The following is a 44731-nucleotide window of genomic DNA, read 5'->3' as shown; positions in this document are numbered from 1 at the left end:
TTCTTGCTCATTCAGGGCCTCCAATTCAGGAAATTGGTGATCAGCGCCAAGCCGAGCGCCTGGCTTTTCTCGGGATGGAACTGCGTGCCGGCAAAGTTGTCGCGGGCAACGGCCGCCGTCACCGGCCCGCCATAGTCGGCCGTCGCCAGCACCTCGGCCGGGTTCCTCGCCTCCAGGTGGTAGGAATGGACGAAATAGGCGTGCAGCCCTTTCGGACCGGTCTCGATGCCCGAAAACAGCGGATGCTTGCGCGCGAGCTCGATCGTGTTCCAGCCGATCTGCGGGATCTTCAGTGCCAGATCCTTCGGCGTGATTTCCTTGACGTCGCCGGCAATCCAGCCAAAACCCTCGGTGACGGTCTTTTCCAGCCCGCGTTCCGACATCAATTGCATGCCGACGCAGATGCCGAGGAACGGCCGCCCTTTGCGAAGCGCCGCCTCTTCCACCGCTTCCCACATGCCGGTGACGGCATGCAGGCCGGCCGCGCAGTCGGCATAGGCGCCGACGCCCGGCAGGACGACGCGGTCGGCGCTGCGCACCCGCTCGGCGTCGGCGGTGAGATCGATGGTCGCGGCGATGCCCGCCTCATGCGCGGCGCGCTCGAAGGCCTTGGTGGCCGAGCGCAGATTGCCCGACCCATAGTCGATGATCGCTACCCGCATGTCAGGGCCTTCCCGGCGTATGGGTCAGCCCCAGCGCCATGCCCGTCTGCGCCGGCCGCGCCAGGTTGGTGTCGGGCACGATGTGCGGCATCGGCGCCTGTTCCTGCGTGCGCTCGCTGGCTTCGAGCGCGTGACGGACCTCGGCATCGCCGAGCCTGCCGGCCTCGACGACGCCCCATTCCCGCCAGCCGCGGCGGCGGAGCGCCGCGATCCGCAGGGCCTGGCCTTCGAAGCCGATATAGAGCGACACCAGCAGCGAGAGCGCCGATCCAGCCCATTCAAGCCTTAGTTTCTCGCCGAGCATGGACAACGCCGCCATGGCCGCGAAGGTGAGCAGGGCCTCGATCCAGAGGCGGTGCCAGGCGAGCCAGATCGGCGAGAACAGGAAGCCGAGCCAGGTGAAGCTGTCGCGCACCAGGGCGGCGTCCTTCTCGTTGCCCCCTGCAGGCGGCTCCATCACGACATAGATGGCCATAGGGTTATCCTTTCAGGGATCCCTTGGTGGACGGCACCGCATCGGGCTGGCGCGGGTCAGGCTCCAGCGCCACGCGCAGCGCCCTGGCCACGGCCTTGAAGCAGGTTTCCGCAATATGATGGTTATTGGCGCCGTAGTGGTTGGTCACATGCAGCGTTATGCCCGCGTTCTGCGCCAGCGCCTGGAAGAATTCGCGCACCAGCTCGGTGTCGAATGTGCCGATCTTCGGCGACGAGAAGGAAACGTTCCAGACCAGGAACGGCCTGCCGGAAACGTCGATCGCCGCCCGGGTCAGCGTCTCGTCCATAGCCAGCTCGATCGAGGCATAGCGCATGATGCCGCGCCGCTCCCCCAAAGCCTTGCTCAGCGCCTGGCCGATGGCAATGCCGGTATCCTCGACCGTGTGATGGTCGTCGATGTGAAGATCGCCTTTGGCCTCGATCGTCATGTCGATCAGCGAATGGCGCGACAGCTGATCGAGCATGTGGTCGAAGAAGCCGACACCCGTCGAAATGTCGGATTTACCCGTGCCGTCGACATGGACCGATACGGAAATCTCGGTTTCCTTGGTCTTGCGGCTGATTTCTGCGGAACGGGGCGGCATCAGTCTGTCCTGTTCAGAGGCGCGGGCTTGAAAACGAGAGCCTTCTATCAGCATGATCCGGCGATTGCCAGTTGCCATTCCGGACTGTATCGGCCTTGCCGCGGATGGTTTGCAATCACTCGCCCTATGCATACATATGGCCGATCAAAGTCACTCGTACCGCGCCAATCGCCTTTGAGGGATAGCGCGACTCGGAGCAGGAAATGTCGAATGAACTGACCATGCACGCCACGACCATCGTCACCGTGCGCAAGGGCAGCAAGGTTGTCATCGCCGGCGACGGCCAGGTCAGTCTTGGCCAGACCATCATGAAGGGCAACGCCCGCAAGGTGCGCCGCATCGGCAAGGGCGGCAGTGTCATTGCCGGTTTTGCCGGCGCCACCGCCGACGCCTTCACCCTCCTCGAACGCCTCGAAGCCAAGCTCGAACAATATCCTGACCAACTGACCCGCGCCTGCGTCGAGCTCGCCAAGGACTGGCGCACCGACCGCTATCTGCGCCGCCTGGAAGCGATGATGCTGGTCGCCGACAAGTCGGTCTCGCTGGCGCTGACCGGCACCGGTGACGTGCTCGAGCCAGAACATGGCGTCATGGCCATCGGCTCCGGCGGCAACTACGCGCTCGCCGCCGCCCGCGCGCTGATGGACACCGACAAGGACGCCGAGGAGATCGCCCGCAGGGCGATGCAGATCGCCGCCGATATCTGCGTCTACACCAACAGCAGCTTCGTCGTCGAAACGCTCGATGCCGCCTAGGCGGCCGGCCATGATCCCGAAAAATGGGAATCGGCTTCTGGAAAAGATCATGGTCGAACAGGAAGACAGCTACGATTATCGGCCGGTCACCCAAAAGGATCTGCCGATGATCGCCCGCTGGCTTGCCGAGCCGCATATCGCCGAATGGTGGGGCGATCCGGAAAAGGAGATCGCCGAGATACGCGAGCATATCGGGTCGGTTTCGGTGGAGCCGCTGATCGTCGAATTGGGCGGCAAGCCGATCGCCTATCTGCAGAGCTACGATCCGCATCTCGAGGACAACCATCCTTACGCCGACCAGCCATTCGGCACGCTGGGTATCGATCTGTCGATCGGGCCGCCGGACCTGGTCGGCATCGGCCACGGCTCGGCCATCGTCCGCCAGTTCGTCGCGGAACTGTTCGAGGAAGGCGCGCCGCGCGTCGTCATCGATCCGCATCCCGGCAATGGCCGCGCCATCCGCGCCTATGAAAAGGCCGGCTTCAGGCCGATCGGCCGCAGGCATTCGGAATATGGGGACGTCGTGCTGATGGCCGTCGATGCGGCCGAAATCGACCAACAAGAGGGGGACTGATCACAATGACCGCATCCGGGGGAGACAAGACGCTGTCGGCCTATGAAGACAGCTGGCGCATGGGGCTGCTGCTGGTGCTGGCTCTCGTCGTTTTCCAGGCCGGCATTCTCTACGGCATGGGCCATCCGCCGATCTGCACCTGCGGCTACGTCAAGCTCTGGCACGGTGTGGTGAACAGCTCGGAGAATTCCCAGCACATCGCCGACTGGTACACCTTCTCGCACATCATCCACGGCTTCCTGTTCTATGCGCTGGCCTGGGCTCTGTTCCCGCGCTCGCCCGTCGGGCTGAGGCTGGCTTTCGCCGTCCTCATCGAGGGCGGCTGGGAACTCCTGGAGAACAGCCCCTTCATCATCGACCGCTACCGCGCCGGCACTATCTCCCTCAACTATTACGGCGACAGCATCATCAATTCGGTGTCCGACACGCTGTTCATGGCGCTCGGATTTGTGATGGCGCGAAAGCTCCCTATATGGGTGATCGTGGCCCTGGCGCTCATTTTCGAATTCGGCACGGGCTACATCATCCGGGACAATCTGACGCTCAACGTGATCATGCTGCTGCATCCGTTCGAGTCCATCAGGCAGTGGCAAAGTGGAATTTGAGTAATATGAGCACCTTTTCTCCCCGCGAAATCGTTTCGGAACTCGACCGCTTCATCATCGGCCAGAAAGACGCCAAGCGCGCCGTGGCGATCGCCTTGCGCAACCGCTGGCGCCGCCAGCAGCTGGAGGGCCAGATGCGCGAAGAGGTGATGCCCAAGAACATCCTGATGATCGGCCCGACCGGCGTCGGCAAGACCGAGATCTCGCGCCGGCTGGCGCGGCTGGCCGGCGCGCCTTTCGTCAAGGTCGAGGCCACCAAGTTCACCGAGGTCGGCTATGTCGGCCGCGACGTCGAGCAGATCGTGCGCGATCTCGTCGAGGTCGCCATCGGGCTGACGCGCGAGAAGATGCGTGAGGACGTCAAGGCGCGCGCTCACATCAATGCCGAAGAGCGCGTGCTCGAAGCTTTGGTCGGCAAGACCGCGAGCCCGGCCACGCGCGACAGCTTCCGCAAGCGGCTGCGCGACGGTGAGCTCGACGACAAGGAGATCGAGATCGAGGTGGCGGACACCGGCACCGGCGGTATGCCGGGCTTCGAGATCCCCGGCATGCCGGGCGCCAATATCGGCGTGCTCAACATCAACGACATGCTGTCGAAGGCGATGGGCGGCAGGAAGACCAAGACCCGCAAGACGACGGTGAAGGAATCCTACGCGCTACTGATCAATGACGAGTCCGACAAGCTGCTCGACCAGGACGAGGTGGTTCGCCAGGCGCTGGAATCGACGGAGAATGACGGCATCGTGTTCCTCGACGAGATCGACAAGATCGCGGCCAGGAGCGACATTTCGGGCGGTCCCTCACGTGAAGGGGTTCAGCGCGATCTGCTGCCGCTGGTTGAAGGCACCACCGTTGCGACGAAATACGGGCCGATCAAGACGGACCATATTCTTTTCATCGCCTCGGGCGCGTTCCACGTCTCCAAGCCTTCGGACCTGCTTCCGGAGCTGCAGGGCCGCTTGCCGATCCGGGTCGAATTGCGTGCCCTGGAGAAGCAGGATTTCGTCCGCATCCTCACCGAAACAGAGGCCAGCCTCATCAAGCAGTATATTGCGCTGATGAAGACCGAAGGCGTCGAGTTGGCCTTCACCGACGACGCCATCGATTCGCTCGCCGGCATTGCCGTCGACCTCAACGCCAATGTCGAGAACATCGGCGCCAGACGCCTGCAGACGGTGATAGAACGGGTGCTGGACGAGATTTCCTACGACGCGCCGGACCGCCACGGCACGGCGGTCACCATCGATGCCGACTACGTGCAGAAGCATGTCGGCGATCTCTCGCGCAACACCGACCTGTCACGGTTCATCCTCTAACGGGCGAAGCCCGGCGATGTGTGGCCAGATGGTACCATCTGGCCACCTTTCGTCCCGTCGGAAGCTTGCCTCGTCTCGACTCTCCCACGCGCTTTACCTAGTTTGCCGCCGACTTGAAGGCGGCGGTGGATGAAGAAACGCATACTTCTTTTTGTTGGGCTGGCATTGGCCGCGGCGATAGCAACGGCGAACGCGGCGACCATGGTGCCGCCGGGCAATCGCAACAGCGTGCAGCCGGATATTCCGGGCGCTTCCAGCCGGCGCACTCAGGCCACCAACACCAGCTTCCAGGCCAAGTATCGCAAGGTCTACGCGCTCTTGCAGAACGATGCCGAGCTGCGCGCCAAGATCAGGAAAGTGGCGGCCGCCTACGACATCGATCCGATGCACATCGTCGGCGCCATCGTCGGCGAGCACACCTACAATGTCGACGCCTATGATCGGCTGCAGACCTATTACGTCAAGGCAATGTCCTACCTGTCGAGCAAGCTCACCTTTGCTTATGAAGGGGAGGACGTCAGCGATTTCGTTGAGCGGCCGCAATTCCAGAAATGCGCCGGCATAACCGACAGCTACGATCTCTGGGAATGCCGCGAGCAGGTGTGGAACCATTCCTTCCGCGGCAAGACCGTCGGCGGGACCAGCTTCCCCAACGACCGCTTCGGAGCCACTTTCTTCCAACCCTACTATGCCGGCCAGACTTTCGGACTCGGCCAGCTCAACCCGCTGACGGCGCTGCAGATGAGCGATCTCGTGCACAAGGTCTCCGGCCTGCCCGAGCTCGATGTCAATGATCCGAACACGGTCTACAAGACCATCATTGATCCCGACCTCACGCTGCCTTACGTCGCTGCGACCATCAGGAAGTCGATCGACGCCTACAACAGCATCGCCGGCTTCGACATCTCGCACAATCCGGGCCTGACCGCCACGCTCTACAATGTCGGCAACCCCGAGCAGCGCGCCTATGCGTTGGAGGAGGAGAACGAGAAGCGTCGCGCCGCCGGGGAACCGGAAAAGCTGCCCGAGGAGAATTATTACGGCTGGCTGGTCAACGACAAGCTGGACGAGCTGAAGACGCTGTTCTAGCCGGCTGAGCCGGGTGGTTCAGTAGCCTTCCGAGGCGAGAAACGCCTCGAACTTGCGCATTTCGTCGGCATCCGCCTCGACCATGTGCCGCGGCTCTGGATAGGCGCCCGCCTGGATATCGTCTGCATATTCGCGGAAGGCCGCGAGGCGCTCGCTCTGCAGGCGGTCGAACTCCGCCGCGAAGTCGCGGTAGCGCTTGGCATGGCGCGGATAATGGCCGCGATTGCTGCCGAGCACGTCTTCGGAGAACAGATATTGCGCATCGCAGCCGGCGCCGGCGCCCATCGAGATCATGATCAGCGATGTACGCCGCGAGATCGCGCTTGCAACCGGGGCCGGCACAACTTCGATCTCGGCGGCGAAGGCGCCGGCGGCTTCAAGGTCCTTGACCTGCTTCCAGACGAAGGCAGCACTTTCGGCCGTCTTGCCGACCGCCTTGAAGCCGCCCGTCCAGGTCGCATGCGCCGGGATCAGCCCGACGTGACCGCAGACCGGAATATGCTCGTCGCGCAGCCGGCGGATGGTCTGCAGGCTGGCCGCGCAATACATGGCGTCGGCGCTGGCCGCGCGCAGCTTCACCGCCATGCGCAGGATCTCGTCGGTGGTTGCGCCCAGCTTGATGCGTTCGTCGCCGGGAATGGCAAAGCAAGTGGGTGCGGCGTCGCGAAAACGCGGATCGAAGATAAGATCATAGGGGACCGAGATGATGTCGATGCCGGCACGCTCGGCGGCCTCGGCCTCCTCCAGCGAGAAAACGCGCAGCTTCGAAAGCTGGCGCTTGCCCTTCAGCAATTGCAAATCGGCGACGGTCGGTCTGTTGCGTGCCATGTCCGTGGATCCCCTCGTTTCCAGCGATTACTCGGGCCTATGCCGCCAGCAGCGACTTCAGCTTGACCGATTGCGAGCCGAGCGCCTCAGGCGCGGGCGTCGCCCGCTTCGCGATCAGCATCTCGGCCAACCGTATGTCGCGCGCCACCGCATTGCCGGGCCCGATGCCGCTGGCGGCGACCAGCCTGCCGTCCTCGGCCAGGTGGAACAGAATGAAGGCGCCGTCGTAGAGGTCGCGCCGTACGGTCGAGCGGCCTTCGTCCGAAAGCCCGGCGATCTGCAGCGTGAGCCCATATTGATCCGACCAGAACCACGGCACCGCGGCATGCGCCTCGTTGGCGCCCAGCATGTTCTTCGCGGCGAGCGCGCCCTGCTCCTGCGCGTTGCGCCAGGCTTCCAGCCGCACGCGCCGTCCGCCATAGACGGCGAGCGGGAACGAGCAGCAGTCGCCGGCGGCAAAAACATCCGGATCCGCGGTGCAAAGGTTCTCATCGACGGCGATACCATTGTCGATCGCAAGTCCTGCTTCGGCAGCGAGCGCCGTCACCGGCACCGCGCCGATGCCGATCACGGCAAGATCGGCGACGATGTCCTGCCTGTCGGCAAGCGTGATGCGAACTTGCGTGCCGTCATCGGCAATCGCCGTGATGCCTTGGCCGGTAAGCACCTTCACGCCTTCGGCCTGATGCGCCTTATGAATGATTTCCGCGATCTCGGCCGGCACGCCGCGCATCAGGATGCGCGGCTGCGCCTCGAGCACTGTGACCGTTGCGCCTAGCTTGCGCGCCGAAGCGGCAAGCTCGAGGCCGATGAAACCGCCGCCGATGATGGCGACGCGGTTCTCCGGCTTGAGATGGGCGCGGATCGCGAGCGCGTCGTTGAAGGTCCTGAGATAAACGCAGCGGCCGCCCAGACCAGGCATCGGCAGCTTGCGCGGCACGGACCCGGTCGCGAGCAGCAGCTTGCCATAGCCAAGCGAAGAGCCGTCGGAGAGGCGCACGAGATGCGCGGCGCGGTCGATAGCGACGGCCCGAACGGAATGGATGTGGCGGATCGAGTGTTCGGCCAAAAGCTCGTCGCTGGCGATCGCCTTGATGAGGGGCGCCTCGCTGGTCATCGCCTCCTTCGACAGCGGCGGCCGTTCATAGGGCAGATGCGGCTCGTCGCCGACCAGCGTCACCGGCCCTTCATGACCAAGGTCGCGCAGGGTAAGCGCGGCACGACCGCCGCACTCGCCGGCGCCGATGATGACCATTCCTCCCGCCATGCCGTCACCCAAGCTGAATGAGGACTTTGCCGGCGTCGACCTTGACCGGATAGGTCTTGAGATTGACGCAGACCGGCGCCCCGCGCGCGTCGCCGGTCTTGTAGTTGAAGCGGCCATTGTGTTTTGGACACTCGATGATGTCGTCCATCACCAGCCCATCGGCCAGATGCACTTTCTCATGCGAGCACAGGCCGTCGGTCGCGTAATACTCGTCCTCCGGGCTGCGATAGATGGCGTAGGTGCGGCCGGCATGATCGAACCGCATTACGTCCTCCTCGTCGATGTCTCCGGCCGCGCAGGCCTCGACCCAGTCGCTCATGTCGTCCTCCGGCGAAATTCTTCGTTGTCGGTTGTGTCGGATCCGGTCACTCGGCCGCGGCCGCTACCGGATTGTCGTTGTGCAGCTCTTCCCGGTAGGGCTTTGCCGTCGGCGGCAGCTCGCGCTTGAGGAAGTAGTCCTCGTTGCGCAGCTGGCGCAGGAAGGCCGGGATCATCTCGCGGTAGCCGGCCAGGATCGACGGCGTCGGCGCCGGCAAATCGTGCTTGATCAGCTCATGCAGCTTGGGCAGCGCGTGGTAGGGCACCATCGGGAACATGTGGTGCTCCACATGGTAGTTCATGTTCCAGTAGATGAACCGGCTGATCGGGTTCATGTAGACGGTGCGGCTGTTCAGCCGATGGTCGATGACATTGTCGGCCAGCCCGCCATGCTGCAGCAGCCCGGTCATGACGTGATGCCAGGCGCCGTAGAGGCGGGGCAGGCCGACGAGCATCAGCGGCAGCCATGAATGCAGATAGAGCGCCAGCGCGATGGTCGCGACATAGATGGCGAGCCAAATACGGGCGATGCGGATGGCCTTGGGCTGCTCCTGTTCCGGGATGAAGGTCTGTTCTGCGGCGCTGATGACGCCGGCGGCATTGCGCACCATGTCGGTCATCGCATGCCAAGCATCGAGCACGCCGAAAAAATTCAGCACAACGCGCAAAAGGTCCGGCGGTCGCATGACGGCGATCTCCGGGTCGCGGCCGACGATGATGGTATCGGTGTGGTGGCGTGTATGGCTCCAGCGCCAGGTCACCGGATTGCGCATGATCATGAAGCAGGCGAGCTGGTAGACCGCATCGTTCATCCATTGGGTGCGGAAGGCGGTGCCGTGACCGCATTCGTGCCAGCGGGAGTCGGTCGAGGAACCGTAGAGCGTGCCATAGACAAAGAAGAACGGCACGCACCACCAGCTGCCCCAGAACCAAGCGCCGCCCGCGCCACTGAGGAACAGCGCACCGAGCCAGACGATGGTGTCTCGGATAGCGGGCTGGTCGGAGCGCTGCATCAGCTCCTTCATCTGCTTGCGCGGGATCTCGGTGTGGTACCACTGGGCCGCCGAAAGACCGTTCTCGACCGCGCGCTTGGCGTCGCGGCCGGTCAGGCTGTAGTCGCGTCCGGACGGCGCCGGAGACGTGATTGCCGTCATTGCGGGGTCCTCCATCAGCACCTGGCGAATGGCCCTCGGCAATGCCGCGCGTCGCCCATGGCTGGCTTCGACTTCACAATAGCGCCAAGTCATGATAGCCTCAATGTCACAAAGATAGATTCTATCATTTTCTATCAGATTGGGCTAGTCTGAGTCGGGCAAGCGATGGAGCACTCATGGCAAAGCGGCCGACAATCACCGATCTCGCGCGCGTTTCAGGCTTCAGCGTCGCCACGGTCGACCGGGTGTTGAACAATCGCCTGCCGGTGCGCGAGGAGACGGCGCGTCGCGTCTACGAGGCGGCGACCGACATCGGCTATCACGCCGCTGGCCTGATCAGGCAGCGCATGCGCCAGGAGTTGCCCGAATACCGTCTCGGCTTCCTACTGCTACGCGGCAATGACGTTTTCTATGGCGATTTCGCGCGCGAGCTGGAGCTTGCGGTCTCGCAATCGCAACGTTTCCGGGGCACTGCGACGATCGACTTCGCCGCTTCGCTGGCGCCCGATGAGATCGCCGCCCAGATGCGCAAGCTGGCGGCGAAATCCAGGGCCATCGCCGTGGTCGGTCCGGATCATCCGACGCTGACGGCGGCGGTGGAGGCGCTGAAGGCGCGAGGGCAGCCGGTCTTTTCGCTCCTGTCCGACTTCGCCGCCGGCATCCGTGAAGGCTATGTCGGGCTCGACAACCGCAAGGTCGGACGCACCGCGGCCTGGATGATCGCCAAGGCCGCCAGCAAGCCAGGCAAGGTCGCCCTTTTCGTCGGCAGCCACCGTTTTCATGGTCACGAGCTGCGCGAGATCGGCTTCCGCTCCTATTTTCGCGAGCATGCGCCGGATTTCACGGTGATGGAGACGCTGGTCAACCTGGAGGCCAACCAGGTGACGCATGATGCGATGCTCGAGCTTCTGGCTCGGCATCCCGACCTTGCCGGCTGCTACGTCGCCGGCGGCGGCATGGAGGGCGCGGTCGCGGCGCTGAGGGCGGCGAGACCGGTGCATATGCCGGTGGTCGTCTGCAACGAGATCAATGCGGAGTCGCGCGCGGCACTTGCCGACAACATCCTGACCATGGTGATCTCGACCCCGCTGGCGGCGCTCTGCCGCGAGCTTGTCGGGCTGATGGCGCATGCTATCGAGACCGGCGCCGCCAATGCGCCCGGCCAGACTTTTCTCCCCTTCGACATCTATCTGCCGGAAAACATCTAAGCCGCCTCCCGTCCGAATGATGTGATCCATCAGGCTGATGGAATTCTTTCGCGCCGTGAAATCGCCCGGAAGTCCGCCGCAGAACGTTTGCGTGCCCGGCCGCGAGGGCGCTGCACGCTTGCCTCCATCGAAAAACCGGCACGTCCATTTCGAATCTCCCTTGACGGCTGCAAGCGAAATGGAATAAATATTTCACCAACTGGGTATTTTGGTTCTTTCGTTCCGGAACATCTGTTTCAAACAGAGGACCAGGCGTTCCATTATGCGAGGAAAACGCCGCCGGAAGGGCCATGGGAGAGATTCCCCGGTAACATCGGGGATTCCGGTTCAATCGGTGCAGCCGGACACCAAGTGGAGGAGAAACTAAAATGAAGAAACTGCTTTTGGGCGTCGCGCTTTCGGCGCTGATGTGTTCGTCCGCCTTCGCCGCCAAGATCGGCGTCTCGATGGCTCTTTTCGACGACAATTTCCTGACCGTGCTGCGCAACGGCATGATCGCACAGGCCAAGGGCATGGACGGCGTCGAACTGCAGGTCGAGGACGCGCAGAACGACGTGGCCAAGCAGCTCGACCAGATCAAGAACTTCGCCGCTTCGGGCGTCGACGCGATCATCGTCAACCCGGTCGACACTTCGGCCACCCAGGCGATGTCGGATGCGGCGGCCGCGGCCAAGATCCCGCTGGTCTATGTCAACCGCGAGCCGGTCAATGTCGACAAGCTGCCCGACAACCAGGCTTTCGTCGCGTCCAATGAGGCCGAGTCCGGCACGCTCGAGACCAAGGAAATCTGCCGGCTGTTCAAGGAAGCCGGCAAGAAGGAAGCCAATGTCTATGTGATCATGGGCGAGCTATCCAATCAGGCGGCGGTGCAGCGCACTAAGGATATCGATGAAGTGATTGCCACGCCGGACTGCAACTTCATCAAGATCATCGACAAGCAGACCTCGAACTGGAAGCGTGACGAAGCGCAGAACCTGATGACCAACTGGCTGTCGTCCGGCAAGCCGTTCGACGGCGTCATCGCCAACAATGACGAAAGCGCCATCGGCGCCATCCAGGCGATGAAGGCCGCCAATGTCGACATGAAGTCGGTCGTGGTCGGCGGCGTCGACGCAACCCAGGACGCGCTGGCCGCGATGCAGGCGGGCGATCTCGACGTCACGGTCTTCCAGGACGCGGCGGGCCAGGGCGCGGGCGCGCTCGATGCGGCGCTGAAGCTCGCCAAGGGCGAGAAGGTGGAGCGCAAGGTCTACATCCCCTTCCAGCTCGTCACGCCGGCGAACATCGACAAGTTCCTGAAGAAGAACTGAGGTCGCGCCAACGCAATTCCAGGAAGTTTTCCGTATGGACTTGCGTGAGGACAAACCCTGGAGCGGCGCTCCGACGCATCGAGTTGGCTGGATCGGCTGCAGACAGAGCAGCGTCGCTCCCTTCCTTCTCCCGCCCGACCGGGCGGGAGAGCGGGCGCGGTCATTCGGAGGAAGAAGACGTGTCACAGACATCGCATGGCATTGGCGGGCTGAGCTATGACGCCAAGAAGCGCCCCTGGCCTGCCGAGTTCAACGTGTTTCTGGCGCTGGTCATCCTGGTCGGCGCATTCGAGCTGATCGGCCGCGTCTTCCTCGGCGACAGCTTCCTCTTCAACACCCGCGATAACGTCGATGCTATTTTCAACGAGCAGCGGCTGCAGATCATCATCCTGCAGGTGTCGATCGTCGGCATCATCGCCATCGGCGTCACGCAGGTGATCATCTGCGGCGGCATCGACCTGTCCTCGGGCTCGATCGTCGGCGCCACCGCCATGATCGCCATGAGTTTCGCGCAGGTTGCGACCGTCAACGGCAATCCCAACCCGAAGGCGATGTTCATTGACTACGGATGGACCGACCTGCCGGTCATCGTGCCGCTGCTGGTCGCGATCGGCTGCGGGCTGATTGCCGGCCTGATCAACGGCGCCCTGATCGCCTACACCCGCATTCCGCCGTTCATCGCCACGCTCGGCATGATGGTCACGGCGCGCGGCATCGCCAAATGGTGGTCGAAGGGCCAACCGATCTCGTTCCCGACCGACAGCTTCGCGGCCATCGGCAAGGGGCTGATGCCGGTCATCATCTTCATTTCACTGGCGATCCTGTTCCAGCTCATCCTGAGCTACACCCGATACGGCAAGCATTGTTACGCCATTGGCTCCAACGAGGACGCCGCGCGCATGTCCGGCATCAAGATCGCCAACCACAAGGTGCTGGTCTATGTGATTGCCGGCATCCTCGCCTCGATCGCCGCGGTGGTGCTCTCCTCCAAGAACCTCACTGCCCAGGCCGGCATGGGCGTGATGTACGAGCTCGACGCCATCGCCATGGCGGTCATCGGCGGCGTCTCGCTCTCGGGCGGCCGCGGGTCTATCATAGGCACGGTGATCGGCTCGCTGATCTTCGGCGTCATCATCTCCGGCTTCACCTTCCTGCGCCTCGACGCCTACTACCAGGAGATGGTCAAGGGCGTGATCATTGTCGGCGCAGTCGTTCTTGATCAATGGCGCCAGCGCCGCCGGGCGATAGGAGCTTGACCATGTCCGATATCGTTCTGAAGACCGAAAACCTCACCAAGCATTATGGCGGCGTTCACGCGCTGCAGGAGGCGAATTTCGAGCTGCGCAAGGGCGAGCATGTCGCCATCATGGGCGACAACGGCGCCGGCAAGTCGACCTTCGTGCGCCAGATCACCGGCGTCGAGCAGCGCACCGACGGCAAGATCTGGTTCGACGGCAAGGAAGTGAACTTCGCCGGCCCGATCGAGGCGCGCGAGGCCGGCATCGAGACCGTGTTCCAGAACCTGGCTCTGGCCGACGACCTCGACGTGCCGTCGAACCTCTTCCTCGGCCGGGAGAAGGTGCTTTTCAACCTCGGCCCCTTCTCGATTCTCGACCGCAAGGCGATGCGCAGGGCGACGGAGGCGGCGCTGATCCGCACCGCGGTGAAGATCCCGAACCTTTCCAGCACCATCCGCCACATGTCGGGCGGCCAGCGCCAATGCGTGGCGATCGCCAGGACCGCAACCTTCGCCTCCAAGCTGATCATCATGGACGAGCCGACCGCAGCGCTTGGCGTGCAGGAAACGGCGCAGGTCGAAAACATCATCCGCACGCTGAAGGAGAACGGCGAGCCGCTGATCCTGATCAGCCACAACATGCGCCAGGTCTTCGACCTGGTCGACCGCATCGTCGTCTTCCGGCGCGGCCGCATCGTCGCCAATTTGCGCAAGCAGGACACCGACGGCAACGACATCGTCGCTTACATCACCGGCGCCAAGACCGAGCAGGCGGAGCTTCAGGCCGCCTGACCAGGCGCCACGACGGGACCAGACCAAATCGTCCGCGCCGGCCGGCGCGGACACGTTTTAGAGCCACCCTCAAAGGACATTCCATGACTCTCCGCTTCGCTCTTCTCGGCGCCGGCCGTATCGGCAAGGTGCATGCCCGCGCCGTAGCCTCAAACCCGCAGGCCAAGCTGGTGGCCGTGGCGGACGCCTTCGAGAAAGCGGCGACGGAGCTTGCCTCCGCCTATGGGGCCGAGGTGCGCAGCATCGACGCCATCGAGCAGGCCAAGGACATCGACGCCGTCATCATCTGCACGCCGACCGACACTCACGCCGACCTCATCGAGCGCTTCGCCAGGGCCGGCAAGGCGATCTTCTGCGAGAAGCCGATCGACCTCGACGTCAAGCGCGTCGAGCAGTGCCTGGCCGTGGTCGACAAGGCCGGCGCTACGCTGATGGTCGGCTTCAACCGCCGCTTCGACCCGCATTTCGCCGCCGTCCGCAAGGCGATCGACGACGGCGCCATCGGCGATGTCGAGATGGTCACCATCACCTCGCGTGATCCGGGCGCGCCGCCGCTCGACTACATCGCGCGATCCGGCGGCATTTTTCGCGACATGACCATCCATGATTTCGACATGGCGCGCTTCCTGCTCGGCGAAGAGCCGGTTGCCGTCAGCGCGCACGCCTCGGTGCTGGTCGACAAGAAGATCGGCGAAGCGGGCGATTTCGACTCCGTCAGCGTCATTCTGGAAACCGCGTCCGGCAAGCAGGCCGTCATCTCCAACTCGCGCCGCGCCACCTATGGCTACGACCAGCGCATCGAGGCGCACGGCTCGAAGGGCATGGTTGCGGCCGAGAATCAGCGGCCGGTGTCGATCGAACTCGCCAACGACAAGGGCTACACGCGCCCGCCGCTGCACGATTTCTTCATGACCCGCTACATCGACGCCTACGCCAACGAGATCGCTTCCTTCATCGCCGCCGCGACTGCCGGCAAGAAGGCGGCGCCGAGCGGCAAGGACGGGCTGGTCGCCTTGAAGCTGGCTGATGCCGCCTTGGAGTCTGCCAAGACAGGCAAGACCGTCCGCGTCGCCTGAAGGTTTGAACTCGATTACAGGAGCCAGAGCGATGAACGGTCTAGCCGGTCGCAATTCAGAAACGCGCGCCATCGTCACCGGCGGCGCGCAGGGCATCGGCTTCGCCGTCGCGGAAGCCTTGGCCGACGAGGGTTGCCGCGCGCTGGCGCTGGTCGGCCGCTCGCAGGACAAAGGTGACAAGGCGGTCGCAGCGCTCAAGAAGAACGGTGTCGATGCCATCTTCATCAGCGCCGATGTCGCCAAGGTCGCCGACTGCAAGCGCGCCGTCGCAACGGCGCTCGCGCATTTCGGCACTTTGAACGCGCTGGTCAACGCCGCCGCCACTTCGGCCCGCGGCTCGTTGGTCGAGACATCGGAAGAGCTTTTCGACCAGATCTTCGACACCAATGTGCGCGGCCCCTTTTTCCTGATGCAAGGCCTCGTCGCGCATCTCCTGGAGCGCAGGGCGCCGGGCTCGATCGTCAACGTGCTGTCGATGTCGGCGCATGCCGGCCAGTCCTTCCTGACGCCCTATTCGACCAGCAAGGGCGCGCTGATGACGCTGACCAAGAATGTCGCCAGCTCCTACCGGAAAAACCGCATCCGCTGCAACGCGGTGCTGCCCGGCTGGATGGATACCGAGGGCGAGGCGATCGTGCAGAAGAAGTGGCACGATGCGCCGGACGACTGGCTGGAAAAGGCCGAGGCCGCGCAGCCGATGGGCCAGTTGGTCAAGCCGGCGCAGCTTGCCCGGCTGATCACCTATATGCTCAGCCCGCAGGCCGGCGTCATGACCGGCTCGCTGGTCGATTATGATCAAAACATAGCTGGCGTGATCGGGGAGTAGTGACACGAGTAGCCTTACGCCAGAAGCCGGCCAGCTATGGGTGGCGATGTGATCAGCCTCGTGCGCCCAAAGGTACGCGGCCCCTGAGAGCCCCTGTTGCCGCAGCATCGCTATTCCGGTATAGTCAAGATGGTCAGAGTAGTCATGAGATTGAGATGCTGCCCGGACCGAAAGGAGATACGAGCTGGACGGTCGCTGGGGCAAAGGCCCGGCTCTCGGAGGTAATAGATCGGGCGCAATCTTCGCCTCAGACGATCACCCGTAACGGCAAACCAAGCGTTGTCGTCGTGTCCGCAGAGGAATGGCGGCGGAAGACCGCCCGCAAAGGAACGCTTGCGGAGTTCCTCCTGGAGTCGCCGCTGCGCGGCGCCGATCTCGACCTTGAGCGTCAACCCGACGAACCGCGTGATCAGCCGCTTTGAGGCTTCTGCTCGATACCAATGTCCTGTCAGAGGTCACGAGGCCGGCGCCGGATGTAGGCGTTCTAAAGTGGCTGGACGGGCTTGATGAGGATCGATCATTCATCAGCGTCGTGTCGATCGCCGAGATCCGGCGCGGCGTTTCCCTCATGGATGAGGGCCGCAAACGAGAGGCTCTGGCCGAATGGCTCGCTCGAGATTTGCCGCAGCGCTTCGAGCAAAGGGTTTTGCCGGTGGACGAAGCCGTTGCCTTGGCCTGGGGCGACCTGATGGGCCTTGCCAAGCGCCGCGGTCGCGGTCTGTCGTCGATGGACGGTCTGATCGCCGCCACCGCGATTGCGAAGCAGCTCACCTTGGCAACGCGTAATTCGAAGGATTTCGAAGGCTTTGCAATCGAACTTTTCGATCCATGGTCTGCATGAACCGTGAACCGCTGCATGATGCTCTATTTTTCCCGAGGCCACGGAGCACGGCGCAAACCAAGCAAATGCTTAGCTTCATGAGGACGTGACAAGCGCCTCGGCATCGACTATATGAGCCGCATGATCCACCTGACCGCCTCGTTTTGGTACTTTAGCTACGGTAGCTCGCTGGCGGCGGGAGGATTGCGCTCGATCTGAAGATTGCAGCATCTAATCCGAAAAGCCGCCAGACCTGGCGGCTTTTTCGTTTCAGCCGGCAGGTCTCCTAACCAGGAGCAGAAAGCCGTGTTGACCACCACAGACGACCTACGGGTCAAGGAACTCAAAGTCCTGAGCACGCCGGACGACGTGATGCGCGAGATACCGCGCTCGCTCACGGCGACGCGCACCGTTGCTGCGTCACGCAACGCCATCCATTCCATCCTGACCGGGGCCGACGATCGACTGGTCGTCATCGTCGGCCCTTGTTCCATCCACGATCCGGTCGCCGCCGTGGACTACGCCAGCCGTCTGGCGGCGCTGCGCGAGGCCCTGGCCGACCGGCTCGAGATCGTCATGCGCGTCTATTTCGAGAAGCCGCGCACCACGGTTGGCTGGAAGGGCCTGATCAACGATCCCGACCTCGACGGCAGCTTCAACATCGACAAAGGCTTGCGGATGGCGCGCAACGTGCTTTCCGCCGTCAACAATCTCGGCCTGCCGGCGGCGACCGAATTCCTCGACATGACGACGCCGCAATACATCGCCGACCTCGTCGCCTGGGGCGCCATCGGCGCGCGCACGACCGAAAGCCAGATCCACCGCGAGCTGGCGTCGGGCCTCTCTTGCCCGGTCGGCTTCAAGAACGGCACCGACGGCAATCTGCGAATCGCCGGCGAGGCGGTGAAGTCCGCTGCGCAGCCGCATCATTTCATGGCGGTGACCAAGGGCGGCCGCAGCGCGATCGCGGCGACGACCGGCAACGAAGACTGCCATGTCATTCTGCGTGGCGGCGTAGCGCCGAACTACGACGCGGCAAGCGTCGACGCGGCCGCCGCGGAGCTCGGCCGCATCGGCATCGCGCCGCGCCTGATGATCGATGTCAGCCACGCCAACAGCGGCAAGAAGCCGGAGAACCAGCCGAAAGTCGCGCACGACGTGGCGGGCCAGGTCGCAGCGGGCGACGAGCGCATCATCGGAGTCATGATCGAGAGCAATCTCGTCGCCGGCCGTCAGGACGTCGTGCCCAGCAAGCAGCTCACCTACGGCCAGAGCATCACCGACGGCTGCATCGATTGGGCGACCACCGAAACGGTGCTGCACGGACTTGCCGGCGCCGTCGAGTGGCGCCGGTCGGTGAAGCGCGAACTGCTCGCCACCCGTCAGGGCGCCGCCTGACAACCCTGGCGAGGGCGGCGTTCACGCGGCCCTCAGCCCTTCCCATGCGGTGAATACCGAGACCGCGAATAGAAGCAGCCCGGCCGCACGGCCGGCAATGACCGTTGCCCGCGGATTGCCGACCAGAAGCGCCCGGCTGCGCCCGGCGGTGATGGCGAGGCCGCCGTAGATTCCTGCTTGTGTGACGACAGTCAGCAGTCCCATGATGGTCGCCTGCATCCAGATCGGACCGTAAACCGGCTTCAGGAACTGCGGATAGACGGCAAGGATAAACAGATAGGCCTTGGGGTTGATCAGGCAGGTGACCAATCCCTGGCGAAAGGCTTTCCAGGCGGAGCGGCTGCCGGCGGGCCCGTCATCGCTGACGGTGATCGAGCTGCGCATCAGCGAAATTCCGATATAGGCCATGTAAGCGGCGCCGGCGATCAGCAGCGGTTTGAACAGGACCGGCACGAAATGAATCAGCAGCCCGACGCCGATCGCCCCGTTCAACGTATGCACTACGCCGCCGAGCATAATGCCGCCGGTCGCCGCCAGCCCCCTGTCGCGCCCCCCGGTCAGCGCATTGGCCAGCACGAACAGCATGTCCATGCCCGGCACGGCGATGATGCCGAACAGCAGGATGAAGAACAGCCAGAGATTTTCCGTGTAACTCATGTCAGTTGCCTGTCGCGGCCCGCCAAGGACGCTGAGGAATCTGTTGATTTTCAAACTGATGCGCGGCCCTATAGGTCATCCCAACTGACGGGGGTGTGTCAGTTGCGTTTCGATCGAGTGGAAAAATGCGCAAGGCCTCGCGCCTGTTCGAAATCATCCAGATCCTGCGGCTGGCCAAGAAGCCGGTGACCGCGGCGACGATCGCCGAGCAACTGGAAGTGACGGTGCGCTCGGTCTATCGCGATATCGCAGCGCTGCAGGCGATGCGGGTGCCGATCGAGGGCGGGCGCGGCATAGGCTATATCCTGCGCCCCGGCTTCGACCTGCCGCCGCTGATGTTTTCGATCGAGGAGATGGAGGCGATCGTGCTGTCGCTGGCGCTGCTGGAACGCACCGGCGATGACGAGCTCAAGCAGGCGGCAAAGCGCGTTGGCGCCAAGATCGCCGGCGCCGTGCCACCGCCCTTGCGCCAGACGCTCGACGCCAACGCTCTTCATGCTTGGGGTTTTTCGCCTGCGGCCGCGGCGGTCGATCTGGCGCTGGTGCGCCGCGCCATCCGCGACGAGGAGAAGCTCGACCTCGCCTACCGCGACGAAGCCGGCCGCGACACACAGCGTATCGTCCGCCCGATCGCGCTGATCTACTACGCCGAGACCGCCAACATCGTCGCTTGGTGCGAGCTGCGCCAGGCCATCCGCAATTTCCGCAGCGACCGCATCGAGGATTGCCAGCCGACCGGCCTGTGGTTCAAAGGCGAAGGCGATCAACTGCGGCAGGTTTGGGTGGACGGCTGGGAGATCAATGCGGCAGCAGCCGCCGGCACCTGAAGGCGAGCCGGCTCACCTCACATCCACCCAGCGCTGTTCCTGGAACGATCGCGCCATCGCATGCACGGTGCGCTCGATCTCCAGCCCCTCGTCGAAGTCGATGGTCCGCGCCGGCTTGCCGGCGATCCGCATCAAAAGCTCGCGGCATTCGATGATCTTAAGGTCGTTGAAGCCGAGGCCGTGGCCGGGCGCCGGCACGAAGGAATCGTAGGGCTTGTGGTGCGGCGCCAGCAGGATCGTGCGGTAGCCCTGCTCGGTCGGCCGGTCGGCGGTCAGATAAAGTTGGAACTCGTTCATTCGCTCCTGGTCGTAGAGGATCGAGCCTTTCGAGCCGAAGATCTGGAGGGCGATACGGCCCTTGCGGCCCCAGGCCGAGCGGTTGACCAGCAGCGTACCGGCGACACCGTTCTCCAGATGCATCAGAACACTGGCGATATCGTAGGTCTCGACCGCACGGCGGCCGCCGGAGGCGACGCGCCGGTCGGCATAGGGTTTCGCCATGTCGCACATGACGCGAGCGACGCGGCCGAACAGCACTTTGATCAGCGACAGCGGATGCACCGCGAAATCGTCGAGCGCGCCATAACCGGAAGCCGCCTCATGCTTCCAGAAGAACAGCGCCTCGGGATCGGCCATGAAATCCTCGTCCATCTCGATGCGAACGAGATTGACGTCGCCGATGATCTTTTCCTCGAGCAACGCGCCGATATGGCGGATGGCCGGGTTCTGAATGTAGTTGTAGCCGAGCACGGCAGCCTTGCCGGATTTGGTCGCTGCCTTTGCCATCGCCTCGGCCTCGGCAAAACTCGGTGCCATCGGCTTCTCGCACCACAGGTGCTTGCCGGCGTCGAGGATGGCGATCGCCATTTCCGGATGGAACTGGTTGGGCGTGGTCAGCGACACGACATCGACCTCCGGATCGTTGACGACGGCACGCCAGTCGCCCGAGCCTCGAGTGAAGCCGAACTCGGCCGCTTTGCGCTTTGCAAGCTCGTCATTGACCTCACCCAGATGCACCAGCCTCGCCTTCTCGACATCGGGAAAGACGGTGCCGACCGCGTTCCAGGCAATGGCGTGGCACTTGCCCATGAAGCCCGTGCCGATGAGGCCCACTCCGACCATGTCGATTGTCTCCGCTGAAGGGGAAGAATTCGCATGGATGAATTAATCCATTTCAGCCGAGAATGGAACGTCCAAATCATTTCTTATGGTGTTCTTGCGCGAAACCGCTATGATGAGGCAGGAGAGGGAACACCAGCATGGCCGTGGGCGGAGCGACGATGGACGGACGGGTGCCTCGCGATTTCGAGACCTTGCGCACGACGATCCTGGAGCGGCGCACCAGTCTGCCCAAGCGCATCGCGCAGATCGCCGCCTATGCGCTGGACAATCCCGACGACATCGCCTTCGGCACGGCGGCGAGTATCGCGGCTTCCGCCGGCGTCCAGCCCTCGACGCTGATCCGCTTCGCCCAGCAGCTCGGCTTCGACGGTTTCACCAGCCTGCAGCAGGTGTTTCGCGAGCGGCTGCGCGAACGCAATTCGTCTTATGACGAGCGGCTGGCGGCGCTGCGCGCCAAGGCCGAGGAAGGCGCCGGACACCGGGCGATCTTCGACGGCTTCGTCGCTGCCGCCAGCACCTCGCTCAGCGACATTTCGCGCGCGCTGAACGATGCGCATTTCGAACAGGCGATCACGCTGCTGGCAAAGGCCGAGACGATCTATGTGCTGGCCAAGCGCCGTTCCTATCCGGTCGCTTCCTACATCGCTTACGCGCTTGGCAAGCTTAAGATCCGCAACCAACTGATCGAGTCGGCCGCGGGCTTGAACGCCGAGATGATTGGCTTCGCTACGCCGCGCGACGCCGTCATCGCCATCAGCTTCTCGCCTTACGCGCCCGCGACCATCGAGGAGACGCGCTCGATCGCCGAGCAGGGCGTGCCCATCGTCGCCATCACCGACAGCTCGTTCTCGCCGCTCGCCCAATTCGCCAAGGTCTGGTTCGAGGTGGCCGAATCCGATTTCGGCGGCTTCCGCTCTTTGTCGGCAACGATGGCGCTTGCCATGGCGCTGACCGTTGCCGTCGGCGAAAAGCGGCGCGACGCCGGCCGCAAGCGCAAGGCCTGAGCGGCCCCGAACGGGCGTTTTTCCATCAGGGAACACTCATTCCATATTGACTATGGATTGGAATTATTATTTCATATTGACGGTGTCACGCCGCCGTTCGCGCGTGCTGCCCAAAACGACGCTGCTCTGCACAACAAAGCCGATGGGAGGTTCGAATGGGCGAAGCCGTGGAAGCGAAATATCCGCCGCTCGACGTCATCACGATCGGCCGCGCCTCTGTCGATCTCTACGGCCAGCAGATCGGCTCGCGTCTGGAGGACATAACCTCCTTCGCCAAGTCGGTCGGCGGCTGCCCGGCCAATATCTCCGTCGGCACGGCAAGGCTCGGCCTGCGCTCGGCGCTGCTCACTCGCGTCGGCGACGAGCAGATGGGCCGTTTCATCCGCGAGCAGCTCAGGCGTGAGGGCGTCTCGGTCGAAGCCCTGAAGACCGACAAGGAACGGCTGACGGCGCTGGTGCTGCTTTCCGTCGAGGACGAAGGCGTCTCGCCGATGATTTTTTATCGTTCGGATTGCGCCGATATGGCGCTCGCCGAAGAGGACATCGACGAGGCTTTCATCGCCTCGGCGCGCGCCGTGGTCGTCACCGGCACCCATTTCTCGCGTCCCAACTCGGATGCCGCACAGCGCAAGGCGATCCGTTTGATGAAGGCCAAGGGCGGCAAGGTCGTGTTCGACATCGACTACCGCCCGAACCTCTGGGGGCTCGCCGGCCATGCAGAGGGCTTCGAGCGCTACGTCAAGTCGGACCGGGTCTCGGCGCAGCTGAAGACGGTGCTGCCCGATTGCGACCTCATCGTCGGCACCGAGGAGGAAATCATGATCGCCTCCGGCGCCGACGATTGTTTGAGCGCGCTTAAGACGATCCGCACGCTGTCGGCCGCTACCATCGTGCTCAAGCGCGGTGCCAAAGGCTGCATCGTCTATGACGGGCCGATCAGCGACGACCTCGAGGACGGCGTCGTCGGCGAGGGCTTCCCGATCGAGATCTACAACGTGCTCGGCGCCGGCGACGCCTTCATGTCGGGCTTCCTGCGCGGCTGGCTCGGCGGCGAAAGCTTTGCCACGGCGGCGACCTGGGCCAATGCCTGCGGCGCCTTCGCCGTGTCGCGCCTGCTGTGCGCGCCGGAATATCCCACCTTCGAAGAGCTGCAGTTCTTTCTGAAGCACGGCAGCAAGCATCTGGCGCTGCGCAAGGACGAGGCGATCAACCACATCCACTGGGCGACGACGCGCCGGCGCGACATCCCTTCGCTGATGGCGCTCGCTTGCGACCACCGCGTCCAGCTGGAAGATGTCGCCGCCAGGGTCGGTGCAGATGTCTCGCGCATCCCCGACTTCAAGGTGCTCACCGTCAAGGCGGCGGCCAAGGTCGCCGCCGGCCGCGACGGCTACGGCATGCTGATCGATGAGAAATACGGCCGCGACGCCATGTTCGAATTCGCCCGCCATCCCTTTGCCTGGCTCGGTCGGCCGGTCGAATTGCCCGGATCGCGGCCGCTGCGGTTCGAATTCTCGCAGGACGTCGGCTCGCAGCTCACCGAATGGCCGGTCGACCATTGCATCAAGTGCCTCTGCTTCTATCATCCGGATGATCCGGAAGCGCTGAAGACAGAGCAGCAGCAAAAACTGCGGACCCTGTTCGAGGCGGCGCGGAAAGTCGGCAGGGAACTGCTCGTCGAGATCATCGCCGGCAAGCACGGCACGCTCGACGACACCACCATTCCGCGCGCCCTTGAAGAACTCTATGCGCTGGGCATCAAGCCCGACTGGTGGAAGCTCGAGCCGCAGGCCTCGGTAGGCGCCTGGGCCAGGATAGAGCAGGTGATCGTCAAGAATGATCCGTGGTGCCGCGGCGTCGTGCTGCTCGGTCTGGAGGCGCCGCAGGACGAGCTGGTCGCCGCCTTTGCCGCCACCGCCAATGCGCCCATCGTCAAGGGATTTGCGGTCGGTCGCACCATCTTTGTCAATGCCGCCGAACAATGGCTGGCCGGCAAGATCTCGGATGACGAGGCTGTCGCCGACATGGCCTCGCGCTTCGAGCAATTGACCGAGGCATGGCTTGCAGCGCGCGGCCGCAAAGCAGCATAAGAAGAACGGGCAGCATATTAGGCGGCACAGGGAAAGCCGGAGGAAACGACAATGACCAAGACCGTTCGCCTGACGATGGCGCAGGCGCTGACCCGCTTTCTCAGCCGCCAGATGACCGAGATCGACGGCAAGAAGGCGCCGATCTTCGGCGGCGTCTGGGCGATCTTCGGCCACGGCAATGTCGCCGGCATCGGCGAGGCGCTCTACCAGGTCCGCGACGAGCTGCCGACCTTCCGCGCCCATAACGAGCAGGCGATGGCGCATGCGGCGATTGCTTACGGCAAGGCGAATTTCCGCCGCCGCTTCATGGCCGCGACCACCTCGATCGGCCCCGGCGCGCTCAACATGGTGACGGCTGCGGCGGTCGCTCACGTCAATCGGCTGCCGGTGCTGCTGCTTCCCGGCGATGTCTTCGCCAACCGCTTGCCCGACCCGGTGCTGCAGCAGGCCGAAGATTTCTCCGACGGCACGGCGAGCGTCAACGACTGCTTCCGCCCCGTCTCGCGCTATTTCGACCGCATCACGCGGCCGGAGCAGATCATCCCGGCGCTGAACCGCGCCATGCAGGTGCTGACCGATCCGGCCGAATGCGGCCCGGTCACGCTTTCGCTCTGCCAGGACGTGCAGGCGGAGGCCTATGATTATCCGGAAAGCCTGTTTGCCGAGCGCGTCTGGACGCCGCGCCGGCTGCGCCCGGATCTCAACGAACTGGCCGTCGCCGTGGCGGCCCTGAAGAACGCCAAGAAGCCGCTGGTGATCGCCGGCGGCGGCGTCCTCTATTCGCAGGCTTCCGGAGAGCTGGCCAAGCTGGTGCAGGGCGCCGGCATTCCGGTTTGCGAGACCCAAGGCGGCAAATCCTCGCTGCCCGACGATCATCCGCTCAACATGGCGGCCGTCGGCGTCACCGGCACATCAGCGGCCAACCGGCTGGCGGAAGAGGCCGATGTGGTTCTTGCCGTCGGCACCAGGCTGCAGGACTTCACCACCGGCTCCTGGGCGCTGTTCAAGAATGCCGGCCGCACCATCATCGGGCTCAATACCCAGGTCTTCGATGCCGGCAAGCACTGGGCGCTGCCGCTGGTTGCCGACGCCACCGAAGGGCTCGCCGAGCTTTCCGCCGCGCTGAAGGGCTGGAAGGCGCCGACCGCCTGGACCGACAGTGCGCTGAAGGGCAAGACGGAATGGCAGGCTGCCGCCGCCAAGGTGACGGCCTCGACCAACGCCGCCTATCCCTCCGACGCGCAGGTGATCGGCGCCGTGCAGCGCGCGATGGGCTCGGGCGTCACGCTTTTGCATGCCGCCGGCGGGCTGCCCGGCGAATTGCACAAGCTCTGGCAAGCGGGCGCGCCCGGTTCCTATCACGCCGAATACGGCTTCTCGACCATGGGCTACGAGATCGCCGGCGGGCTCGGCGTCAAGATGGCGAAACCCGACCAGGAAGTCGTCGTCATGGTCGGCGACGGCTCCTATCTGATGCTCAATTCCGAGATCGCGACGTCGGTGATGCTCGGCCTGAAACTCACCATCGTGTTGCTCGACAATCGCGGCTATGGCTGCATCAACCGGCTGCAGATGGCGACCGGCGGCGCCAACTTCAACAATCTCCTGAAGGACGCTCGCCACGAGGTGATGCCCGACGTCGACTTCGCCGCCCATGCGGCCAGCCTCGGCGCCGTCGCCGAGAAGGTGGCCTCGATTGCTGAACTCGAGACGGCGCTCGCCAAGGCGAAGGGCAACGACAAGACCACCGTGCTGGTCATCGACACCGATCCGCTGGTGTCGACCGAGGCCGGCGGCCACTGGTGGGATGTTGCCGTGCCGGAAGTCTCGTCGCGGCCGCAGGTGAACGCCGCGCGCAAGGCGTATGACGAGAAAAAGCTCATGCAGAGCTTAGGTGATTGAAGCTGGCACTGCCCCTCACCCTTGCCCTGCTCCCCGTGAAGAACGGGGAGCAGGGGGCCGCCACCGCTGAAGCCTGCCCCTTCTCCCCGTCATTTCCAGGGAGAAGGTGCCGGCAGGCGGATGAGGGCGGCGCCGACGAGCGAAAGTTGAACGATCCGAACCTGGAGTGACGACTTGAAAGCCAAACTGGGCATGTCTCCCATCGCGTGGTGGAACGACGATCTCGTGGAATTGAGCGATGATGTGTCGCTGGAGGAGTGTTTGCGCCAGTCGCGCTCGGCCGGCTTCACCGGCATGGAGATGGGCCGCCGCTTCCCCAACGACCCGAAGGTGATGCTGCCGATCCTGAAAGAGGTCGACGTCACGCTCTGCGGCGGCTGGTTCTCCGGCACGCTGGTCGATGAGGACCTGGCAAGCAACAAGAATCGCATCCAGCCGATGATCGACCTGTTCAAGGCGGTCAACGCGCCCTGCATAGTCTATGGCGAGGTCGGCCGCTCCATCCAGGGTGACCGCTCCAAGCCTCTTGCCACCAAGCCACGGCTTTCCGGCGACGAGATGAAGGCCTATGGCCGCCGCGTCACCGAATTCGGCGAATGGTGCGCCGACCAGGGTATGCCGCTTTCCTACCATCATCACATGGCGGCCGTGGTCGAGACCGAGCCGGAACTCGATTCCTTCATGCATCATTCCGGCGAGGGCATCCCGCTGCTGCTCGATGCCGGCCACCTCGCCTTCGCCGGCGGCGATGTGTTGCGCGCCATCGACAACCACCACAAGCGCATCAACCACGTCCATGTGAAGGACGTGCGCATGAACGTGATCGACGGGCTCGACCGCACGAAACAGTCCTTCCTCGATGCCGTCGCGCTCGGCGCCTTCACCGTGCCCGGCGACGGCTCGCTCGATTTCGGCGCGATCGTCCAGCGCTTCGCCGACTACGGCTATGAAGGCTGGTTCGTGGTCGAGGCCGAGCAGGATCCGAAAAAGAACCCGCCGCTGAGGATGGCTGAGGTCGGCCATAAGGAGCTGATGCGGGTGATGACGGCCGCCGGCTATACGGTCGAGACGCAGGGCTTCCCGGCGTAAACGAGTGGATTCGTCCGGCCGCTCGGTCTATCTGATGCGTTTGGACAAGTCCCGGATTGGCGCGATGAAAGACTATGAGCACCCCTTCTTCCGACCGCTGTGGCGGCGCATTGCCGTCGTCGCCGGCTGCCTAATCTGGTCGGTGATCGAATTCGCCTCCGGCACGCCGTTCTGGGGGGTAATCGCGCTCGGCTTCGCCGGTTACGCGGTGTGGCAGTTCTTCTACCTCTACAAGCCGGCCGAGGAGCCCAAGCCTCCGGCCGAGCCGAAGGAATGACCCAGGAGACAAAAATGTCGAAACTGCTCGTCAAGGCCGACAAGGGCCACGGCCACGTCGCCCACGTCACCCCGCAAAGCGCGGGCTGGACTTACGTGGGTTTTGATCTCCACCGCTTGCGGCCGGGCGAGACGGCCGCCGGCAAGACGGGCGAGCGCGAGGTCTGCCTGGTGTTCGTCACCGGCAAGGGCAAGGCTGCGGCCGGCGGCAAGGATCTCGGCCTGCTCGGCGAGCGCATGTCGCCCTTCGAAGGCAAGCCCTGGTCGGTCTATGTGCCGCAAGGCTCCGACTGGGCAGTGACCGCCGACACCGAGCTGGAGCTTGCCGTCTGCTCGGCGCCCGGTCTTGGCGGCAGCCTGCCCGCCCGCGTCATTGCGCCCGACGATCTCGGTCAGGAAGTGCGCGGCAAGGGCACCAACACCCGCTACGTCACCAACATCCTGCCCGAGGGCAAGCCGGCCGACTCGCTGCTGGTGGTCGAGGTCATCACGCCCGGCGGCCATACCTCCAGCTATCCGCCGCACAAACACGACCAGGACAATCTGCCGGCCGAGTCCTATCTCGAGGAGACCTATTATCACCGCCTCAACCCGCCGCAGGGTTTCGCCTTCCAGCGCGTCTACACCGACGCCGACAGAAATGGCGTGCGCGATCTGGACGAGGCGATGGCGATCGAGGACGGCGATGTCGTGCTGGTGCCGAAGGGCTACCACCCGTGTGCGGCCTGCCACGGCTATGATCTCTACTATCTCAATGTCATGGCCGGCCCGAAGCGGACATGGAAATTCCACAACGCCGCCGAGCATGAGTGGCTGATGAAGGCGTGAGATTTTTCATAGCCCTCAACCTGTTGGTCCAGTTCGGGAAAATCGTCGGCTAAGGACCGCCGGAGCCTGGGTTGCCTTCGAAAACCCATGAAAGCTTCGTCAATCCGTCATGGAAATCACCTATGGCAGCGGTCTGACGAGGATTTTCGATGCGCTATGCCATTTACTTTACCCCGCGGCAGGATGAGCCGTTGGCGCGGATCGCCGCCAACTGGCTGGGGCGCGACCCGTTCGGCGCGCCGACGCGGCCGGTCGAGGGTGTGGGTGCCCTGTCGGCGGCGGAAGTTGCCTTCCACACCGCCTCGGCTCGGCGCTACGGCTTCCACGCGACGCTGAAGGCGCCGTTCCGGCTGGCGCCCAGCGAATCGGAAGCCTCGCTGCGGGCGGCGCTCGACGATTTCGCCGAGGTCACGCCGCCAGTCGTCATCCCGCGTTTGGTCGTCGGCCAGATCGACGGCTTTTTCGCGCTGGTGCCGGAAAGTCCTTTCGAGCCGCTCAACAGTTTCGCCGGCGAGGTCGTGCGCGCTTTCGACCGCTTCCGCGCGCCGCTGACCGAGGCCGAGATCGAGCGCCGCAGCCCAGACTCGCTGAAGCCGGATGAGTTCCGCAACCTCTGCCAGTGGGGTTATCCCTACGTCTTCGAGACGTTCCGCTTCCACATGACGCTCTCCGGACGGGTCGGGCCACAGGAAAGCCCGCGCCTTCGCGCTGCAATCGACAGCCTGTTCGCGGATGTGCTGCAGCGTCCGGTGCCGGTGGATGCGCTGACGCTGTTCGTCGAAACCGAACCGGGCGCGCCCTTCATGGTGCTCTCGCACCACGTGCTTGGACGCGGCCCGGCCAGAAAAACCGCCTGATGTCCGCCCGCCTGAGATAGGACTGCTGAAATGACCGCCGAGACCGTTTTGAACAATGCCCGCATCGTGCTGCCCGACGAGATCGTCGCGGGCTCGCTGCTGCTGCGCGATGGGCTGATCGCCGCGATCGAGCCGGGTGCGGCCCGCACCGGCGAGGACATGGGCGGCGACTACATCATCCCGGGTCTCGTAGAACTGCACACCGATCACCTCGAAGGCCATTACGCGCCGCGTCCGAAAGTGCGCTGGAACCCGATCGCCGCCGTGCTCGCCCACGATGCGCAGGTGGCGACCGCCGGCATCACCACGGTGCTCGACGCCTTGCGTGTCGGCATGGACGAGGATGCCGACCTGAAGTCCGACGACGTGCGCAAGCTCGCCGACGCGATCGAGGACAGCGTGCGCCAGGATCGGCTCAGGGCCGACCACTTCATCCATCTGCGCTGCGAGGTCTCGGCGCCGGACTGCCTCGAGGCCTTCGCCAATTTCGAGACCGACGACAGGGTGAAGCTCGCCTCGCTGATGGACCACGCGCCGGGCCAGCGCCAGTTCGTCGATCTCGAGACCTACGCCTATTACTACCAGCGCAAGCTGAAGCTGACCGACCGCGACTTCCAGAAATTCTGCGAGAAGCGTATGGCGGAATCGGCCAAGAATTCCGGGCCGAACCGCGTCTTCATTTCCGCCGCCTGCCGCGAGCGCGGCATCGTGCTTGCCAGCCACGACGATGCGACGGCCGGCCATGTCGACGAGGCGGTGGAGCAGGGCGTGCGCGTTGCCGAATTCCCGACCACCGAGGAGGCGGCGAGGGCCTCGAAGGCGGCAGGCCTCGGCGTGCTGATGGGCGCGCCCAACGTCATGCGCGGCTCCTCGCATTCGGGCAATGTGTCGGCGCGCTCGCTTGCCGGCGACGGTTTGCTCGACATCCTGTCGTCCGACTATATCCCCTTCGGCCTGATCCAGTCCGCCTTCTTCCTCGGCGATGTCGTGGAAGGCATTTCGCTGCCGCAGGCGGTCGCCATGGTCTCGAAGAACCCGGCGGAAGCGGTCGGCCTTAGCGATCGCGGTGTCATCGAGCCCGGCCGGCGCGCCGACCTCGTGCGCGTGCGCGTCGACCAGCATGTGCCGGTCGTGCGCAACGTCTGGCGTCAGGGCAGGCGCGTCGCATGATGGTTTCTGCGCTGATCGAACGCGAGCTCACCGAGACGCTTCCGATCCGCAACGGCGTGTTCGTCGTGGTGGTCGGGCCGAGCGGCGCCGGCAAGGACACGGTGATCGGCTACGCCAAGGCGCATTTTGCCGGCGAGACGGGGCTGGAGTTCGTCCGCCGCGTCATCACCCGTCCGAGCGACTCCGCCAGCGAGGACCACGATACGCTGGCCGACGCCGCCTTCGCCGAGGCGGAAGCGGACGGCGCCTTCGTCATCTGCTGGGACGCGCACGGCCTGCGCTATGGCCTGCCGGCCGATGTCGATTGGGCGATCGCCAATGGTCATGTCGCCGTTGCCAACGTTTCCCGTGCCGTCATCCCGGCGCTGCGTGAGCGCTATGCCAACCTGGCGGTGGTCGAGATCACCGCTGCGCCGGAGATCCTCGCCGAGCGGCTGGCGGCGCGCGGCCGTGAATCGCGCGGCGAGGTGCTGGCGCGTCTGGCGCGCAGCACCAGCGTGACGCTTTCCGGGCTGGATGTCACCTCCATCGACAACAGCGGCGCCAGAGAGATCGCCGGCGACCGTTTCGCCGAGGTGCTGCGCAAGGCGATGGCGTTTTCGGACCTTTCGGACATGATCTGAGGTGTATTGATTCAGGTGATGCCGGCTTGCGAGTGGGAGGTTGGGCCGAGACTTGTTGATGTCGGCGCCAACGTCCAAAAAATGTGTGCAGCACGCGAAGTTGAAATCTGCCCCGCTGCCTGCCGAGATCGGACGAGGGAAGCTACTCCGCCGGCGCGCCGGCGACGTTCCGGCGCGACGCCTCCATCATCCGGCGCCGGGCGCGGAACACACCCCACTGCTGGTCGACCAGCACGCCGATCAGGATCACGCCGCCCATCACCGCGAAGTTCAGGGAGGACGGGATGCCGAGCAGATTGACGAGGTTTTGCAGTTCCTGCAGCAGCACGGTGCCGAGGATGACGCCTACGAGCGAGCCCTCGCCCCCGCGCAGCGAGAAGCCGCCGAGCACCGCCGCGGCGATGGCGTAGAGCTCATAGAACTGGCCGTGGCTCGCCGGCGAGATCGAGCGCGTGTACATGGCGAAGTAGATCGCCGACAGCGCCGTCAGCACACCGCAGATCACGTATGCCGCGATCACCACGCGTCCGGTGCGGATGCCCGAATACTTCGCCGCTTCCTCATTCTTGCCGATGGCATAGAGATAGCGCCCGAACACCGAGCGGTGCAGCACCACCCACATGACGATGGCGATCACGATCAGCGCGATGAAGGAATTCGGCAACCCGCCGGAGCGGCCGGCGGTCAGGAATTCGAGATCCGGGAAATTCTGGCCGAAAGCGAAGCCCGCCGTGCCGTCGGCGGTGTAGAAACGGGCGACGCCGCGGTAGATCAGCAGGCCGCAAAGCGTCACCACGAAGGGCTGCATCTTGAGCCGCGTGATCAGCCAGCCATGCACGAAGCCGATGATGGCGCCGAGCACGATGATCAGCACGAAGGCCAACGGCCAGTCCATCTCGCGCACGGCGATGAAGTCGATGAACAGCGTGCCGAGCAGCGCGATCAGCGAACCGACCGAAAGCTCGATGCCGCCGGTGATGATGACGAAGGCCTGGCCGATCGAAAGGATGCCGAACAGCGCGACCAGGTTGGAGGTGTTCGCGAGATTGATCGTCGACAGGAAGCGCGGATTTATAGCCGTGACCACCGCGCCGACCACCAGGATCAGGACCAGCAGGCCGAGGTCTTTCTTGCTCATTGCGCTCCTCCCGCGGCTTGCGCCAGCTTCGGCTTCTTGCCCACCGCCAGCAACAGCACGTTCTCCTGGCTGAAATCGTCCCGGTCGAGGATGCCGGAGATCTGCCCCTCATGCATGACCGCGATGCGGTCCGAGACGCCGATCACCTCTTCCATGTCGCTGGAGATCATCAGCACCGCGACGCCGGCATCGGCCAGCGCCCGCATCAGCGCGTAGATCTCGGCCTTGGCGCCGATATCGATGCCGCGCGTCGGCTCGTCGAGGATCATCACCTTGGGGTTCATCGCCAGCCATTTGGCCAGAACCACCTTCTGCTGGTTGCCGCCGGACAGCGTGCCGGTGCGGGTCAGGACCGATGGCGCCTTGATGCCGAGATCCTTCTTCTGCTTCTCGGCGGTGGCGAGCTCCGCGCTGGTCGACACCAGCGAGCGCTTCGCATGCGCCGGCATATTGGGCAGCGAAATGTTTTGCGCGATCGAGAGGTCGAGCAGGATGCCGGTCAGCTTGCGGTCTTCGGGTACCAGGAAGATGCCGCTCGCCACCGCATCGGCGGCCGATCCGACATTGAGCGCCTTGCCGTCCAGCGCGACACTGCCGCCGAGCCGCTCGTCGATGCCGAACAGGACGCGCGCGAGCTCCGTGCGGCCGGAGCCGACCAGCCCGGCAAGGCCGAGGATTTCGCCGCGCCGAAGCTCCAGGTCGACCGGGTGGTCGGGATAGGCGCTGGTGCGCACCGCTGTCGCCGAGAGTGCGACGCCGCCCGGCGCGCGACCCGCCTCCGCGGCTTTCTCGCGCTCCTTCAGCATGCGCCCGATCATCAGCTTGACCATCTGGTCGTGATTGATGTCGCTCTTCGGCAGCGTGCCGGCCAGCATGCCGTCGCGCAGCACCACGACGCGGTCGGCGACGCGCTCGACCTCGTGCAGGCGGTGCGAGATGAAGATGACGCTGATGCCTTCCGCCCGCAGTCCCTTGATCACGTCGAGCAGCTTTTCGGTCTCGGCGATTGGCAGGCTGGAGGTCGGCTCGTCGAGGATCACCAGCCGCGCCTTGATCGACAGCGCCTTGGCGATCTCGACCATCTGCTGCTGCGCCAGCGACAGCGAGGCGACCGGCGCGTCGGCCGAGAAATTGGCTCCGACGCGTTTCAGGAGCGGCGCCACCATCTCGCGCAGCTTGGCGCGGTCGACCAGCTTCAGCGGCCCGGCCTTGAGCGGCTCGCGGCCGAAGAAGATGTTGGCGGCGACGTCGAGGTTTTCGAACAGGTTGAGCTCCTGATGCACGAAGGCGATGCCGGAGCCGATGCTGGCTTCCACGGTCAAGCCGTCATGCGCGACGCCGTCGACGGTGACGGAGCCGCTGTCCGGCCGCGTCACGCCGCCGAGGATCTTCATCAATGTCGATTTGCCGGCGCCGTTCTCGCCGACCAGCCCGATCACCTCGCCCGGCCTGACCTCCATCGAGAACCCGTCCAACGCCACGACGCCGGGATAGGTCTTGCGCACGGCCTCGAGGCTCAGGAACGGAGCGGATTGGATGATGGATGGGTCGGAATAATTCATCACGCCATTGTTCATCGCGCTTATCGGCAGCCGGTGGGCTGCAGACTGACGGGCCGCATGCGGCCCGTCAATACGGACGCCGGCTCAAGGCGAAGCTTGAGCCGGCGCAACTGTGCATCGATTACTTGCCGGCCATCGCCTTCAGGTTGGCGGCATAGGCGTCGACATCGTCCTTGCCGATGATCTTGGTCGGCACGATGATCAAGCCGTTGGCCGGAATGCCCGACTTGTCGCCCTTGAGGTAGGCGGCCATCAGCTTCATGCCCTGATAGGCCCATTCGAAGGGCTGCTGCACCACGGTCGCGGCAACCGTGCCTTCCTTGACGCCCCCCAGCGTGATCGGATCGTCGTCGAAGCCGACGACGGTGATCTGGCCGAGCTTGCCGGCGTCGCGAAGCGCCTCATAGATGCGCGGCGTATTGTAGGAGTAGAAGCCGACCATGCAGGTGATGTCGGGGCTGGCGACCAGCGCGTCCTCGACATTCTTCTTGGCCCGTGCCTGGTCGATGTCGTCGCCGCGCACGTCCACCAGCTCGATCTTGCTGCCGGCAAGCCCCTCCTTCATGCCCTCGATGCGCTCCTTGGCATTGTCGGCGCCGAGCAGGCCGACGAAGCCCAGGCACTTGCCGCCGTTCGGCATCGCCTTCTTGGCGATCTCGGCCGCCTGCTTGCCGGCATCGACGTTGGACGAGCCGATATAGGCGACGCGCTTGGTCTGCGGGGCGTCGCTGTCGGTGGTGAACAGAGCCGTCTGCGACGCGATCTTGTTCAGCCCGTCGGTCGAGGTCTTGGGGTCGACCGCCGACACCATGATGCCCTTCACGCCGGCCGTCACCAGGTCGTCCATCAGGCGCTGCTGGATGGCGACCGACGACTGCTCGGGATATTTCAGCTCGAGATTGTAGTCGGGCAGTTCGCCCTGCGCCTTCTTCACGCCGGCTTCCGCCGCCTTCCAGAAGTCTGACGCGCCGTTGACGACAAAGGCCAGCGTCGGCTTGTCGTCGGCGCGCACGGCTGCGCTGGCCGTCAGGCCAATAGCCAAGGCCGCCGCGGCGACGGACGCGTTGCGTATCATGGATTTCATGCTTCAACCTCCCTTTTGAAACTCATCGCTGCTGTCTCGGCTGCGGCCTGGACGCCCTCCTCCTCAAGGGTCTGGCACCTAAGTCCGGGGCCGATCCAGCCGCGACCGAAACACTAGACACAGATTTGACGTTCGTAAATAGTCCGATTTGTCTGACATTTTCGTGAGGACGAGGGCAGCCCTCTTCCGGCAAATTGCCGGGCAGCGAACCTGCGCTCCTCCCAGATGCCGTCGCCGCAGCTTGCTCGGCGACGCGTTGACAGTAGATCGCTTACCGATATTAGTAAATAGTATTAGTCGCGGGTTCGGCCAGGCGCCCCAACCACGGCGAACCGGGTGCCGCGGTGGGCGCCGGCGGAAGCAGGATTTGCGCTGGTCGGGTCGGCAAAACTGGTGAAAACTGACAGCTTTGCTGACCTTTTTGGCCATTTTGTCGCCGCGTGCCGTGGCTGGCGCCAACGCCCTTTCATGTGATAATAGTTATAAGCATTCCTGCTGGGTGGCGGGCTTTGCGTAACAGCCCGGCAGGTTTGGGAACGACCATGAGCGAACCGACGCAACTGCGCGATCCACGGCAAACGTCCAGACGCCGCAAGCCATCGGCCAAGCCCAAGGGCCGGGTCACCATGACCGATATAGCGAGAGCCGCCGGCTGCTCGCAGGCGACGGTCTCTTTCGTGCTCAACAATTCGCCGGGCATCAGGCTGTCGCAGCAGACGCGCGACCGCGTGATCGAGGCAGCTAGAGCGCTGGGCTATTCGCCGCCGGTCTTTTCAGCGTTGCGTCCGCCCGTCACGCCCTTCGAAGGGCTGGATGGCGTCATCGGCTTTGCCGTCGACCAGCTCGCCACCAGCCCCGAGGCGGTTGTGGCCATCGAGGGCGCGCGCCAGGCCTCGTGGAATGCCGGCAACGTGCTCTTGGTGGCGCAGACCATGGGTGACGCCGTCATGGAGCCGCGTGCCATCCAGGCGCTCACCCGGCGCGGCCTCTCGGCGCTGATCTACATGACCATCTTCACCCGCGAGATCACCGCGCCCGAGTTCCTCTACAGCCTCGACATTCCGGTCATCCTGCTCAACTGCTACACCGCCGATTATGCCTTCCCGGCCGTGGTGCCTTCCGAGATCGCCGGCGGCCAGAGCTCCACCCGGCATCTGATCAGCCGCGGCCACCGCCGCATCGCCACCATCACCGGCGAGCCCTGGATGCAGGCGGCGCAGGATCGGCTGAAGGGCTATCGCCGCGCTTTGGCCACCGCCGACATCCCCTTCGATCCGGACCTGGTGGTGGAGGGCGACTGGTCGGCCAGCGCCGGTTATGCCGCGACGGTGAAGCTGCTTGCGCTGAAGGACCGCCCGACCGCCATCTTCTGCCAGAACGACCGCACGGCAATCGGCTGTTACGAAGCGCTGAAGGAGGCGGGCCTGCATATCCCCGGCGACATTTCCGTGATCGGCTATGACGACGAGGAGATCGCCCGCCACCTCTTCCCGCCGCTGACCACATCGATCCTGCCGCATCTGGCGATGGGCCAATGGGCGATCGAGCAATTGGAGGCACCGCCGACGCCCGGCCGCGGCCGCTATCCCATCACCAAGCTTGAATGCCCGCTGGTGGAGCGGGAGAGCGTGGGAGCGTGCCTCGCACAATTCCGGTGACCCCGTCTTGATCCGGGCCTATGATGGACTGCGCGTGTTCCTTTCCCGACACAGGAAAAACGCTCGTGTGGCCTAACCGTCGTTTATGCGATCTCTTAAAGATCGAGCACCCGATCATCCAGGCTCCGATGGCCGGCTCGGCGACTCCGGAACTCGCCGCCGCGGTGAGCAACGCCGGCGGGCTGGGATCGCTCGGCTGCGCATCGATGCTGCCGGACGGCTTGCGCACCGCTGCGCGCCAGCTGCGCGCCTCGACCGAGCGTCCCTTCAACCTCAATTTCTTTGTTTTTCCCAGACCGGACACCAGCGACGCCGTACTGACCCAGGTCATCGACAGGCTGCGGCCCTACTACGAGGAGCTGTCGCTCGACGAACCCTCGCGGAGGCTTCCGCCGATCGGACCGGGTTTCGACGAAGAAAAGCTTGAACTGCTGCTCGAGATCCGCCCACCGGTCGTCAGCTTCCATTTCGGCATTCCGGACGCGGCCGCGGTCGCCAAGTTGAAGCAGGCGGGGATCGTGGTTCTCAGCACCGCGACGAATGTCGCCGAGGCGCGCCAACTCGCCGACGGCGGAGCCGACGCGGTCATAGCTCAGGGCTGGGAGGCAGGTGGCCACAGGGGATCGCACGCCCCCAACCGTCCCGGTGACGGCGTGGGAACGTTGGCGCTGGTTCCCCAGGTCGTGGATGCCGTCAAGCTGCCGGTCATTGCCGCCGGAGGCATCGCCGACGGCCGCGGCATAGCGGCCGCCTTCGCGCTTGGCGCCAGCGGCGTGCAGATCGGCACCGGCTTCCTGTCTTGCGACGAGGCCGGCACGGACGGACCGCGCCAAGCCCTGATCCGCGCCGCCACGGACATGGACACGATGGTCACCGATGCCTTCACCGGCCGCGCGGCGCGGGCGAGACGCACCCGCTTCGCCTTGGAGATGGAGGTGAACCGGGCGCACCTCCCCGACTTCCCGCAAATGGTTGCGCTCAGCGCTCCGCTCGGCGAGGCCGGTGCAAAAGGAGATTTCGCCTTCCATCTCTATGGGCAGGCGGCCGCCTTGAACCGGGAGCTTCCTGCCGGCGAATTGATGCAGACGCTCGTGGCCGAAACCGGCGAGGTGTTCGAAGCGCTTTCGACCGGCAAAACGACGCCTGCGTGAGCGAAGTCTCCACTCGTAGACGTCGCGGACAGGTTGCAATCCGGACTGCGACAAGATCAGCCGGCAGGCAGGGATGCCATCCGGGCGCGATCGATGATGCTGGCATTCGGCGGCAAGCGGCGATCGCCCAGCTCGGCCAGTTTTGCGGCCATATGCGCTCTGGTGATCTGCGGCAGCGAAACGCACAAGGCGATCTCGATCACGCCGCGGAACGCGTCGGCATCCTCGTTTGCGGCGGCGAAACAGGAACGCCCTCCGACAACGCGTTCATCTCGGCGATCCGGGCTCGCTCGGCGGCGATTTCTGGTTGCGATAGACCGACCTGGCGCTCGGCCTCGGCGTCGTATGCTCCTGCCAACGCCCAACCTGTGCGATCTCGGGACGATCGGCTGGTTTCGTTGCTTGGCATGGTTCCCGCGTGGGTCTAGGCTGAAACCAGCAAGGGAGGACGGGATGACATCAAGCTTCACCGTTCACGCCGCATCCGGCTATGAGCAGCTCATGGGCCGCTGGAGCCGCAGGCTCGCGCCCAAGTTCATCGACTTCGTCGGCCTGGCCGGCGGCGAGAAGATCCTCGACGTCGGCTGCGGTACCGGCAGCCTGACCTTCGAACTGGCGAAGTCGCGCGATCTCGCCGAAATCCAGGCCATCGACTTCTCAGCCGTCTTCGTCGCGGCGGCGAAGGAGAGGAACACCGATCGGCGCATCACCATTGAGCAGGCGGACGCCACGGCGCTGCCTTTCGAGGACAATGCGTTTGATCGCGCCCTTGCGCTGCTGGTGCTTCACTTCGTGCCGGAGACCGGCAAGGCGGTGGCCGAGATGCGCCGCGTAACGCGGCCGGGCGGCGTGGTCGCCGCCGTTGTGTGGGACCATCTTGGCGGCATGCCGGCCATGCGCATGATGATTGACACCGTTGCCGCGCTCAGCGAAAGCGGCCGCCAGATGCGCAATCGCTACTGTTTCCAGCCGATGATGCAGCCCGGCGAAATGAAGCGGACCTTTGTCGAACAGGGCCTGACCGACGTCACCGAAACCGAGCTGATGATCCGCATGGACTACCAGAATTTCGACGACTACTGGGCGCCGATTGCCGCCGGCGAAGGCCCGCTCGGCAAATATATGACCACGCTCGACGCAGCCGAGCGGACCCGCACGGAGGCTGCAGTACGCGATGCCTATGAGGCCGGTCGTGCCGATGGGCCGAGGTCTTTCGCCAACGTCGCCTGGGCCTGCCGCGGCATCGTGCGCTGACCTTCAGCGCCATCTGAGCTGCGCGCGGACGGCGTCGCGCGAACTGCGGTCGCCTAGCCGGCCAGTGCCAGCAGCCAGCGGTGCCAAATAGATGGCGCACCCGACAGGATTCGAACCTGTGACCTCTGCCTTCGGAGGGCAGCGCTCTATCCAGCTGAGCTACGGGTGCTTCCCGGGAAACCGGAAAACGAACCAGCCGGTGAGCCGGCCAGCCACGGCTTCTTAGCGGAAGCCGCTCCGGGCTTCAACGGGCAATTGGCTTGGCGGAATATTCGCCGTAGCGGGCAGGCTCGCATTCGTCCGGTGGAGGTGCCGGAGTCGAGAGCGAGCGGTCCCAACTGATGTAGGCTCGGAGGCCGGCGGCCCCACTTCGGCAATGCATCGCGACTTCCGAGCGTTGTTCAGGCGCAAGCTCTCGCCAGCCCTCACCCCTCCACCTCGCTCTTCGCCACCCTCCGCTGCACCCCGCGCGTCGCCCGCTTCTGCTTCTTCGAGGTCAGCTCGTGCATGGCATCAAGCTGCATCTGCTGCATCTCGGCCAGGCGCTGCCATTGGCGTGAGATCAGGTAGTCGAGCTTTTCGTGCAGGTGCCGCACTTCGAGCTCGGCCTTGAGGTTCACCCGGTAGTCGTTGAAGGAGCGCAGCCGGTCCTTCGCCTCCTGCCGCTTCTGGCTCATCATGATGATCGGCGCCTGGATGGCGGCGATGCAGGATAGGAGCAGGTTGAGCAGGATGAATGGGTAGGGATCAAAGGCGGCGGCCGCGCCCTCGAAGAGGTTGAGGCCGATCCAGATCAGAAGCACCGCCGCGAACGAGATCAGGAACCACCAGCTGCCGCCGAAGGCCGCCATGTCGTCCGAGACGCGGTCGGCGAAGGAGCGGCGCTCCTCGAACTCTTCTTCCGAGTTCTCCGAGATCGTGTCCTGTCTGGCGATCGATTCCACCACCTGGCGGTCGAGCTCGGAGAATTCGCCATGCTCCTGCTGCAGCAATTCCTCCATGTAGCGCATGCGGTAGCGGGCGAGCTCCTCGCGGCTGATGCGGGCGCCGCGCGGCAGGTCGGGATGGTCGGAGCGGATGCGGTCGGCGAGGCTCGGCCTCAGGTCGTCGACGCGCACCAGGTCGCGCTTGCGGAACTTCCGGCCGCTGATCGCCGACGGTTTTTTCTTGGGCTTTGCACGCGCCGTGCCGGGCAGGTGCGGCTCGGAATCCGGCACCTCCGGCGCTTCGAGGATCTCGTCCGCCGCCTCATGCTGGTCTTCCGGCACGGTGGCCGCCTCGAGATATTCGCCGCCCGAGTCGTTTTCGTTGTCGGCTATTGTCTGCGCGGATGCCTTTGGGTCGCCGGCCATGCTCAGTGCTCCTCTTCTCGGGCTTCGATACGATACGCCGAGCCGGCGCGGCATATCCATCGCGACTGTGAAGCTGGTGTGACCGAACAAGTTGTTGTGATGGATGGATCTGCTTTCGGCGCGGAAAGACATAGATCCAATTCTGGGAAGATTCGGTTGAAAGGGCTTGCTGAGCAACAACAAATCTCTCGGGGCAGCGCCGCCCCTCATCCGCCTGCCGGCACCTTCTCCCTATATAGGGAGAAGGAGGCTGGGCGCAGGCTCGGCGCCTTCCTCTGCACCGCTGGCTATTGGCGAAACCGGCGATGAGAGCGCCCCTCTCCCCGTCACTTACGGGGAGAGGATGCCGGCAGGCAGGTGAGGGGCAGCGCCACCGCCGAACGCATCGGTCCTGCCTCGCTGGAGCCATGGTCACCGCCGGCGGGCTATCTGGCCGGTCGCTTGAGCAGGCCGCCGCCACCCGGGCTTCGCTACTGCGCCGGCAAACCCGGCAGCGACGACCCTTGCGCCGGCAAACTGGGCGCCGGCACTCCCGGCGCCGGCAAACCCGGAAGCGCAGAACCGGCCGGCTGCTGCCCGGCGTACATCAGCCGCGTCTGGGCATCGGCGCTCATCGGCGCCAAGCTGCGCTGGATCAGCGCCTCGACATGGTCGTTGCGCTGGCGCGCGCTTTGGGCGCCCATCACCACCACGATCAGATGCCTGCCGTCGGCATTGTAGGAGGTGACGATGTTGTAGCCGGAGGCGCGGATATAGCCGGTCTTGATGCCATCGACGCCACGCACCCGTCCCAGCATGTCGTTATGGCCGCGCACCAGCCGGCCGCGGAACATGAAATCGCTTTCGGAGAAATAGTGGAAATGCTGCGGGAAGCGGCGCTGGAGCGCGATGCCCAGCACCGCCATGTCGCGCGCCGTGGTCACCTGGCCGTCGTCGGGCAGGCCGCAGGCGTTGCGGAAATTGGTGCTGGTCATGCCGAGCTGGCGCGCCTTGGCGGTCATCATGGCGGCGAACTGCTCCTCGCTGCCGCCGCCGAGATATTCGCCCACCGCCACCGCCACGTCGTTCGCCGACTTCACCACCATGGCGCGGATGGCGGAATCGACGTCGATCGTCTCGCCGCGCCTGAAGCGCAGCTTCGTCGGCGGCTGCGAGGCGGCGTGGTTGGATACTGGGATCTGCATCTCCTTGCTCACCCGGCCGCTCTCCAGCGCCTCGAACAGCATGTAGAGCGTCATCATCTTGGTCAGCGACGCGGGATAGCGCTGCGCCGTCGAATTGACCTCGAACAGCGTCTTGCCGGTCGAAGCGTCGACCACGATCGCGGCATATTTCTGCGGCTGCGCCGGCACGGCCAGCACGGTTTCCGGCGGCGCGGCGGTGGTGCAGCCGGCAATGAGGAGCAGCAGCACCAGCGCGGTCATCAATTTCTGGAGGAGCGAAAGCGGAGTGGACAAGATTGTTCAAAAACGGTTGCTGAGATGCGGCGAAGCTAGCGTACCGCATCCGCTCCGTCCAACTGGTTAACGGCGGGAATGAGGCATTTGCCCAGCTTTTGGCGGTTTGCAGGAGGTTGAATTGCCTTCAAGGTCGGCAGCGCCGAGTTCGACAATTGGTGGCATTCGCCTGATGCAAAATGCCTATCGCCCTGCTTGCGCCGCTGCCGCCGGTCAGGCTTTGTTGTCACCGAAGATTCGAGGTTTGGCAATGGACACCCTCAGCATCAACGCAAAAGGCATCTCGGTCTCCCTCGATCTCGCCGTCGGCCATATCGCCGCCCTGGAAATCGAGGCCGATGGCCGCCGCTTGAAGCCGCTGCACCGCGCGCCCTGGGTCGGCTCGCCGCGCGCGACGTTGCCGCAAAACCTCCCCGAAGGCACGGTGCGCCTGTCCGGCGACTTCCTCTGCGCGCCGTTCTCCACCAGCGATGTCGAAGCTGCTCCCCTCCACGGTTGGACGGCCAACAGCGAGTGGGATGTCGTCGAAAGCAGTGCCATCGCCGGCGGCTGGCGCGCCGTCTTCCGCTTGCGCCGCAAGGTGATGGGTGCTTCCGTCGACAAGGTCTTCACGCTCCGCGACAACCATCCCTTCCTCTACCAGGAACACATCTTCTCCGGCGGTTCCGGCGCCATTTCCGTCGCCCACCATCCGATGACGGCGATGCAGGACGGCGGCCGGCTCGCCTTCTCGCCGAAACGTCTGGCGGTCACGCCTGAGACCCCTCTGGAGCCCGATCCGGCGCGCGGCCGGTTTCGTCTGGCCTATCCCGCCCGCACCACCGACCTCACCCGTTTCCCGCTCGCGGCCGGCGGCACCGCCGATCTCGCCGACTACCGCATGGAAGACCGGCGCGAGGATTTCATCACCCTGGTCGAGGCCGATCATGGCGGGCCGGGCTGGACGGCGCTCGCCCGCCGCGCCGAGCAGGATCTGGTGCTGGTGCTGAAGAATCCGGCCGAGCTGCCGGTCACCATGCTGTGGTTCAGCAATGGCGGGCGCGACTACGCGCCCTGGAGCGGCCGCCATGTCGGCGTGCTTGGCATCGAGGACGGCCGCGCCGCGGTCGGCCACACCGCCTCGCTCGGCGACAACTGGCTGAAGCATGAAGGCGTGGCGACGGCCTTCGCGCTTGCCGAAGGGCGCAGCGTCTCCTTCCGCCATGTCATCGGCGCGGTTCCGGCAGCGGACGTCGAACCGCCAAGCGGCCTGGAACAAGCGACCGATCGACTGCGCATCCTTGCCCAGAATGGTTCAGCGAAGGAGATACCGTTCGACGGCGAATTCCTGCGCATCGGCCGTTCCGTGCCCGCCTGAGGCCCTTGCTCCGCCATAGGATGACGACCGATCTCAAGGGCGTGCGGCAGCGGCTTTATAACCGTTTGAAATTTCTCCCCAGTGCCGCCAAGATGCGGCCGGAGTCGCTAGCGAAGAGGCGCTGATGTCCGACTTAGCCCATATCACTGCCGCCATCTTCAAGCGCGCCGGCAAGGCCAGGCGTTTCGTCGTTGCCATTGCCGGCCCGCCGGGAGCCGGCAAGTCGACCATATCGGGCAGGCTGCATGAATTGCTGCCGGAGGGCACGTCCGAAGTCGTGCCGATGGACGGCTTCCACTATGACGACATCGTGCTCAACCGGCGCGGCCTGCGCGCGCGAAAAGGGGCGCCGGAAACCTTCGATTTTGCCGGCTTCGAGACGCTTTTGAAGCGGATCCGCTCCGGCGAGCCGGACATTGCCATTCCGGTCTTCGACCGCAGCATCGAACTCTCGCGCGCCGCCGCCGAGATCATTTCCGCCGACACCAAGTTCATCCTGGTCGAGGGCAACTATCTGCTGCTCGACGAGGAGCCGTGGTCGCGGCTGGCAGAGCTGTTCGATTTCACCATTTTCGTCGATGTCCCGCGCGACGAGCTCGAGCGCCGGCTGATGGAGCGCTGGCGCGGCCATGGCAAGTCCGACGAGGACGCCCGCGCCTGGATCGCCTCCAACGACATGCCCAATATCGAGCGCGTGCTGGCGCGTCGCCGGGAGGCCGACCTGGTGATTGGTTAACCTGCTCAATTTTCACCATTTTCGGGCGGGAACCTTAAGATTTACAGGTCGTTATCTCCATGACCCGAATTGTCCGGCACTGACGCGATTCCAGGAAAGTGTGTAACGGCTTCCGGAATTGCGCGATAACAGGGAACCGTCTTATGGCAACCAAGACCAGAAAACCCGCGCCTGCAAGAAGCAGAGCCAATCAATCCAGAGCTGGTGCAGCTACCGCAACGGCCGAGCGCTCCAAGGACGCCAAGCCGAGCTTCGGCAAGGCCGCGCCCAAGAAAGTCGTGCCCGGCACCGCGCACAAGGCCCCCGCGAAGGCCGCGAAGCCGCATAAGCCGGCGGCAAGCTCGGGGCCGATCCGCACTGTGGCAAGCGTGGCGACCGGCGCGGTGGTGGCCACCGCGCGGCTTGCCGCATCCGTGCTCGGCCGAGGCGGCGCCAAGGCCAAGCCCAAATAGAGCGACTCAGCTCCTGACCGGGATAGTCAGGCCCCTCTGCACGGCGGGCCGTGCGAGGCCGCGCTCCAGCCATGCCGCGACACCGGGGAAATCGTTGAAGCCGACCAGATCGCGCGCTTCGTAGAAGCCGATCAGATTGCGCACCCAGCCCAGCGTCGCGACGTCGGCGATGGTGAACTCGTCATCCATGATCCATTGCCGGCCCTTGAGCCGCGTTTCCAGGACGCCGATGAGGCGCCGCGACTCGTCGCGATACCGCTCCAGCGGGCGCTTGTCGGCGATCTCGCGCCCGGCGAATTTGTTGAAGAAGCCGACCTGTCCGAAGATCGGGCCGATCGCGGCCATCTGGAAGAACACCCACTGGATCGTCTCGTAGCGCCGGATGGGATCGGCCGGGATCAGCTTGCCGGTCTTGTCGCTGAGGTAGAGCAGGATGGCGCCGGATTCGAACAGCCCGATCGGCTTGCCGCCGGGCCCGTTCGGATCGATGATCGCCGGTATCTTGCCATTCGGGTTGAGCGACAGGAATTCCAGCGTCCAGCTCTCGTTCTTGCCGATGTCGACCGGATGCGGCTCATAAGGCAGGCCGATCTCCTCCAGCGCGATCGAAATCTTCACGCCGTTGGGCGTCGGCCATGAATAGAGCTGCAGGCGGTCGGGATGCTTGGCCGGCCAGCGCTTGGCGATCGGAAAGGCGGACAGGTCGGTCATCGGGGCTCCGGATGCGGATGGGCGCGTGGCGGCGCGCGTGGCGGGTGGGCAAGACTTAGG

Annotated in this window: 46 protein-coding genes and 1 tRNA gene; 30 read left to right on the top strand and 17 right to left on the bottom strand. The window is 64.5% G+C overall.

Translation table 11 applies throughout. The features are described from left to right. Positions 1-11: 11 nt before the first annotated feature. The 3 genes from hisH to hisB are packed head-to-tail and all read right to left on the bottom strand — an operon-like array spanning position 12 to position 1741. Positions 12-662 carry an imidazole glycerol phosphate synthase subunit HisH gene (hisH, locus tag EOA79_RS05885; protein ID WP_095825520.1) on the bottom strand — a complete coding sequence of 217 codons (651 nt, stop codon included), beginning with the start codon at positions 660-662 and terminating at the stop codon, positions 12-14. A 1-nt stretch (position 663) separates the two neighbouring features. Further along, positions 664-1137 carry a DUF2628 domain-containing protein gene (locus EOA79_RS05880; RefSeq protein ID WP_067002897.1) on the bottom strand — a complete coding sequence of 158 codons (474 nt, stop codon included), beginning with the start codon at positions 1135-1137 and terminating at the stop codon, positions 664-666. Positions 1138-1141: 4 nt separating this feature from the next. After that, positions 1142-1741, bottom strand: coding sequence for an imidazoleglycerol-phosphate dehydratase HisB (gene hisB, locus EOA79_RS05875; RefSeq protein ID WP_095825521.1), 600 nt, complete (start codon positions 1739-1741; stop codon positions 1142-1144). Positions 1742-1944: 203 nt separating this feature from the next. On the opposite strand from hisB, the gene hslV reads away from it, so the two are divergent. From hslV to EOA79_RS05850, 5 genes are all read left to right on the top strand, one after another. Further along, positions 1945-2496 (top strand): ATP-dependent protease subunit HslV, encoded by a 552-nt coding sequence (gene hslV / locus EOA79_RS05870; protein ID WP_067002895.1) that lies wholly within the window; start codon positions 1945-1947, stop codon positions 2494-2496. A gap of 49 nt (positions 2497-2545) precedes the next feature. Next, the gene (locus EOA79_RS05865) at positions 2546-3070 is read left to right on the top strand and encodes a GNAT family N-acetyltransferase (RefSeq protein WP_095825584.1); all 525 of its coding nucleotides are present in this window, start codon (positions 2546-2548) and stop codon (positions 3068-3070) included. A 5-nt stretch (positions 3071-3075) separates the two neighbouring features. Beyond that, entirely contained in the window at positions 3076-3675 is a 600-nt protein-coding gene (locus tag EOA79_RS05860) for a DUF2585 domain-containing protein (RefSeq protein WP_067002893.1), read from the top strand. A gap of 5 nt (positions 3676-3680) precedes the next feature. After that, the gene (gene hslU / locus EOA79_RS05855; RefSeq protein ID WP_095825522.1) at positions 3681-4991 is read left to right on the top strand and encodes an ATP-dependent protease ATPase subunit HslU; all 1311 of its coding nucleotides are present in this window, start codon (positions 3681-3683) and stop codon (positions 4989-4991) included. A gap of 129 nt (positions 4992-5120) precedes the next feature. After that, the gene (locus tag EOA79_RS05850; RefSeq protein WP_127335646.1) at positions 5121-6080 is read left to right on the top strand and encodes a DUF1402 family protein; all 960 of its coding nucleotides are present in this window, start codon (positions 5121-5123) and stop codon (positions 6078-6080) included. An 18-nt stretch (positions 6081-6098) separates the two neighbouring features. Here the strand turns inward: EOA79_RS05850 and EOA79_RS05845 are convergent, their stop codons facing one another. Genes EOA79_RS05845 through EOA79_RS05830 form a run of 4 tightly spaced genes read right to left on the bottom strand, consistent with a single transcriptional unit; the run spans position 6099 to position 9647 of the window. Next, positions 6099-6908 carry a 3-methyl-2-oxobutanoate hydroxymethyltransferase gene (locus EOA79_RS05845; protein WP_095825524.1) on the bottom strand — a complete coding sequence of 270 codons (810 nt, stop codon included), beginning with the start codon at positions 6906-6908 and terminating at the stop codon, positions 6099-6101. A gap of 37 nt (positions 6909-6945) precedes the next feature. Further along, the gene (locus EOA79_RS05840; protein ID WP_245322441.1) at positions 6946-8163 is read right to left on the bottom strand and encodes an FAD-dependent oxidoreductase; all 1218 of its coding nucleotides are present in this window, start codon (positions 8161-8163) and stop codon (positions 6946-6948) included. Positions 8164-8179: 16 nt separating this feature from the next. Next, a complete protein-coding gene (locus tag EOA79_RS05835) occupies positions 8180-8494 on the bottom strand; it encodes a MocE family 2Fe-2S type ferredoxin (RefSeq protein ID WP_067002880.1) in 315 nt (104 codons plus the stop codon). Positions 8495-8540: 46 nt separating this feature from the next. Beyond that, on the bottom strand, positions 8541-9647 hold the full coding sequence (locus tag EOA79_RS05830; RefSeq protein WP_067003272.1) for a fatty acid desaturase family protein: 1107 nt from the start codon (positions 9645-9647) through the stop codon (positions 8541-8543). A 176-nt stretch (positions 9648-9823) separates the two neighbouring features. Here EOA79_RS05830 and EOA79_RS05825 point away from each other — a divergent pair, with 176 nt between their 5' ends. The 9 genes from EOA79_RS05825 (at position 9824) to EOA79_RS05785 (ending at position 18314) form a co-directional block, all read left to right on the top strand. Beyond that, positions 9824-10855, top strand: a complete 1032-nt coding sequence (locus tag EOA79_RS05825) for a LacI family DNA-binding transcriptional regulator (protein ID WP_095825526.1) — start codon at positions 9824-9826, stop codon at positions 10853-10855. Positions 10856-11223: 368 nt separating this feature from the next. Next, the gene (locus EOA79_RS05820; RefSeq protein WP_127335461.1) at positions 11224-12165 is read left to right on the top strand and encodes a sugar ABC transporter substrate-binding protein; all 942 of its coding nucleotides are present in this window, start codon (positions 11224-11226) and stop codon (positions 12163-12165) included. 179 nt (positions 12166-12344) lie between these two features. Next, on the top strand, positions 12345-13421 hold the full coding sequence (locus tag EOA79_RS05815) for an ABC transporter permease (protein WP_095782140.1): 1077 nt from the start codon (positions 12345-12347) through the stop codon (positions 13419-13421). Positions 13422-13423: 2 nt separating this feature from the next. Beyond that, on the top strand, positions 13424-14194 hold the full coding sequence (locus tag EOA79_RS05810; protein WP_127335460.1) for an ATP-binding cassette domain-containing protein: 771 nt from the start codon (positions 13424-13426) through the stop codon (positions 14192-14194). A gap of 83 nt (positions 14195-14277) precedes the next feature. Beyond that, entirely contained in the window at positions 14278-15270 is a 993-nt protein-coding gene (iolG, locus tag EOA79_RS05805) for an inositol 2-dehydrogenase (protein ID WP_067002875.1), read from the top strand. A 31-nt stretch (positions 15271-15301) separates the two neighbouring features. Then, entirely contained in the window at positions 15302-16096 is a 795-nt protein-coding gene (locus tag EOA79_RS05800) for an SDR family oxidoreductase (RefSeq protein ID WP_095825527.1), read from the top strand. A gap of 155 nt (positions 16097-16251) precedes the next feature. Next, positions 16252-16518, top strand: coding sequence for a type II toxin-antitoxin system Phd/YefM family antitoxin (locus EOA79_RS05795; RefSeq protein WP_095825528.1), 267 nt, complete (start codon positions 16252-16254; stop codon positions 16516-16518). After that, positions 16515-16937 carry a type II toxin-antitoxin system VapC family toxin gene (locus EOA79_RS05790; RefSeq protein WP_095776898.1) on the top strand — a complete coding sequence of 141 codons (423 nt, stop codon included), beginning with the start codon at positions 16515-16517 and terminating at the stop codon, positions 16935-16937. The genes EOA79_RS05795 and EOA79_RS05790 overlap by 4 nt, the downstream gene beginning before the upstream one ends. Positions 16938-17222: 285 nt before the next feature. Further along, positions 17223-18314, top strand: a complete 1092-nt coding sequence (locus EOA79_RS05785) for a 3-deoxy-7-phosphoheptulonate synthase (protein WP_067323911.1) — start codon at positions 17223-17225, stop codon at positions 18312-18314. Between the two features lie 21 nt (positions 18315-18335). Here EOA79_RS05785 and EOA79_RS05780 read toward each other — a convergent pair whose 3' ends face one another. Continuing rightward, entirely contained in the window at positions 18336-18971 is a 636-nt protein-coding gene (locus EOA79_RS05780) for a LysE family translocator (RefSeq protein ID WP_095776900.1), read from the bottom strand. A gap of 125 nt (positions 18972-19096) precedes the next feature. On the opposite strand from EOA79_RS05780, the gene EOA79_RS05775 reads away from it, so the two are divergent. Then, positions 19097-19798 (top strand): YafY family protein, encoded by a 702-nt coding sequence (locus EOA79_RS05775; RefSeq protein ID WP_095782142.1) that lies wholly within the window; start codon positions 19097-19099, stop codon positions 19796-19798. 12 nt (positions 19799-19810) lie between these two features. Here EOA79_RS05775 and EOA79_RS05770 read toward each other — a convergent pair whose 3' ends face one another. After that, positions 19811-20920 carry a Gfo/Idh/MocA family oxidoreductase gene (locus EOA79_RS05770; protein ID WP_095799073.1) on the bottom strand — a complete coding sequence of 370 codons (1110 nt, stop codon included), beginning with the start codon at positions 20918-20920 and terminating at the stop codon, positions 19811-19813. A gap of 158 nt (positions 20921-21078) precedes the next feature. On the opposite strand from EOA79_RS05770, the gene EOA79_RS05765 reads away from it, so the two are divergent. The 9 genes from EOA79_RS05765 to phnN all read left to right on the top strand — a co-directional run bounded on the left by EOA79_RS05765 (position 21079) and on the right by phnN (position 30759). Then, positions 21079-21924, top strand: coding sequence for a MurR/RpiR family transcriptional regulator (locus EOA79_RS05765; protein WP_067323921.1), 846 nt, complete (start codon positions 21079-21081; stop codon positions 21922-21924). A 155-nt stretch (positions 21925-22079) separates the two neighbouring features. Next, positions 22080-24014 (top strand): 5-dehydro-2-deoxygluconokinase, encoded by a 1935-nt coding sequence (gene iolC / locus EOA79_RS05760; RefSeq protein ID WP_095825529.1) that lies wholly within the window; start codon positions 22080-22082, stop codon positions 24012-24014. 51 nt (positions 24015-24065) lie between these two features. After that, entirely contained in the window at positions 24066-25916 is a 1851-nt protein-coding gene (iolD, locus tag EOA79_RS05755; protein WP_095825530.1) for a 3D-(3,5/4)-trihydroxycyclohexane-1,2-dione acylhydrolase (decyclizing), read from the top strand. Positions 25917-26090: 174 nt separating this feature from the next. Continuing rightward, positions 26091-27005, top strand: coding sequence for a myo-inosose-2 dehydratase (iolE, locus tag EOA79_RS05750; protein WP_095825531.1), 915 nt, complete (start codon positions 26091-26093; stop codon positions 27003-27005). A gap of 64 nt (positions 27006-27069) precedes the next feature. After that, positions 27070-27282 (top strand): hypothetical protein, encoded by a 213-nt coding sequence (locus EOA79_RS05745; RefSeq protein ID WP_095825586.1) that lies wholly within the window; start codon positions 27070-27072, stop codon positions 27280-27282. Positions 27283-27296: 14 nt separating this feature from the next. After that, positions 27297-28109, top strand: coding sequence for a 5-deoxy-glucuronate isomerase (gene iolB, locus EOA79_RS05740; RefSeq protein WP_095825587.1), 813 nt, complete (start codon positions 27297-27299; stop codon positions 28107-28109). Between the two features lie 149 nt (positions 28110-28258). Continuing rightward, positions 28259-28966, top strand: coding sequence for a DUF1045 domain-containing protein (locus EOA79_RS05735; protein WP_067323928.1), 708 nt, complete (start codon positions 28259-28261; stop codon positions 28964-28966). 30 nt (positions 28967-28996) lie between these two features. Beyond that, the gene (locus tag EOA79_RS05730) at positions 28997-30136 is read left to right on the top strand and encodes an alpha-D-ribose 1-methylphosphonate 5-triphosphate diphosphatase (protein WP_095825532.1); all 1140 of its coding nucleotides are present in this window, start codon (positions 28997-28999) and stop codon (positions 30134-30136) included. Further along, entirely contained in the window at positions 30133-30759 is a 627-nt protein-coding gene (gene phnN / locus EOA79_RS05725; RefSeq protein ID WP_164748510.1) for a phosphonate metabolism protein/1,5-bisphosphokinase (PRPP-forming) PhnN, read from the top strand. Before EOA79_RS05730 ends, phnN begins: the two co-directional genes overlap by 4 nt. 142 nt (positions 30760-30901) lie before the next feature. On the opposite strand, the gene EOA79_RS05720 is transcribed toward phnN, so the two are convergent. From EOA79_RS05720 to EOA79_RS05710, 3 genes are all read right to left on the bottom strand, one after another. Then, complete coding sequence (locus EOA79_RS05720) at positions 30902-31897, bottom strand: ABC transporter permease (protein ID WP_067323934.1); 996 nt, start codon at positions 31895-31897, stop codon at positions 30902-30904. Then, positions 31894-33459 (bottom strand): sugar ABC transporter ATP-binding protein, encoded by a 1566-nt coding sequence (locus EOA79_RS05715; protein WP_127335908.1) that lies wholly within the window; start codon positions 33457-33459, stop codon positions 31894-31896. The genes EOA79_RS05720 and EOA79_RS05715 overlap by 4 nt, the downstream gene beginning before the upstream one ends. 121 nt (positions 33460-33580) lie before the next feature. Next, on the bottom strand, positions 33581-34543 hold the full coding sequence (locus EOA79_RS05710; protein WP_067323936.1) for a sugar-binding protein: 963 nt from the start codon (positions 34541-34543) through the stop codon (positions 33581-33583). A 542-nt stretch (positions 34544-35085) separates the two neighbouring features. Here EOA79_RS05710 and EOA79_RS05705 point away from each other — a divergent pair. Together EOA79_RS05705 and EOA79_RS05700 are read left to right on the top strand one after the other, a co-directional pair. Next, positions 35086-36201, top strand: a complete 1116-nt coding sequence (locus EOA79_RS05705; protein ID WP_067323938.1) for a LacI family DNA-binding transcriptional regulator — start codon at positions 35086-35088, stop codon at positions 36199-36201. 65 nt (positions 36202-36266) lie between these two features. Continuing rightward, the gene (locus EOA79_RS05700; RefSeq protein ID WP_245479243.1) at positions 36267-37352 is read left to right on the top strand and encodes a nitronate monooxygenase; all 1086 of its coding nucleotides are present in this window, start codon (positions 36267-36269) and stop codon (positions 37350-37352) included. 56 nt (positions 37353-37408) lie between these two features. Here EOA79_RS05700 and EOA79_RS32670 read toward each other — a convergent pair whose 3' ends face one another. Next, positions 37409-37555 (bottom strand): hypothetical protein, encoded by a 147-nt coding sequence (locus EOA79_RS32670; protein ID WP_164748409.1) that lies wholly within the window; start codon positions 37553-37555, stop codon positions 37409-37411. A gap of 250 nt (positions 37556-37805) precedes the next feature. On the opposite strand from EOA79_RS32670, the gene EOA79_RS05695 reads away from it, so the two are divergent. Then, complete coding sequence (locus tag EOA79_RS05695; protein WP_095825533.1) at positions 37806-38606, top strand: class I SAM-dependent methyltransferase; 801 nt, start codon at positions 37806-37808, stop codon at positions 38604-38606. Positions 38607-38698: 92 nt separating this feature from the next. Here EOA79_RS05695 and EOA79_RS05690 read toward each other — a convergent pair. From EOA79_RS05690 to EOA79_RS05680, 3 genes are all read right to left on the bottom strand, one after another. After that, positions 38699-38775 (bottom strand) — tRNA-Arg (locus tag EOA79_RS05690). A gap of 256 nt (positions 38776-39031) precedes the next feature. Continuing rightward, positions 39032-39958: a DUF1003 domain-containing protein gene (locus tag EOA79_RS05685; protein ID WP_095825534.1), complete on the bottom strand. Its 927-nt coding sequence runs from the start codon at positions 39956-39958 to the stop codon at positions 39032-39034. 470 nt (positions 39959-40428) lie between these two features. Then, positions 40429-41382 (bottom strand): D-alanyl-D-alanine carboxypeptidase family protein, encoded by a 954-nt coding sequence (locus tag EOA79_RS05680; protein ID WP_127335609.1) that lies wholly within the window; start codon positions 41380-41382, stop codon positions 40429-40431. A 283-nt stretch (positions 41383-41665) separates the two neighbouring features. Between EOA79_RS05680 and EOA79_RS05675 the strand changes: the two genes are divergently transcribed. From EOA79_RS05675 to EOA79_RS05665, 3 genes are all read left to right on the top strand, one after another. Further along, positions 41666-42772 (top strand): hypothetical protein, encoded by a 1107-nt coding sequence (locus EOA79_RS05675; RefSeq protein ID WP_095825536.1) that lies wholly within the window; start codon positions 41666-41668, stop codon positions 42770-42772. A 124-nt stretch (positions 42773-42896) separates the two neighbouring features. Beyond that, positions 42897-43508 carry a nucleoside triphosphate hydrolase gene (locus EOA79_RS05670; RefSeq protein ID WP_127216826.1) on the top strand — a complete coding sequence of 204 codons (612 nt, stop codon included), beginning with the start codon at positions 42897-42899 and terminating at the stop codon, positions 43506-43508. A 143-nt stretch (positions 43509-43651) separates the two neighbouring features. Next, a complete protein-coding gene (locus tag EOA79_RS05665; RefSeq protein WP_066999117.1) occupies positions 43652-43960 on the top strand; it encodes a hypothetical protein in 309 nt (102 codons plus the stop codon). Positions 43961-43966: 6 nt separating this feature from the next. Here the strand turns inward: EOA79_RS05665 and EOA79_RS05660 are convergent, their stop codons facing one another. Further along, complete coding sequence (locus tag EOA79_RS05660) at positions 43967-44671, bottom strand: glutathione S-transferase N-terminal domain-containing protein (protein ID WP_128292932.1); 705 nt, start codon at positions 44669-44671, stop codon at positions 43967-43969. Positions 44672-44731: the final 60 nt, after the last annotated feature.

The sequence above is a fragment of the Mesorhizobium sp. M1A.F.Ca.IN.020.03.2.1 genome, from assembly GCF_004023205.1.
Taxonomy (GTDB): Bacteria; Pseudomonadota; Alphaproteobacteria; order Rhizobiales; family Rhizobiaceae; genus Mesorhizobium.
The sequence above is the reverse complement of the archived record's forward strand: the minus strand, read 5'-3'. Positions and strand labels throughout refer to the sequence as shown.

Excerpts from the sequence above, each read along its gene's own strand:
- hisH (WP_095825520.1), bottom strand. The coding sequence starts at position 662 with ATGCGGGTAGCGATCATCGACTATGGGTCGGGCAATCTGCGCTCGGCC.
- EOA79_RS05880 (WP_067002897.1), bottom strand. The coding sequence starts at position 1,137 with ATGGCCATCTATGTCGTGATGGAGCCGCCTGCAGGGGGCAACGAGAAG.
- hisB (WP_095825521.1), bottom strand. The coding sequence starts at position 1,741 with ATGCCGCCCCGTTCCGCAGAAATCAGCCGCAAGACCAAGGAAACCGAG.
- hslV (WP_067002895.1), top strand. The coding sequence starts at position 1,945 with ATGTCGAATGAACTGACCATGCACGCCACGACCATCGTCACCGTGCGC.
- EOA79_RS05865 (WP_095825584.1), top strand. The coding sequence starts at position 2,546 with ATGGTCGAACAGGAAGACAGCTACGATTATCGGCCGGTCACCCAAAAG.
- EOA79_RS05860 (WP_067002893.1), top strand. The coding sequence starts at position 3,076 with ATGACCGCATCCGGGGGAGACAAGACGCTGTCGGCCTATGAAGACAGC.
- hslU (WP_095825522.1), top strand. The coding sequence starts at position 3,681 with ATGAGCACCTTTTCTCCCCGCGAAATCGTTTCGGAACTCGACCGCTTC.
- EOA79_RS05850 (WP_127335646.1), top strand. The coding sequence starts at position 5,121 with ATGAAGAAACGCATACTTCTTTTTGTTGGGCTGGCATTGGCCGCGGCG.
- EOA79_RS05845 (WP_095825524.1), bottom strand. The coding sequence starts at position 6,908 with ATGGCACGCAACAGACCGACCGTCGCCGATTTGCAATTGCTGAAGGGC.
- EOA79_RS05840 (WP_245322441.1), bottom strand. The coding sequence starts at position 8,163 with ATGGTCATCATCGGCGCCGGCGAGTGCGGCGGTCGTGCCGCGCTTACC.
- EOA79_RS05835 (WP_067002880.1), bottom strand. The coding sequence starts at position 8,494 with ATGAGCGACTGGGTCGAGGCCTGCGCGGCCGGAGACATCGACGAGGAG.
- EOA79_RS05830 (WP_067003272.1), bottom strand. The coding sequence starts at position 9,647 with ATGACGGCAATCACGTCTCCGGCGCCGTCCGGACGCGACTACAGCCTG.
- EOA79_RS05825 (WP_095825526.1), top strand. The coding sequence starts at position 9,824 with ATGGCAAAGCGGCCGACAATCACCGATCTCGCGCGCGTTTCAGGCTTC.
- EOA79_RS05820 (WP_127335461.1), top strand. The coding sequence starts at position 11,224 with ATGAAGAAACTGCTTTTGGGCGTCGCGCTTTCGGCGCTGATGTGTTCG.
- EOA79_RS05810 (WP_127335460.1), top strand. The coding sequence starts at position 13,424 with ATGTCCGATATCGTTCTGAAGACCGAAAACCTCACCAAGCATTATGGC.
- iolG (WP_067002875.1), top strand. The coding sequence starts at position 14,278 with ATGACTCTCCGCTTCGCTCTTCTCGGCGCCGGCCGTATCGGCAAGGTG.
- EOA79_RS05800 (WP_095825527.1), top strand. The coding sequence starts at position 15,302 with ATGAACGGTCTAGCCGGTCGCAATTCAGAAACGCGCGCCATCGTCACC.
- EOA79_RS05795 (WP_095825528.1), top strand. The coding sequence starts at position 16,252 with ATGCTGCCCGGACCGAAAGGAGATACGAGCTGGACGGTCGCTGGGGCA.
- EOA79_RS05780 (WP_095776900.1), bottom strand. The coding sequence starts at position 18,971 with ATGAGTTACACGGAAAATCTCTGGCTGTTCTTCATCCTGCTGTTCGGC.
- EOA79_RS05775 (WP_095782142.1), top strand. The coding sequence starts at position 19,097 with ATGCGCAAGGCCTCGCGCCTGTTCGAAATCATCCAGATCCTGCGGCTG.
- EOA79_RS05770 (WP_095799073.1), bottom strand. The coding sequence starts at position 20,920 with ATGGTCGGAGTGGGCCTCATCGGCACGGGCTTCATGGGCAAGTGCCAC.
- EOA79_RS05765 (WP_067323921.1), top strand. The coding sequence starts at position 21,079 with ATGGACGGACGGGTGCCTCGCGATTTCGAGACCTTGCGCACGACGATC.
- iolC (WP_095825529.1), top strand. The coding sequence starts at position 22,080 with ATGGGCGAAGCCGTGGAAGCGAAATATCCGCCGCTCGACGTCATCACG.
- iolD (WP_095825530.1), top strand. The coding sequence starts at position 24,066 with ATGACCAAGACCGTTCGCCTGACGATGGCGCAGGCGCTGACCCGCTTT.
- EOA79_RS05745 (WP_095825586.1), top strand. The coding sequence starts at position 27,070 with ATGAAAGACTATGAGCACCCCTTCTTCCGACCGCTGTGGCGGCGCATT.
- iolB (WP_095825587.1), top strand. The coding sequence starts at position 27,297 with ATGTCGAAACTGCTCGTCAAGGCCGACAAGGGCCACGGCCACGTCGCC.
- EOA79_RS05735 (WP_067323928.1), top strand. The coding sequence starts at position 28,259 with ATGCGCTATGCCATTTACTTTACCCCGCGGCAGGATGAGCCGTTGGCG.
- EOA79_RS05730 (WP_095825532.1), top strand. The coding sequence starts at position 28,997 with ATGACCGCCGAGACCGTTTTGAACAATGCCCGCATCGTGCTGCCCGAC.
- phnN (WP_164748510.1), top strand. The coding sequence starts at position 30,133 with ATGATGGTTTCTGCGCTGATCGAACGCGAGCTCACCGAGACGCTTCCG.
- EOA79_RS05720 (WP_067323934.1), bottom strand. The coding sequence starts at position 31,897 with ATGAGCAAGAAAGACCTCGGCCTGCTGGTCCTGATCCTGGTGGTCGGC.
- EOA79_RS05715 (WP_127335908.1), bottom strand. The coding sequence starts at position 33,459 with ATGAATTATTCCGACCCATCCATCATCCAATCCGCTCCGTTCCTGAGC.
- EOA79_RS05710 (WP_067323936.1), bottom strand. The coding sequence starts at position 34,543 with ATGAAATCCATGATACGCAACGCGTCCGTCGCCGCGGCGGCCTTGGCT.
- EOA79_RS05705 (WP_067323938.1), top strand. The coding sequence starts at position 35,086 with ATGAGCGAACCGACGCAACTGCGCGATCCACGGCAAACGTCCAGACGC.
- EOA79_RS05695 (WP_095825533.1), top strand. The coding sequence starts at position 37,806 with ATGACATCAAGCTTCACCGTTCACGCCGCATCCGGCTATGAGCAGCTC.
- EOA79_RS05685 (WP_095825534.1), bottom strand. The coding sequence starts at position 39,958 with ATGGCCGGCGACCCAAAGGCATCCGCGCAGACAATAGCCGACAACGAA.
- EOA79_RS05680 (WP_127335609.1), bottom strand. The coding sequence starts at position 41,382 with ATGACCGCGCTGGTGCTGCTGCTCCTCATTGCCGGCTGCACCACCGCC.
- EOA79_RS05675 (WP_095825536.1), top strand. The coding sequence starts at position 41,666 with ATGGACACCCTCAGCATCAACGCAAAAGGCATCTCGGTCTCCCTCGAT.
- EOA79_RS05670 (WP_127216826.1), top strand. The coding sequence starts at position 42,897 with ATGTCCGACTTAGCCCATATCACTGCCGCCATCTTCAAGCGCGCCGGC.
- EOA79_RS05665 (WP_066999117.1), top strand. The coding sequence starts at position 43,652 with ATGGCAACCAAGACCAGAAAACCCGCGCCTGCAAGAAGCAGAGCCAAT.
- EOA79_RS05660 (WP_128292932.1), bottom strand. The coding sequence starts at position 44,671 with ATGACCGACCTGTCCGCCTTTCCGATCGCCAAGCGCTGGCCGGCCAAG.